We start from the raw sequence: 57,003 nt of genomic DNA, 5'->3' as shown, positions 1-57,003 counted from the left end.
CCAGCAGTATCGCGTCGCCTACGGTGACGGCGGCTTCAGCGAACTGCAAAGCGCCATCCGCATTCACGGTAACGCGGTGGAATATATCCCCATTGGCCTGCTGTTACTGCTGTTTATGGAGATGAACGGCGCGGAAACCTGGATGGTGCACGTCTGCGGGCTGCTGCTGATTGCCGGACGCCTGATGCACTATTACGGCTTCCACCATCGACTGTTTCGCTGGCGGCGCTCGGCGATGAGCGCCACCTGGTGTTCGCTTGTGCTGATGGTGCTGGCAAACCTCTGGTATCTGCCCTGGGAGTTGGTTTTCTCCCTGCGTTAGCGCACAATACGCCGTTTTTTATTTTCTGGAATCACGTTATGCCCCATCGCGACACGCTTTTTTCTGCTCCGATCGCAAGCCTGGGCGACTGGACCTTTGATGAACGGGTAGCCGAAGTCTTCCCCGACATGATCCAGCGTTCCGTACCAGGCTACTCCAATATCATTTCGATGATAGGCATGCTGGCGGAGCGTTTTGTTCAGCCCGACACACAGGTGTATGACCTCGGCTGCTCTCTCGGCGCCGCAACCCTGTCGATTCGCCGTAATATCGCCGCTGAAGGCTGCAAAATCATCGGTATTGATAACTCCCCGGCAATGGTCGAGCGCTGCCGTCGTCATATTGATGCTTATAAAGCCCCGACCCCGGTGGAGATTATTGAAGGCGACATCCGTGACGTTCAGATTGAGAACGCCTCGATGGTGGTCCTCAACTTCACCCTGCAATTCCTCGAGCCCGCAGAGCGCCAGGCGTTGCTGACGAAAATCTGTCAGGGCCTTAACCCAGGCGGAGCGCTGGTGCTGTCGGAGAAATTCAGCTTCGAAGACCAAAAAGTCGGCGAGTTGCTGTTCAATATGCATCATGACTTCAAGCGGGCGAATGGCTACAGCGAGCTGGAGATCAGCCAGAAGCGCAGCATGCTGGAAAACGTGATGCTTACCGATTCAGTGGAAACCCATAAAGCGCGCCTGCATACCGCCGGGTTTGCCCACAGCGAGCTATGGTTCCAGTGCTTTAACTTCGGTTCGCTGGTCGCGCTGAAAGCCGGAGCAGACGAATGATCGAGTTTGGCAATTTCTATCAGTTGATCGCCAAAGATCCGCTGCTCTCCCGCTGGCTGGAAACGCTGCCTGCCCAGATTGGCGCCTGGCAGCGTGAAGGCGTCCACGGTCTGATGAAGCAGTGGTCGCGCGCCGTAGAGTTTATGCCGGAAATTCAGCCGTGGAAGCTGGATTTGCTGCACAGCGTCACCGCGGAAAGCGAAACGCCGTTAAGCGAAGGCCAGAAGACGCGCATGGAAGTGCTGCTGCGCAACCTGATGCCGTGGCGCAAAGGGCCATTTTCACTGTACGGCGTTGATATCGACACCGAATGGCGCTCCGACTGGAAATGGGATCGCGTGCTGCCTCATCTGTCTGATTTAACCGGCCGCACCATTCTCGACGTGGGCTGCGGCAGCGGTTATCACATGTGGCGCATGATTGGCGCAGGCGCGAAGCTCGCGGTCGGTATCGACCCGACTCAGCTTTTCCTCTGTCAGTTCGAAGCGGTGCGTAAGCTGCTGGGCAACGATCAGCGCGCGCACCTGTTGCCGCTCGGCATTGAACAGCTCCCTGCGCTTAATGCGTTTGATACCGTCTTCTCGATGGGCGTGCTGTATCACCGCCGATCGCCGCTTGAGCACCTGTGGCAGCTAAAAGACCAGCTGGTCAGCGAAGGCGAGCTGGTGCTGGAAACGCTAGTTGTCGAAGGCGATGAAAACACCGTGCTGGTACCGGGTGACCGCTACGCACAGATGCGCAACGTCTACTTCATTCCGTCGGCTCCGGCGCTGAAGCAGTGGCTGGAAAAATGCGGGTTTGTTGACGTGCGAATTGTGGACATGAACGTCACCAGCACCGAAGAGCAGCGCCGCACCGAGTGGATGGTCACCGAGTCGCTCGCCGACTTCCTCGACCCGAACGACAACAGCAAAACCATTGAAGGCTACCCTGCTCCGCTGCGGGCGGTGATTGTGGCGAAAAAGCCATAAATTACCGGATGGCACTTTCGCTTATCCAGCCTACCGATTCGTACTTGTAGGCCCGTGCAAGCTAAGCGCCGCCGGGCATCAGATAAAAAAAGGCCCCTGTTAATGGCAGGGGCCTGGTACAAATAAGCATCACATTGGGCGACATGATGCACGGTAAAATCACTGTGGCTTGTAGCGGTCAACGATCGCCTTCATCTCTGCTACCGATTCGCCGTTGACGGCGTATCGTGAATACTCATCTGCCGTCGGGTCTGTCGACATCGATAATCCCGGATTGCGGTACTGCATCGCCGAAGGCACCCACTGCCCGGCAGAGCTGTGAACCTCTCGTATTCCTGCATCAAGGAACAACGCCAGATTACCGGCGCGCACGCCAGCACCTGCCATAATGATTGGAGCATCACTGCGGGTAATAAGTTCCCGAAGAAGTGAAAGTCCTTTTTCCGCCGACGGCTGCTGCCCTGAGGTCAGCACACGCGCCACCCCAAGTTCAGCCAGATTATCAAAGGCCTGCTGCGGATCCGCGCACATATCAAACGCGCGATGAAAAGTGACTGCCAGATCGCCTGCGGCTTCCATGACCTGACGCATCCGCGGCATATCCACATTGCCTTGCGCATCCAGAAGGCCAATCACCAGCCCCGGAAAGCCAAGTCCACGTACGGTGCGCACATCTTCGAGCATGGCGGCAAATTCGCCGTCGGTGTAGCAAAAATCGCCGCCGCGCGGGCGAATAATCGGGTGCACGGGAATCGTCACCTGCTGGCGCACCGATTTCAGCACGCCCAGCGACGGCGTCAGGCCCCCTTCCAGCGGCGCGGCGCACAGCTCAATGCGGTCTGCGCCTCTGTTCTGCGCCTCACGCGCACACTCCATGCTGTAACAGCACACTTCCAGCAAAGCCATTCCCTTCTCCTTTTCTGACGGGTGCGACATCATGACACACTCTTTTGGCGCAGATGCCGCGTAAGCTCACATTGTTGTATCGCCTGCTTCGCTGGCAACAATCTCTTCAATGGACCACGGGTGGAATTTGATCGTTACTTTGCCGTCTGTCACCGCAAGCGTTGGGTTCGGCAGGCGTTCACGCTCACCTTTTGGTGAACTGGTTTTGACGAAAATACCCGGCTGGCTTAACCCCTCATCGGAGAGCAGCGCCAGCGCCCGCGCGTTCAGCGTTTCCGGCTCACCGGGCAGAACGATTTCGATGTGTTCCCAGCCTTCATGCGGATAGCGCTTTTCACCCGGCCACGGCAGCTCAACAACCGTGAACTGCCAGTGCGCCACGCAAACCGGCTCATGCAATTTGAACAGGCAAATCGGACGACCGTTGATAATGTTCTCAGACAGCAGTTCGCCACACTGTTCAAAACCGTTACGCCAGCGTTCCGCCGTGGCGTTCTGGTGGCAGCGCAGCGAGATGTGGTCTGCGTTCAGCGGGCCGGTTTCCAGCCCAAGGCGGGCCGTCAGTTCATGCAGCGCCTGCTCAAAACGCGGCAAGTCCGCGTGAATATCCTGTAGAGCCTCGATTGTTTGCCAGTTCACATACTCACCTTTGCTTTGTTTTGCAGGCCGCTAATTTACCCTGTTGTACTGGCACAACCAACTGCTGATTAACCCACCGCGCCAGGGCTGACGGCATGGTGCAAATGCAGTATACTGTCGGGCTTAATTTCTCCCCATTTCGGCGCTGCCTGTGCTTTCGCGCAGCGCCATAACGTAAGGTATTCCGGTGAATATTCAGGCGCTTCTCTCAGAAAAAGTCAGTCAGGCGATGATTGCGGCAGGTGCACCTGCCGATTGCGAACCGCAGGTTCGTCAGTCAGCCAAAGTTCAGTTCGGCGACTATCAGGCCAACGGCATGATGGCCGTTGCCAAAAAACTGGGCATGGCGCCACGACAGCTTGCAGAGCAGGTTCTGACCCACCTCGATCTCAGCGGCATCGCCAGCAAGGTTGAAATTGCCGGTCCGGGCTTTATCAATATTTTCCTCGATCCGGCGTTTCTGGCCCAGGGCGTAAACGATGCGCTGAAATCCGATCGTCTTGGCGTGGCGAAGCCTGAAGCCCAGACCATCGTTATCGACTACTCTGCGCCGAACGTAGCCAAAGAAATGCACGTCGGTCACCTGCGTTCCACCATTATCGGCGATGCTGCCGTCCGTACTCAGGAATTCCTCGGCCATAAAGTGATCCGCGCCAACCACGTCGGCGACTGGGGTACCCAGTTCGGGATGCTGATTGCCTGGCTGGAAAAACAGCAGCAGGACAACGCCGGTGAAATGGCGCTGGCCGATCTCGAAGGCTTCTACCGTGATGCGAAAAAGCACTACGACGAAGATGAAGCCTTTGCCGAGCGCGCCCGTAACTACGTGGTGAAATTGCAGGGCGGCGATGCGTACTTCCTCGAGATGTGGCGCAAGCTGGTCGACATCACCATGACGCAAAACCAGATCACCTACGATCGCCTGAACGTCACCCTCACCCGCGACGACGTCATGGGTGAAAGCCTGTACAACCCCATGCTGCCGGGCATTGTGGCAGACCTGAAGGCCAAAGGCCTGGCGGTTGAGAGCGAAGGCGCGACCGTGGTGTTCCTTGATGAGTACAAAAACAAGGACGGCGACCCGATGGGCGTCATCATCCAGAAAAAGGATGGCGGCTACCTCTACACCACCACCGATATCGCCTGCGCGAAATATCGCTATGAAAACCTGCATGCCGATCGCGTGCTCTATTACATCGACTCGCGCCAGCACCAGCACCTGATGCAGGCCTGGACCATCGTACGTAAAGCCGGTTACGTGCCGGAAAGCGTGCCGCTGGAGCACCACATGTTCGGCATGATGCTGGGCAAAGACGGCAAGCCGTTCAAAACCCGCGCCGGTGGCACCGTGAAGCTCGCCGATCTGCTGGACGAAGCGCTCGAACGAGCCCGCAAACTGGTTGCCGAGAAAAACCCGGACATGCCGGCCGACGAGCTGGAAAAACTGGCCAATACCGTCGGTATCGGTGCGGTGAAATACGCGGATCTCTCCAAAAACCGCACCACCGATTACGTATTCGACTGGGACAACATGCTGGCATTCGAAGGCAATACCGCGCCGTACATGCAGTACGCCTACACCCGCGTGCTGTCCGTATTCCGTAAAGCGGAGCTGGATGAGAGCGCCATCGTCAACGCCAGCGTAGTCATTACCGAAGATCGCGAAGCCCAGCTGGCTGCGCGCCTGCTGCAGTTCGAAGAAACCCTGAACGTGGTTGCCCGTGAAGGTACGCCGCACGTGATGTGCGCATACCTCTACGATCTGGCCGGTCTTTTCTCCGGCTTCTACGAGCATTGCCCGATTCTGAGCGCTGAAAGCGAAGAAGTGCGTAACAGTCGCCTCAAGCTGGCGCTGCTGACCGCGAAAACGCTGAAGCTTGGTCTGGATACCCTCGGTATCGACACCGTAGAGCGGATGTAACAACCCATTGCCTGATGTCGTTTCGCTTATCAGGCCTGCAAAAAACCGGCATTCGTTGCCGGTTTTTTTATGCTCAGAAATACTTCCGCAAATATTCCGTCAGGCAAAGGATCGCCATCGCCTGGCCATAGGGCATCGAGGTCAGCGGGATCTGGCGGTAAAAGTCCAGATTGCTACCCATCCCGGTGCCAAACGACGTCTGCAGCAGCTCCCCTTCCGGTGAGATATTCGCCACAATGCCGCGAATCGCTTTCTCAGCCACTTCCGCGTATTCCCCGGTCACGTAGCGCTTGCGCACCGATTTCAGAATGCCGTAAGCAAAGCCCGCCGTGGCGGAAGCCTCAAGATAGGAGTGCGGGTCGTCGAGCAGCGTATGCCACAGACCGCTGTCATCCTGGCACTTCGCCAGCGCGGCAATCTGTGCATTCAGCACCTGCACCAGGTAACGGTGCACGGCGTTGTTTTCCGGGAGATCCACAAGCTCAAGAAAATCCGGAATGACGATGGTCAGCCAGCTGTTGCCCCTGGCCCAGCGCGCATTAGCAAAGTTATGTTTCCCGTCGTAGCTCCAGCCGTGGAACCAGAGCCCCGTCTGCTTGTCCATCAGGTTTTGCACGTGCAGCAGAAACTGATAGACCGCCTCCTCCACGTATTCCGGCTTATTCAGCAGCTTGCCGATTTTCGCCAGCGGCAGAACGGTCATCATCAGCGTGTCATCCCACATCTGCTGATGGTTTTCTTCCGCCAGGGTGATGTGCTGCATCCCGCCGTGCCCGGTGCGCGGCATGTCGTACATCGCCCACTCCGCCCAGCTTTCGAGCCACGGCAGATACTGTGGATTTTTTGTCTCCTCGTAGCGCCAGGCCAGCGTCAGGAACGGCGCCATGGTATTGACGTTTTTGGTGGTTGCCCCTTCGGCAAAACGGTCAGCAAACCAGCCGTCGATGATGTCACGCATCTGCTCATCACCGGTTTGCTGAAAATACTGGTGAATGCCGTAGAGCCCGACGCCGTGGGTCCACTCCCACCCCGCCCAGCCTTTGGTGTCAATCACCCGCCCATCGTCAAGGCGCAGCAGGAACGCCCCACTCTCATCCTTGATGTTGACCAGATTGTGCGTGACCTTCTGGATCAGCGCTTTCAGTTCGTCCCGGGCGATAAAGCGCTCCGGCTGACGCAGTAATGGGCTGTGTTTGACAGGCCAGACTTTCATTTCGTTAACCTCTGTTATATGTCGAATTGAGTGGCACACCCTGCTTCAGCCCCGGGGCCGCAGGCTTGTTGCGATTCAGATAGCCAATATTGTTGTTGCCCCACAGCGAGTCGAACGGCATACCGGCCAGCATCTCCACGGTAGCCCTTGCTTCAGGCGTTGCCGCTTCGGCAAAGGCATGCCCGGACGCGCGCATTTTGGCGGTCTCTTCGCGCAGGACGCTGTGGGTTTGCAGATTCAGCTTAAAGCGCAGCGAGACCAGGAAACCGCAAATCAGTACCGCGATGGTGCCAAAGCTCAGGATCATCAGAATGGTATGGCTGACTTCCGCAGGCTGCGTTTTCTGCCCGGAGACAAAACCGGAGAGCTGCATAATGATACCCACCAGCATGATGGCGCCGGCCTGCGAAGCCTTGCGGGTCAGCGTCATGATCCCGGCAAAAATGCCCTCGCGGCGCTGGCCGGTGATCACCTCATCCACATCCGCGATGTAGGTATAAGTGTTCCACGGCACATAGTTGATGCCGCCGCGCCCGAGGCCCGCAATCGCCGAAAGCAGCAGCATCAGCGACCAGATGTCGCTTAAGCCCGAGTAATAGAGCACGGCATAGGAGAGCGAACTCAGGCCGAACAGCACCACCACCATCCGGTAGGATGGCGCAGGCCCGAAACGGATGCACAGCGGCATCATGGCGATCACGGCAATGAACTGAAAAATGGCCATCGTGCCCATCAGGCTCGAGGCAACGGAAGCCTCCTGCATCAGCACAAACACCACGTAATAAGTGAACACCGCGTTGAACACGTCCTGGGCGATATAGCCACCGAGATACATGCCCAGATGCTGGCGGAAAATTTTGATGCGCAGCGTCGAAGTGAGCTCAATGATCAAACGATTAAGGCTCTGGCCAAGGCTGAGCTGTTTTTTCTCTTCTTCCGCCTGCAGCGCGGCTTCGCTCCACTCTTCACGCGGGCGCTCCCAGGTAAAGAACCAGACGAAGGTCAGCATCAGCGCGCAGAGCACCGAGAACACCAGGCTTGCGTAGAAGAAGGAAATGGCGTTGTCCTTACCGAACTGCGTCAGCAGAATACCCGGCAAGAAAGAGGCCAGAATTGCCGACATTTGCGCCATCGAAATGCGCGCGCCGGAGAATTTTGTTTTCTGTTTGAAATCGTCGGTCATCTCCGGTACCAGCGTTTCGTACGGCACCAGAATCATGGTGTAGACGATATCAAACAGCAGATAGGTCAGCAGGTAGTACCAGAAGCCCATGTCGCCAACCCACATAAAGGAGTAGCTGAATACGCAGGGAATACCGAGCAGAATAAAGAACTTGCGTCGCCCGAAGCGTTTTCCGGCCCAGGTGGAACCAAAGTTATCCGTCAGGAAGCCCATCAGCGGACTGACTACCGCATCCAGTACCCTGGCGGTGGCGAAGATAAAAGTGGCCTCGATAGGCGAGAGTCCGCAGAAGGTGGTGTAAAAATACAAAAGCCAGGCGGCGGTCAGCGCGGTAGTTCCTGCGCCGAGGAAATCGCCCGACCCGTAGGCGAGATAGTTTGCTAAGCCGATTTTACGTGTTTTCATTTGCCGTCATTCCCGTGTGTGATCAGGAAAACCCGCCTCATCAGTGCTGAGGATGTCCATACACGGCTACAGTAGAGCGTTGCTTTGGGTGAAACCTTTTCATTTTTGCCAGCCCATTGCTGCGGATGGCAAAAACGCAAAGAGTCAAAGAACCTGCCTCACTGATTTATAAAACGGCGTTTCGATTGATTCAAAAGATGAGGTCAAAAATGCGAACCTGCCAGCATAAACACCGCTGACAGGCCGTATGAAAGGATTAGCGGTAATTCACAATCACCTGATTGCTTTGCACGTTCAACGCCGGAATAAGCCTTCCGCCGCCCGGGACCTCCCAGACAAAGCGCAGCGGCTCAGAGGCCGGGATGTTCTGCAGGCCCCACGTATTGCCACTCTGGCCGTCCAGCTCCACGCAACGGGTTTGCGAGCAGAGCCGCACCCGCAGCCCGGCGGGCGTCGGGCCAATCAGCGTGTAGCGCCAGGCGATCATCGTCACCAGACCGCTCGCAGGCTGAGAAGGCATCAGCGGCGGCGACGACATGGATTCGCCGCGATGGCTGAGAATGATTCCACGGCTGCTGGCCTGCCAGGCACCTTCACCCGTCGCCTGTACGCACAGCGGGAAAAGCAGCAGCCAGAGCAAACGGCGCATTACTTACCTCCGATAGTGGCGGTCATGCGGATCTGACGGTTATCCGACAGCTCCAGGTTCGACAGCACCACCAGCTGCGGCAGATTACGCCGCAGGAAGCGGGAAAGTAGCGGCCGCAGCGCATGGTTGACCAGCAGCACCGGCGGCGCGCCGAGCATCTCCTGGCGCGACAACGCTTCCTGGGTCTGCGCCAGCAGGCGATCCGCCAGGCCCGGTTCCAGGCCACCGCCGTTTTGCAGCGCCTGAAGCAGCAGGCGCTCCAGCGGCGTATCCAGCCCGATAACCTGCACTTCACCGTTGCCCGGGAACCACTGCTGGGTGATGGCGCGGCCCAGCGCCACGCGCACCACGTTGGTCAGCTCATGCGGGTCGGTCTGCACCGGCGCATGTTCTGCCAGCGTTTCCAGAATGGTACGCATATCGCGAATCGGCACTTTTTCATCCAGTAAGTTCTGCAGGACTTTATGCAGCGTGGTCAACGTCACCACGCCCGGCACCAGATCTTCGGTCAGCTTCGGCATCTCCTGGGTGACGCGGTCGAGCAGCTGCTGCGCTTCCTGACGCCCGAAGAGTTCCGCAGAGTGCAGGCTAATCAGATGATTGAGGTGCGTGGCAACCACGGTACTGGCCTCAACCACGGTAAAGCCCTGAATTTGCGCCTGCTCTTTGAGCGCGCTTTCAATCCAGATAGCCGCGAGGCCAAAGGCCGGATCGACGGTTGGCTCGCCGGGCAGCGTACCTGCGGCGGTGCCGGGGTTAATCGCCAGCCAGCGCCCCGGATAGGCATCGCCGCTGCCGATATCGACGCCTTTGAGCAAAATACGGTAGCGCGCAGGAGGTAAATCCATATTGTCGCGGATATGAACGACCGGCGGCAGGAAGCCCATCTCCTGAGCAAACTTCTTGCGGATCGAACGAATGCGCCCTAACAGTTCGCCGTCCTGCTGAGAGTCGACCATTGGGATCAGGCGATAGCCCACTTCCATCCCCAGCGTGTCTTCCAGCTGCACGTCATTCCACGTGGCTTCAACCGCCTGCGGGTTTTCCTGCGTGCGAACCGGCGCGGCTTCCGCCGGAGCCTGTTGCTCACGCCCGCGAAGCCACCAGGCCAGGCCCAGCAGCGCGGCGGTAAACAGCAGGAAGACAAAGTTTGGCATTCCCGGCACCAGCCCGAGCAAACCGAGCACGGCAGCGCTTAGCAGCATGACGCGCGGATTGCTGAACAGCTGGCCGACCATCTGCTCACCGACGTCCTGATCGGTCGCGACACGGGTGACGATGACGCCCGCAGCGGTGGAGATCACCAGCGCCGGGATCTGTGCGACAAGGCCATCACCGATGGTCAGCAGCGTATAAGACTCTGCGGCATGGCCTAAATCCATTTCGTGTTGCAGAACGCCCACCAGCAGACCACCAATGACGTTAATCACCATGATCAAAATCCCGGCAATGGCGTCGCCGCGCACGAACTTACTCGCACCGTCCATTGAGCCGTAAAAATCCGCTTCCTGGGTCACTTCCGCACGGCGACGTTTGGCGTCATCTTCGCCAATCAGTCCGGCGTTGAGGTCCGCATCAATAGCCATCTGCTTGCCCGGCATCCCGTCCAGCACGAAACGTGCGCCCACTTCGGCGATACGACCCGCACCCTTGGTGATAACCATGAAGTTGATGATAACAAGAATGATGAACACCACGATCCCGATGGCAAAGTTGCCGCCCACCAGGAAGTGGCCGAAGGCCTCAACCACCTTCCCCGCCGCCGCCGCCCCGGTATGCCCTTCCATCAGGATGATGCGGGTTGAGGCCACGTTCAGCGCCAGGCGCAGCAGCGTGGTGAACAGCAAAATGGTCGGGAAGGCGGCAAACTCCAGCGTGCGCTGGGTAAACATCGCCACCAGCAGCACCATAATCGACAGCGCAATGTTAAAGGTAAACAGCAGATCGAGGACGAACGCCGGCAGCGGCAGCACCATCATCGAAAGGATAAGCAGGATCAGCACCGGCCCGGCAAGAACCTGCCATTGGGTAGATTTGAAATTGCCGGGCAGGCGCAGCATTGCGACCAGATTAGCCATCAGTGTCAGTCTCGTTCAAAAAATCCAGTGCGTCAGGCACCGGTAAATTATCAGGTTTCTTCGGCGGCAGACCGCCTGCCAGGCGCAAGCGTTTGAGCTGCCAGACCCAGGCCAGCACTTCCGCTACGGCGGCGTAGAGCGTACCCGGGATTTGCTGGCCAATTTCGGCATGACGGTAGAGCGCACGCGCCAGCGGCGGCGCCTGTAAAACAGGAATACGGTTTTCCTCGCCCAGGTCACGAATTTTTAACGCGATTAGTCCGGCCCCTTTAGCGACCACCTTCGGCGCGCTCATCTTGCTTTCTTCATACTTCAGCGCTACCGCGTAGTGGGTCGGGTTCATCACAATCACATCGGCTTTCGGCACGTCCGCCATCATGCGACGGCGCGCAGCGGCACGCTGCATCTGACGAATGCGCCCTTTCACGTGCGGATCGCCTTCGCTCTGCTTGAACTCATCGCGAATATCCTGACGTGACATACGCAGCTTTTTGATGTGGCTGTAAATCTGAAAGAAGACGTCAAAGCCCACCATCGGGATGACGCCCAGCGCCACCAGCAGCGCGCAAAGGCCCACCAGGTTGAGGGCATTGCCCATGGCGGTCATCGGCGATTCGCTGATAAGCCGCATCATGTCCGGCCAGTGAACCCAGACGAACAACCCTGCCACGCAGCCCACCAGCACCGATTTCAAAATGGCTTTCAGCAGCTCGGCCGCCGACTGGGCAGAAAACATGCGCCCAATCCCCGGCAAGGGGTTGAGCTTATCGAATTTAAACGCGAGCGATTTCGGGCTGAACACCAGCCCGCCGAGCATCACCGGGCCGAGAATAGCGACCACTACCACGCCGAAAATCAGCGGCATCAGCGCCAGCATTGCCTGCTTAATCAGCGAAATGATTTGCCCGAGGATCAGGTTTGGATCGCTGACAATGCTGTGGTCGAAGTGCAGGCCCGACGACAGCAGTCCCGCCAGCCTGCGCGCCAGCGCTTCGCCACCGAACCACAGCACGCAGACGCCAACCAGCAAAATTAAGAATGACGTCAGCTCGCGCGATCGCGGAATTTGCCCCTCCTCACGCGCTTTCTCAAGCCGTTGGGGCGTGGGGGCTTCTGTTTTGTCTTCGTTGTCGCTTTCGTCTGCCACAGACAGCATCCTGCAAATACAGTTCTGAGGACATAATGCCAGCGAAGGGAAAGGCCAATGGCCGGAAAAGGAGGTAAATGTGTGGGCTAATGACTGCATTAGCCCACGAAGAGGATTACTGCGCGACCCAGCCGCCGTCCATGTTCCAGGCAGCACCACGCACCTGTTCGGCGGCGTCGCTGCACAGGAAGCAGGTCAGGCTGCCAAGCTGTTCAGGCGTGACGAACGCTCCGGAAGGCTGCTTCTCACCGAGCAGGCTGTCGCGAGCGGCATCCGGGCTTTCCCCTTTGGCAATTCGGGCATCAATCTGCTGCTGCACCAGCGGCGTCAGTACCCAGCCCGGGCAAAGCGCATTGCTGGTGATGCCCGTTTGCGCCAGCTCCAGCGCGGTGGTTTTGGTGAAGCCCACCACGCCGTGCTTCGCCGCCACGTACGCCGCCTTATTCTTTGAGGCCACCAGTCCATGCACCGAGGCAATGTTAATGATGCGGCCCCAGTTTTTCGCCTTCATGGCGGGCAGCGCAAGCCGCGTCGTGTGAAACACCGCCGATAAATTGATGGCGAGAATGGCGTTCCATTTGTCGACCGGAAACTCATCCACCGGCGCGACGTGCTGGATACCGGCGTTATTCACCAGAATGTCCACCCCGCCGAACTCTTCCCGGGCCCAGGCCATCATCGCCTCTATTTGCCCGGCCGAACTTAAGTCCGCAGGATGATAGCCATACCTCACGCCCAGCCCGTCGAGCTGTGCTTTCGCGCCATCCACGTCGCCAAAGCCGTTGAGAATAACCGCCGCACCCTGTTTTGCCAGCGCGACAGCAATCCCTAATCCAATCCCGCTGGTGGAGCCAGTCACCAACGCAGTTTTGCCTTTCAGCATGTGAAATCTCCTTAAACGATCCCGGTGGTGTAGTAGACGGCAATCACGAACAGCACCGCCAGACTTTTAATCAGGGTGATAGCAAAGATACCGCCGTAGGCCTGGCGATGGCTCAGACCAGTGATGGCGAGCAGAGTAATGACCGCACCGTTATGCGGCAGCGTGTCCATCCCACCGCTCGCCATCGACGCCACGCGATGCAGCACCTCCAGCGGAATATTGGCGGCGTGGGCGGCGGCGATAAACGTATCGGACATCGCCGCCAGCGCAATACTCATCCCGCCGGAAGCGGACCCCGTGATCCCCGCAAGGGTCGTCACGCTGATGGCCTCGTTCAGTAACGGATTAGGGATAGCCGCGAGCCCCTTCGACAGCACCAGGAAACCCGGCAGCGCCGCAATCACCGCGCCGAAACCATATTCCGATGCGGTATTCATTGCCGCCAGAATGGCCCCGGACACCGCCGTTCGGCTACCCTCGGCCATGCGGCCGCGAATATGACGAAAACCGCCAATCAGCACGACCAGAATGCCGATTACCAGAGCCGCTTCCACGGCCCAAATCGCGGTGATTTTTTTCACGTCAGTGTCAATGGGGGCGGCAAGCCCCGGCAGCACCAGTTGATGGGACGCGCCGTACCACTCGGGGATCCAGCGCGTGAACAGCAGGTTAAACAGCCCCACCAGAATCAGTGGCGCAATCGCCAACAGCGGATTGGGCAGATCAATGTTGTCAGGGGTTTCCGGTTCGTTTTGCAGATCCGTGCCATAGCCTTCTCCGCGCGACAGCGCTTTACGACGCTGCACATTGAGATAAAAAAGCCCGACGGCGATAATAAACAGCGAGCCAATCAGCCCAAGCCAGGGCGCGGCCCAGGCGTTAGTACCAAAGAAGCTGGTGGGAATGATGTTCTGGATTTGCGGCGTGCCCGGCAGCGCGTCCATGGTGAAAGAGAATGCGCCCAGCGCGACCGTTGCCGGAATAAGGCGCTTTGGGATGCCGCTCTGACGAAACAGCTCGGCGGCAAAGGGATAAACCGCAAAGGCCACCACGAACAGCGATACTCCGCCGTAAGTCAGCAGAGCACAAACCAGCACGATCGCCGGAATAGCGTGACGGCGCCCCAGAATACGAATGGCAGCGGCAACGATCGAACGCGAGAACCCCGACAGCTCAATCAGCTTGCCAAAAATGGCGCCCAGCAGAAACACCGGGAAGTAGAGCTTCACAAAGCCGACCATTTTTTCCATAAACAGGCCGGTGAACGCCGGGGCGACGGCGCTCGGTTCGGTCAGCAGCACCGCGCCAAGCGCCGCTATCGGGGCAAACAGAATCACGCTGTAGCCGCGATAGGCGGCCAGCATCAGCAGGGCCAGTGCGGCCAGGGCAATCAAAACGCTCATCATCACTCCAGAATTATTGTCATTGTGGGTACAAAGAAAGTGACTACGGCTTCAGGGCATGGCGCATCTGCCAGGCCCGTCGCTCACGAATGCGTTCCCTGCGTGCCTCATCCCAGTGATAAAAACCCTGCCCGCTGCGCTCGCCGGTCTGGCCCGCCGCCACTTTGTCGCGAACCAGCGCCATCATCTCTTCGCCGCTGGCGAGTTCCGGCAGCAGGTGGGCACAAATATCGGCAACGGTATTCAGCCCGGTCATGTCGGCGGCCTCCAGCGGGCCCACCATGCCGTAGCGACGCCCAAGCGAAGCGCGCATCACGCGGTCGACCTCCTCCGCCGTGGCGATCCCGTTCCCGACGATGTGCAGCGCTTCACGCAGCAGGGCAAACTGCAGCCGGTTGCCAATAAACCCCGGCGCGGCACGATTCAGGCGCACGGCTTCAAGGCCCATTTCGCTGAACAGCGTCTGGAGCACCTCAAGGTAAGCCGGGGCGGTCGCGCTGCCGGGTACCAGCTCCACCAGCGGAATAAAGTGCGGCGGATGCCAGAAGTGGGCGATCAGCAGGCGTTCAGGATGACGCATATTTTCTGCCAGCCTGTCAGGCAGCAGGCCGCTGGTGTTGCTGGCGATAATAGTCTGCGACGAAACGCAGTCCTCCAGCGTCGCGTAAAGCTTGTGCTTGAGCCCGAGCTGCTCAGGGATCGCTTCGACAATCAGTTCACAATCGCGCAGGCTGTCCATGGAGGACGTCGTTTCGATCCGGGCCAGTACGGATGCCTCGTCCTTCGGATCAAACTGGCCCGCATCGCTCAGCTCATCCAGGATCGCCGCCGCCGTTGTGTTCACTGCCGCCAGCCGCGCGAGGTCGTTATCGAGCAGCAAAACGGCTTTCCCCGTGCGGGCAAAAGCAGTGGCAATCCCCACGCCCATCAGGCCTGCGCCGATCACACAGTAACGATGCTGCATCAGCTCACTCCTCTCTCAACCGCCATCGCCACGCCCATTCCGCCGCCGACGCACAGCGTCGCCAGCCCCTTATGAGCCTCCCGGCGCTGCATTTCATACAGCAGCGAAACCAGAATGCGGCAGCCGGAAGCGCCAATCGGATGTCCCAGCGCAATCGCCCCGCCGTTGACGTTGACCCGCGCGGGGTCAAGCGCCAGACTTTTCAGGACCACCAGCGCCTGCACGGCAAACGCTTCGTTGCCTTCCACCAGATCGAGTTCATCAATATTCCAGCCCGCTTTAGCCAGACAAGCCTGCGTGGCAGGCACCGGGCCAAACCCCATAATTTGCGGATCGACGCCTGCACTGGCATATCCCGCGATGCGCGCCAGCACTGGCAACTTCATCTCGCGAGCCAAATCTTCACCCATCAGCATCACCGCTGCGGCCCCGTCGTTGAGGGTCGAGGCATTCCCGGCAGTGACCGTTCCGTCCTGCGGTAAAAAGGCCGGACGCAGCGACGCCAGGCTCTCCTGGGTGGTCTCTTTACGCGGCTGCTCGTCGGCGTCAATCACTCGCGTTTTGCCCTTTCCGACAGGCGCGGTGACCGGTGTGATTTCTGCGCGGAAGCGACCCGCCTCCTGAGCGGCAGCCGCTTTTTGCTGCGAGGCAACGGCAAAGGCGTCCTGCTGTTCCCGGCTCACCGAGTAGCGCGAGGCCAGATTTTCAGCGGTGATGCCCATGTGGTAATCGTGGAAGGCATCCCACAGGCCATCCTGAATCATGCTGTCCTGAATCTGCCGATGCCCGGCACGCAGCCCGGAACGGGCGTCAGGCAGGAGGTATGGCGCATTGCTCATACTCTCCTGGCCCCCGGCAATCACCACGCGGGCATCACCGAGCGCGATAGCTCTGGCACCTTCAATCACCGCCTGTAGCCCTGAGCCACAGACCAGATTCAGCGTCATGGCTGGCGTGGTAACCGGCAGTCCGGCCTTAAGGGCGCTCTGGCGTGCCGGATTTTGCCCGCAGCCCGCGGTTAACACCTGCCCCATCAGGACGCTGTCTATCTGCGCGGCATCGAGGCCGGTTTTTTTGAGCAGTTCGCTAATGACAATGGCCCCAAGCTCAGTGGCCGCCAGCGGAGCAAGGCCCCCCTGAAAAGCGCCAATCGGCGTGCGCGTAGCAGCCACGATGACGACGTTATGCATGATTTTTCTCCCCATCAAACAGCATTTCCGGCACATACTCAGGCACCACCAGCCGACCGGCAGTTTTACTGACGATCTCCTCAACGCTGACGCCCGGCGCCCGTTCCTTCAGCACAAACGCGCCGTTCCGAATTTCGAGCCAGGCCAGGTCGGTTAACACCTGACGAATACAGCCTGCGCCGGTCAGCGGCAGCGTGCAGCGCGAAAGCAGTTTGGATTCTCCGTTGCGTGCCGCGTGCGTCATTACCACGATGATGTTCTCTGCCCCCGCCACCAGGTCCATCGCCCCGCCCATCCCTTTCACCATTTTTCCCGGGATCATCCATGAGGCGATATTGCCCTCAACGTCCACCTCGAACGCGCCGAGCACGGTAAGGTCCACGTGACCACCGCGGATCATGGCGAAGGAGTCGGCGGAGTTAAAAATGGCGGCTCCGGGGCGTGCGGTGACGGTCTGCTTCCCGGCGTTGATCATGTCGGCATCCAGCTCGGCTTCGGTGGGAAAACTCCCCATACCGAGCAGGCCGTTTTCGGATTGCAGCATCACGTCCATGCCGTCTGGTACGTAATTGGCCACCAGCGTCGGAATACCGATGCCAAGATTGACGTAATAGCCGTCGCGCAGTTCGCGTGCCACACGCTGCGCCATCTGTTCACGAGTCAACATCCTGGCCCCTTATGCGCGCAGCGTGCGCTGTTCAATGCGTTTTTCGAAATGCCCCTGAATCAAGCGATCGACGTAGATGCCGGGAGTGTGGATGGCCGCCGGAGCAAGCTCACCCGGGGGCACAATCTCTTCCACTTCCACCACGGTGATACGCCCGGCGCAGGCCATCAGTGGGTTGAAGTTTTGCGCCGTGTGGCGATAGATAACGTTGCCGTACCAGTCCGCTTTCCAGCCCTTCACAATGGCGAAGTCGCCGCGTAAAGCCTGCTCCAGGATGTAAGGCCGACCGTCAAAATCGCGTACCTCTTTGCCCTCGGCGACAGGTGTGCCGTAGCCGGTGGCGGTGTAAAACGCCGGAATACCTGCCCCACCCGCCCGCAGCTTTTCCGCCAGCGTTCCCTGAGGCGTGAGCTCGGCCTCCAGCTCCCCGGAAATCACCTGTTGCTCAAACAGCGCATTTTCCCCAACGTAGGAGGCAATCACTTTGCTGATTTGTCTTGTTTCCAGCAGCAGTCCCAGCCCGAAGCCGTCCACGCCGCAGTTATTGGAGACCACCGTCAAATTCTTCACCGACCGGCGGCGAATTTCCGCAATCAGATTTTCCGGTATACCGCAGAGGCCAAAGCCGCCGGCCAGCACGGTCATGCCATCAGTTATGCCTTCCAGCGCGTCGGCGTAGCTGCCAACGCGTTTATCCAGTCCTGCCATTGCCTGCCCTCCTTTTGTGGTTGGGGCATCATCACGGGCAGGAACTCATCTGTTAATTTTGAATTTGTGAGCGATTAATGAGTTTTCCAAATCAATAAATTGTTAAATCAATGTTTTCATATCGTTAAGAAAAACAAAAATGAAAATGAGCATCAAACAGTTACGCGCGTTTTTAGCGGTAGCTCACACTCTGAACTTTGCTCAGGCGAGTGAAAAACTGAATATGTCGCAGCCTGCGTTGAGCCTGGCTATCCACGGTCTGGAAGAGGCTCTGGGCGGAATGCTGTTCACCCGCACTACCCGACGGGTGGCGCTGACCGCCGAAGGCGATGCCTTTTTTCCGATGGCGCGACGGCTGCTGGCCGACTGGGACAATACCGAAGAGGCGATGCGCCAGCGCTTTACGCTGCAAACCGGCAAAGTGTCGGTAGCGGCGATGCCCTCATTTGCCGCCAATGCCCTGCCGCCGGTGCTGAAAGCCTTTCGCGACCGCTATCGTGGCGTCAACGTGACCGTGCATGATGTGATTAATGAGCAAGTGATTGAGATGGTGAGCGAGGGGCGAGTGGAAATGGGGGTGGCGTTCGAGCCTGCGGCATCGTCCAGCCTGCAATTTACCCCATTGGGGGTCGATCGCTTTGTGGCCGTAGTGCCCCGTCTCAGCACGCTGGCGCAGAAGCCGAACGTGACATGGCGGGAGCTGCTGATGTCTGATTTCATCACCCTTCAGCGCCCGTCCGCCGTACGTATACTGCTGGAAGAAACGCTGATTCAGCACGGCCATTCGCTGAAGGTGGCGTTTGAGAGCCATCAGCTGGTGACGGTTGGCAGGATGGTGGCAAGCGGGCTTGGGGTCAGCGCCGTTCCGGCGTTGTGCGAAGCACAAATGGGGGAGCTTGGTGCGGTGTGCGTCCCGCTGGGGAACCCGGTGATTGAGCGGCAAATTGGCGTGATTCGTACTGCCCACGGCCCGCTTTCTGCCGCAGCAGCCGCTCTGCTGAATACCATTCTTCAGCAGTTCAAGCTGCGATAAAAAACAACAGGAGGCCGTAGCCTCCTGCCACACTCCTGCCCGGTGGCGGCTGCGCCTTACCGGGCCTACAATCCGGGCCCGAAGTGATGTACGGAGCCGACTTCCAGGCTACAGGCTACAGGCTACAGGCTACAGGCTACAGGCTACAGGCTACAGGCTTCTCAGATTATTGAATACGCTCGGCCTTCAGCTCTTTGCCATTTTTCCAGAGCGTGAACGTCAATGTATAGCTTTTGTCTTCGGTTGATTTGGTCCCCGCATAGAAGGCATATGCTTTCCCTGGCTCAAAGGTATACCCGTCAAGTGGGACGCATTTATTACCTGAGAGCAGCGGGCCAGAGCCATCAGGAAACTGCTTATCCAGCCTGTTAGCCTGGTTGCCTACTTCATTGACTTCTATCGAATAGACCTGCTCCTGACCTTCGGTTGGAAGTAAGATGCAAACTTTATCACTCACGGTCGTCACTTCAGCACGCATCATTATCGGACGAGGATCTCTCAGATGGCACCCGGCCAGCTGCGCCGCCGCCAGTGTGACTGCAAGGGGTAATATTATCTTCATTACAATGTCCTATCGTATTTCAGGAGGCAGTATTTTCCTGCTGATAAGTCTCTTTCCTGAAGTACATCTCACCGTTCGGTGCCATCCCTACACGTTTTCCCTGAAGGCCAAACGGCAGATAGCTGTCGCAGTGTACCCATATCCTGTGATACTGGATGCTACTGCCGAAGATGTTACTGGCCAGCCTGATTTCGCCCAACGTAAGGCGGCGAAGTATGCCTTCTTTCTCTTCCATATGTTTCCTGGTTCCCTGGACTGAATGGAGGAATACGTTAGCAAATCACCCATCTGCCCGCGCCCGGATTATAGGGTTTACAGGCATTTTCAGACTGAAGGCTACGCAGGAATCCTGGACGACAGCAGCGATAAAAAACAACAGGAGGCCGTAGCCTCCTGTCACATTTATGCCCGGTTGCGGATGCGGTAATTTAAGGTGCGAACCGTAGGCCGGATAAGCGAAGCGTTATCCGGCACTTTGTCCGCTAAATCAGAACCCTAAGCTATCCAGCAGATCGTCCACCTGATCCTGGCTTGCAACCACGCCCGCTTTGCTGGTGTCCATCTGCGGGCCGTTCAGCAGGCTTTCGTTTTCCCGCTTCTGGCGCGTGCTCTGGTCAGGCATGTTTTCCAGCAGCACCATCAGCAGCTGACGCTCAATCTCCTGGATAACGTCCATCATCCGCTTGATCACCTGGCCGGTCAGATCCTGGAAGTCCTGCGCCATCATGATTTCCAGCAGTTGGGCGTTGGTGAAGCTGGTGTGCTTCGGCACGTCTGCAAGATAGCTGCGGGTGTCGGTCACCAGTTCACGGGCATCGCTCAGTTCAATTGGGTTCTCAAACCACTCGTCCCAGCGGCCAGAGAGCGCCTTGGCCTCTTTTTCCATCTGGTTCTGATGCGGCTGCGAAAGCTCCACGCAGTTCAGCGCGCGTTCTGCGGCCTGAGCTGTCATCTGCACGACGTAATCCAGACGATCGCGGGCATCCGGAATAGCCTCTGCCGCTTCGGCAATCGCCTGATCCAGGCCCAGCTCGCGCAGGCTGTCACGCAGCATACGGGTGAGGCTGCCAATCCGGGCGATGATGTCGCCTGCGGAATGCTCATCAGTCGGTTTTACGGGGTGTTGAGTCATCGTCATGGCCTCACATACCGAGCTTTTCGAAGATTTTGTTCAGCTTCTCCTCGAGGATAGCCGCCGTAAACGGTTTCACAACGTAGCCGCTGGCACCCGCCTGCGCCGCTGCGATGATGTTCTCTTTCTTCGCTTCCGCCGTGACCATCAGTACCGGCAAAGCCGCCATTGCGCCGTTGCCGCGAATGGTTTTCAGCAGGTCCAGACCGTCCATGTTCGGCATGTTCCAGTCTGAAATCACAAAGCCAAACCCGCCCGCCTGTAGCTTGTTCAGCGCATCCACGCCGTCTTCCGCTTCTTCAACGTTGTTGAATCCCAGCTCTTTCAGCAGGTTGCGCACAATGCGACGCATGGTGGAAAAGTCATCCACAACCAGAAACTTAAGCTCTTTATCCGCCATTTACTTTTACTCCCCTTAAATACGTATCGCCTGTCCGGCACTGATTTTCGCCAGCATCTGCTGGCTTACCTGGCTGAGATCGACCACTTCGCTGACGCCACCCATATTGATGGCCTCACGCGGCATGCCGAACACCACACAACTTGCTTCGTTCTGGGCAATGGTCCAGGCGCCCGCCTGGTGCATCGCCAGCATTCCGGCGGCGCCGTCGTTGCCCATGCCGGTGAGGATCACCCCCACGGCATTGCGCCCGGCGTTTTTCGCCACCGAATGAAACAGCACATCCACCGACGGACGGTGCCGGTTCACCGGCGGCCCGTCATGAATTTTGATTTGATAATTCGCCCCGCTTCGCGCCAGCTCCATGTGCTTGTCGCCCGGTGCGATGTAGGCATGGCCCGGCAGCACGCGCTCGCCGTCTTCCGCCTCTTTCACCGCAATCTGGCACAGCTTGTTCAGCCGTTCGGCGAACGAACGCGTGAAGCCCGGCGGCATATGCTGAGTGATAAGAATAGCCGGGCTGGTCAAAGGCAATGGCTGGAGTACATGGCGAATTGCCTCTGTTCCTCCGGTTGACGCGCCAATCACCAGCAGCTTTTCCGAGCTGAGCATTGGCCCGGCCTTCAGCGCCTTAGGCGCATCCAGCATCTTGTGAGCGCTCAGCTGGGCGCGCGAGGCGGCCCGCACTTTGTCGGCAATCATTTCGCTGTAGGCCAGCATGCCTTCGCGGATGCCAATCTGTGGCTTAGTGACAAAATCCACCGCCCCAAGCTCCAGCGCCCGCAGCGTCACTTCGGAACCTTTACCGGTCAGCGAAGAGACCATCACCACAGGCATCGGCCGCAGGCGCATCAGCTTTTCCAGAAAGTCGAGCCCGTCCATGCGCGGCATTTCGACGTCCAGGGTCAGAACGTCCGGGTTGAATTTCTTGATAAGATCGCGCGCCACCAGCGGATCGGGTGCGGTCGCCACCATCTCCATGTCGCTGTGGCTGTTGATAATTTCCGTCATTATCTGACGCATCAACGCCGAATCATCTACAGACAACACCCTGATTTTACTCATGCTTTATCCTTACTCAGCGCGTACACCGTCTGCCCTCGCAGACTGAACTCGCGCACGAGATTGCTGAAGTTCTCCGAGTGCCCGGCAAACAGTAATCCGTCAGGCTTAAGCAGGGGAACAAAGCGGCGCAGAATGTCCTGCTGCGTCGTCTTATCGAAGTAAATCATCACGTTACGACAAAAAATGGCGTCAAACGGCCCCGGTACGTTATAGGTCCGGTCAAGCAGGTTCACCGGGGAAAAGTCCACGTAGTTCGCCAGCTCCTGACGCACGCGCACCAGCCCGCTGTGCGGCCCGGTGCCGCGCATGAAGTAGTGCTGAAGCTGCTGCTGCGAGAGCGTTTTCAGTTCGTCCTGACGATAAACGCCGCTCTGCGCTTTGTTCAGCACCTCGGTGTCGATATCGCTGGCAAACACCTTCCAGCGACCCGGCGCGGTACCGAGCGTGTCGGCAAGCGTGATGGCTATCGAATAGGGTTCTTCCCCGGTCGAGGCCGCCGCGCTCCAGACCCGATACTCACCCTGGCGGCGCTTCGCGTGTTCGGCAAGCGTCGGGAAATGGTGCGCCTCCCGGAAAAATGCCGTCAGGTTAGTGGTCAGCGAGTTGATAAACGCCTGCCATTCGGCGCTATCCTGGTTAGCTTCCAGCATGGCCAGATAGCGGCCAAAATCATCCAGTCCCAGCTGGCGCAGACGACGCACCAGCCGGTTGTACACCATGTCGCGCTTGTGGTCGGCCAGCACGATCCCCGCGCGCTGGTAGATCAACTGGCAAATCCGACGAAACTGTGCGTCGGAGAGCGCGAGGCGCTGTGTCATCTGCGCGAGGAGTGACGATTGCCCTTGAGGCAGAGTTGCTGTCATAGCGCCTTCTTATTACTTACGTCCAGTCAGGAAACAACGGGTACGGCCAGCGGCCGCCCACCTTCGTGCTGCGATGCGTACTTCTCTTCCAGTTCAAACACCGACACCAGCGCGGTCAGGTTATTGGCCTGCCCGGCCAGCTGGTCCGTTGCCGCGGCGGCTTCTTCTACCAGTGAGGCGTTTTGTTGAGTGACCTGATCCATCTGGCTTACCGCCAGCGCCACCTGCTCAATACCGCGGCGCTGTTCGTCCGACGCCGATGCGATTTCGCCCATGATGTCGTTTACCTGCGTCACGGAGCGAACAATCTCATTCATCGTGTTAGCGGCGGTATCCACCAGCGTTGACCCTTCCTGCACCCGGGCAACTGACTCTTCAATCAGGCCTTTAATTTCTTTCGCTGCCTGGGCGCTGCGGCTGGCGAGGTTACGCACTTCACCGGCCACAACCGCGAATCCACGTCCCTGCTCTCCGGCACGCGCCGCTTCCACGGCTGCGTTAAGCGCCAGAATGTTGGTCTGGAAGGCGATGCCGTCGATAACGCTGATGATGTCGCCGATTTTCTGCGAACTGGTGGCAATTTCATGCATCGTTTCCGCTACGTGCGAGGCCTGCTCACCACCGCGCTTCGCGGTGCTTGCCGCGGTGCTGGCAAGGCCGGATGCCTGACGGGCGTTATCGGCGTTTTGCCCGACCGTGGCGGTCAGCTGCTCCATGCTGGCGGCCGTTTCGGCAAGCGAGGCCGCCTGCTGTTCGGTGCGCGAAGACAAATCGTTATTGCCTGCGGCAATCTCTGAAATCCCGGTATGCATGGCATGGCTACCCTGGCGCACCTGGCTTACGGTGCCGCGCAGGGCGACCTGCATTGCCTTCAGCCCGGCGAAAATCGCCGAAATTTCATTTTTGCCATACACCAAAATCGGTCTGGCGAGATTGCCTTTGGCAATACTCTCGAAGTGGTCGCTGATGATGGCGAGCGGCTGGACAATCATTCGACGGGTCCACAGCAGCGCTCCACCAACCAGTACCACCGCCAGAATCACCACCACGCCAAAGATCAGCGCTGAGCGGTGATAATTGCTTTCCCCTGCCTCACGAGCCGCCTCAACGTGTGAACCGATATATTGGATCCAGTTACGCCAGCTGCCATCAAACCCCTCCTGAGCCTGCTGTACCGGTGCGGTCATGAAGTCTGAAAGCTGATTGCTTTCAAGCCACGCCACCTGATGCTCCAGCGCACCGTGCCAGTCGGCATAACTTTTCTTCGTTTGATCCTTCAGCACCTGTGCGTCTTCGCTCATTGCCGGGAAGGCCATGAACTCGGCAAACTCTTTATCCGCCTGCTTCAGGCTCTGATGCGCCCCGGCAATCAGCGCCTTAATGTCTTCAGGCGGATAGCTGAGCGCGGTCAGCGTGCCGGCCTTATTCAGCGACGTGCTGGCCTGCAACAGCACCACCCGGGCGTCGCCGAGGCTGTTTAATAGCTGATTTCCCTTTTCCACTTGCCCAAGAGCCTGCTGTCCATCGCGAAATGCCAGAAACGACAACCCGTTGCTGCCCACCAGCAACAGGCCACACACCACCAGAATCACAAACAAGGTGGTCGAGATACGAATACGATTGAACATCACCACTCCCGCCAGGCGGCAACAGGCCGCGTAAAGTTAAAAGGTTTCCCAGTTATCGTCCGTTCCGACGGTTGCGCGCGCACGCTGTGGCGCCACGCTAGCCGGAACCACGCTGGTTTTTTTGCTTACTGCATGGGTACTGACTGTTGCAATCTGAAACGCCGAGACGGCGCGGGTCAGGCTGCTGGACTGCTCTTCAAGCGCGGCGGCAGCAGCAGCGGACTGCTGCACCAGCGCGGCGTTTTGCTGGGTGACTTTGTCCATCTCGGACACGGCGAGCGCCACCTGATCGATACCGCGGCTCTGCTCATCGGATGCGGAGGAAATCTCACCCATGATGTCGGTGACGCGGGTCACGGCGTTGACAATGTCATTCATGGTTTCCCCGGCGCTTTCCACCAGCACCGAACCGGTATCGACCTTCGACACGGAATCTTCAATCAGGCCTTTGATCTCTTTGGCCGCCTGAGCGCTGCGGCTCGCAAGATTACGAACTTCGCCTGCCACAACGGCAAAACCACGACCCTGTTCACCCGCGCGAGCCGCCTCCACCGCCGCATTCAGCGCCAGGATATTGGTCTGGAAGGCAATGCCGTCGATAACGCCGGTAATGTCGGAAATTTTCTGCGAACTGGCGGCGATGTCGTGCATGGTTTTCACTACGCCATCAACCACTTTTCCACCGCGCTGGGCGGTCTCGGAGGCGCTCAGCGCAAGCTGCGAAGCCTGGCGGGCGTTTTCGGCGTTCTGCTTCACGGTGGCGGTCAGCTCTTCCATGCTGGCGGCAGTTTGCTCCAGCGCGGAAGCCTGTTCTTCAGTACGGGAAGAGAGATCGTTATTGCCGAGGGCAATTTCGCTTGAGCCGCTGTAAATCGCATCCGAGCCCTGACGCACGCGGGTAACGGTGTCGATCAGCGACTGCTGCATGTGGTTCACGGTATCAGCCAGTTCCGCAATTTCGTTGCGTCCGCTGACGTTCACCGTCTGAGTTAAATCTCCCTGCGCGATACGGTGCAAATGGTTCATCACTCCCGCCAGCGGGTTCAGCAGAATATGGCGAATGCCGTACCATGCCGCCGCCAGGAGAGTTACCAGCACCAGCGCGATAATGGCGAGCTGCCACTGCGCAAACTTATAGTCCTGCTTGCTGGTGGTGAACGCATGCTGATAGAGGGTTTCACTTTGTGCTGCATAGCCCGCCATCGCGTCGCTAAGTGCGTTCTGCATACCCTGGGTCGGCTGGGCAAAATAGGCATCCATATTGCCGTTTTGCAGGAAGTTCACCAGCTCGGTCAGCCCGGCGAAATATTTCTGATAGCTGGCATCAACCGCAGCGCTGACGTCAGTCAGTTCCGGCTGTGCAGCAATTTGTGTAAACGCCGTGTAGTGTTTGGCGGCATCGGCCAGCGACGTTTTCGCGTTATTAAGCAGATCCGTTTTGGCGCTGCTTTGCTGATTTGCCGCATCCATCATCATGCGAGCAGAGGAGCGGCTGAGGTTGATGCGCGTCTGCAACATCAGCTCCCAGGTTTTGCTCAGTTCAGATTGACGGGTACGCAGCTCGTTAGAGAGAGCGAAACTTTGCTGGTTTTGCTGGAGTGACGAAAAAAGAAAGCCACCGGACAGCAGCTGAAGCAGGGCAAAGACAACCAGCACCAGCATCAACAGGGTGACAACGCGCAGACGGTTCAACATACAACACCTTTTCAATAACGTGATAACGGTGTTATCGGCATTTCACTGCGGAACTTTACTTTGCGTTAGGTCACCTCATCAGAAGGCTATGTCCACCACCAGCGTGTCGGTGTAGGTCCCCGCAGGCGGCGTGCTCTGCCCGCTCAGGATCTTCGCGGTGTAGTTATAGGTGCTCAGAGTGCCATCAGTGCTGACCAGGCTTGCAGCGCTGCTGGCCCAGCGGTCGGTACCTGTCGGCCCCCAGCGATTGCTGGTGGTGCTTTTATAGATGTCGTAGCTTATTGAATTGCTGCCTGCGACCATTTTGCGCACCGTGCCGGTGCCAGCGTTGAGGCCATTATTGATGCCGACGGTATAGACGCTGCCTTTGGTGCAGGTGATACCGACCGACTGCGATACGGAGGAGAAACCGCTTATCAGCGGCGCACTACCAAAATTGACGTCCGGCGCGCTGATAGTAATGCAGTCAGTGGTGACGGTCATGGTGAGCTGCGTTGTCACCGGCACGGTGCCGGTTTGCGGCGTACCGAGGCATATTCCGAGGACGCCCGTTGGGCATACGTTATAGCTCACATTCAGCGTCACAGTCACCTGATAGGGCCCGGCGCTGACGCTCTGCCCGGATACCGTGCGAAAATAGACAGGCAGCGTGTAGCTTTTGGAGGAAAGCAGCCCGAGCAGCGTATTGCCGCTCCAGGTGTAAGTTTGCCCGACGGGTGTTTCGGTGCTGTTAGAACATGAGTTCGTACCGCATACGCGGACAGGCACCACGTCAGGGATGGTGGCGTTATCCGTACGTTTCAGTGCGGCTCGCGTGCCGGAAGTCACCGTAGCGCTCTGAACATTCATTGAGACCGTATCGTTGGTGAGCAAATTCAGCACCGTATCGCAGGTCACCACCAGATTCGCGGACGTTTGTTGTTCGGTGTTTTTGACCGTAAAGGAGGAAAGGCTGCCGAACGAGGCATTATTCATCACCACCGTACAGGCCGCATACAGCGGCGCGCTCATCAGCCAGAACAGGATCGGTAGCCCGAAAGTGCGCAACATTATTGTCTCTCCCGACAGATCAGCGGCCCGTAGGTCTGAAGTTTATGCTCCGGATTAGGCCGGGTAGTGAAGCTTGCCGCGCAGCGTTTGCCGCCCGGCAGGGTTACGGTCAGCGCGTTAGTGTCATTCAGGTTTTCCAGCCAGGCAATGCCGTCGTAGCCCACCGGCGCATCAGGTTTTCCGGGGCGCGACACAATGCTTGCCACCGGTATCGCGTCCCCTTCTTCATCATGCAGAATAACGCTGCCGACGCGCTCCTGTTCCACTGGGAACTCAAGCAGATAGCCGCTGTTACGCCGTAACGCAATGCGCCTTTCCGTCTCTTTAAGCTGCGTATCCGCCGGCAGATTCAGTGCGTTGATACTGTAGTTCGCCGGATACCAGGCGGAGACGCCGCTGATCAGCAGATACCCCTTGTCATCCGTTTCGCCGACCTGCTGATGTTCGTAATTAACGGGCACGGACGGCTGTCCGTCGGTGCTCACCACCACGAACGCATCATTAATCCTATTGGCGGCAAAAGCCTGACCGTCCATCAGCACCAGCGAGCCCATCGCCTCACCCCACCAGGTCATCTCATTTTCTTCACCATAGCCGCCGCCCTGCAGCTCGACGTTGTTGTTGCGCCAGCCGAGCGTGGCCTGCTGGTAGTTGCTCGACCGCGACTGCCGCGCCCAGGCCAGGTTCCAGCTGAAGCCGCCGTCGGAGGGCATGGTGTGGTTGTAGTTGATGCGCTGAGTGCTGCCGTAATCCGGCGTGTTTTCTGTGCTTACCGCCACGCTGTCACGATCGCCGAGCGGAATTTGCAGCGACATCGCTACCGTCCAGTCGCCGCGCTGGCGGTCGTGACTCGCCGCCAGATAAACGCTGCTGGCCCCCCACAGGCTGCGGCTCCAGGAGAGGTTCAGCAGTTCCGTCTTCTGGCTGTCAAAACTTTGTACGCCGATCCACGCCGCCCCGATATTGCCGTAGTTCCCCATGTTCAGCGACAGCGAATACTGGTCGCTGCGCTGGCTGAGGCTGGCGATAGGGTTATTTTGTGAGTCATACATGCGCGGCACATCATAGAGCGCCAGGTTACCGAAGGTTTTATCGCGATGGGTGTGCTGCGTGATAAAGCTGAACGCGCCGGTGCTGTACTGATAGCCCCAGTTCAGCTGCTGGCCGCCTTCGCCGTACATTTGGCTGTGGGTGTAGCTGCCGTTGACGATGCCGAACTGGCCAATTTTCACCAGCGCGCCCGCTCCGCCCAGCGCCAGCGAGTCAGCGCCTTCGGCATGGCTTTCCAGCGTCAGAAAATCATTTACGCCGTAGCGATACGTTCCGCTGCCGACCGCCGGGCCGTAGTCAAAATTCTCAATGCCGTAGTTGCGCCGCAGCGCCCCGAAGGTGGCCGCCCCGTCGCTGAGCCCGGGCTTAAGCATCTGACTTGCGACATAAAAGGGCAACGTGGTGCTGACCTGGCGGCCCAGCGCGTCGGTGGTCACCAGTACCGCATTGCCCGCCCCGTTGATGTAAGGCAGATTGGTGAGCGTGAACGGACCGGGCTGAAGCTGCGTCGAGCCTGCCCGATAGCCGTCAATAAACAGATCCACCGAGGTCGGCACAGCCGCATCTCCGGAAAAAGCAGGCAGCGGCCAGGTCACCAGATCGGGCCGCAGAGTAAAGTCGCGCCCGATGCGTATTCCGCCCACGCGCACGCTGTTGCTCCAGCTCAGTGAATCACTGAGCGTGTCGCCCAGCGCCCACTCCAGCGCCGTGTCGTCATCGGTATAACTCAGCGTGGTGTCATAGCGCATATAGCCATCTTCCAGCGCATTATCGCCGCTGAGACTTTGCCGGACATAGCCGGTTGAAGAGAGGCTACTTTTGCCGCTAAATAAACGTAACTCATGCCAGATGGCCGCCTGGCCCATACCCTGTTCGGTCTGGCTGGTGTAGAAGTCGTAGTTGAGCAGCGCTCCGCTGCCGTCCAGCGGTTTCACCCGCATCACGCCGTCGCCAAACGCCGCTTCTTTGGCTGCAAACCAGTCAGATGGCACAGTCAGCAGCAGCCGCTGGCCGTTGCCGTCGTATTCCGTTTTAACCTGACTCTGCGTCGAGAGATCGACTTCTCCCGCCGGAAACTGCGCAGCTGGCAACCCGGCTCGCTGCAGGTCGCCGCCAGCGATAAGCCAGTGGTTATCCTTTTGCGTCACCGGCACGACCATCTGCGTATCGTAATGGTTAATCACCAGCCCCAGCTGATACACCGACTGCTGATTAATGGTCCGGGCATCCGGCGGCGGGGGCAGCAGATCGTCGCCCGATTCCGCCTGACAAAGACCTGAGCTTAACAGTAACGTGTACATGGCAAATTTAGTCAGTTGCCCGCAGCGGACTGCCATTTCGCGTCCTGTGCATTAATGGTCGCGCTGATGGCCGTCGGATGCGTGACGCCGTCAGGCAGCGGCCAGCTTCGCGTCTGCCCGGGCAACACGTACCCCAGCAGGCCTGGCGCCACCTCCCGCTCGCGTCCTCCCTGGCGAACGGACACCTGGCTCAGGCGTACGTGCACCCGATCCCGATTTCGCACAACGATGGCTGGTTTGCCATCAAGCGTAGTCGTGCTCCAGCTCAGATTACGGCTGTCGACCAGCACGTGGTTCGCCCCTTCCGCTTCCACCGGCATACCGCTGCCATACACAAATAGCGGGATCGAATAACGCATTTGCAGTTTGAGGCCCATCTGCGGCTTGCTGTTATCGGTGGGTTGAGGGATTTCATCAATGATAACGCGGTAGGCCAGCTCTTTGCCCTGCGGCACATCGGCTTGTTTGATCAAACGAATCAGCTGTTTACCACCGCGATCGACGCGCAGGATCGGCGGACTTGCCACCACATCCTGCTGCTGCTGGTAGCGTTCAAAACCGCCTTCCTGCTGCCAGCGCACAATACGCACCTGCATGGTCGTGGCGGCCGAGCCCTGGTTCTCAATCCACAGCTCGGTGGCCTTTTTGTCTGCCGTGAGAAAGGGATCTATTGGCCAGATAAGCACCGTCGCGGCGGCCTGTACGCCGGATGAAAACAGGCAGAAAGCGCTCAGACAGGCTGGGGCTAAAAAGCGGGGCAGATAACTTGAGTTCATGTGTTTCTCCCTGATTTACCATGACAACGTCACGGTCAGTTGATCGCTGTAAGTCCCTGCCGGGCTGAACCCGGTCAGTTGCGCCGCGCCATAAAGCGTCAGCGCGATATTATCGCCATTGCTGTAGGTCACCGACACGGGCTGGTTGACCAGGATTTCCGTATTGGCCGCAAGCCCACTGCTGCTGTAGAGCCTGTACGGCACTTTATCCGTCCCGCCGGAGCGCTGCATATTGCGCACGGTGGTGTAGTTTTTCCCGCCGTCAATGGTCATGCTGAGCGCAACGCCGGGCGTGCAGGCCAGCGACAGAGACGCAGCTGGCACAAACTGCGTACTTATCTGCCCCGACTTCACGCCGCTGTAGCTGCCGAAGTTCAGCGTGCCCATCGCCCCGCCGGTGCCCATCGCCATGGAACAGCCCGGCGTGATGGTGGCACTGACCTTGAATGACTGGGAAGTGACCGTCAGCGCACTCACCGGAAAGCCCTGAGCCAGCAGCACAACCAGTTGAACAAGGCGCAGCCATCCCCTGGCTGCCCGCAGGAAGCCCGTCACACCCAATGTCATTCGTGGGCTTAATAGTTGACGCTAACGTTAATCGTGTCGGTGTAAGTTCCCGGCACAACGGTCACGCTGTTACCACCACCCTGAATGCGTCCGTACAGGGTGTAGCTGTCAACCCCGTCCGTAGTGGAAGCAATTGGTAAAGCGGCGTTGTTAGCCACCACGTTGCTGTAACCGCTGTCGCTATAGAGGCTGTAGGCCACGCCCTGCGTGGCATCGGTGGTGCTGAGCAGGTAGCGGCCTGGTGTGCCTGGCGTACCGACCACGGTAGTCGGCGCGGTGCTGTTAGTGTTACCGGTAATGGTCACCGTATAGCTGCTGGTGGTGCACTGAACGGTAAACGTATTCCCGCCGCTGGCGCCGGTCAGCTGCGTGGTAAGCGTTGAGAAGGTGGCAGGATGCGTACCAAAATCGAGCGTACCGAAGTTGATGCCGCTCTGGCTTGGGGAGCCGTTTATCAGGCAGCCGTTGGTCAGCGTCAGGGTGGCGGCAATGGTCCCGAGGCTCGTAACGGCCTGGGCTGCCGGGCCGGTCAGCGCCAGAAAACTCGCTGCGGTCAGAAGAAGACGTGTTCTCTTCATGGGGCGTCTCCGGGGTCAGAAGTCCTGGCGCTTTTCTGTTTTGCGTCAGTCGGTTATCGGGCTGCCGTTGCGGCCACCTTAACTGAAATCTAGTTCAGGGTTTTCATTCAACCAACTTTGCTACACAAATTAAGTCTTTCGCGTTATTTACACGTTTAGTTTTTATTAATCAGCTAATTACCAGCGAGTCGGCAGGAAGAAATGACAAGTTGCAGAGAATATATTGCGACTATTGCGATCTAAATCACACAGCATTTTCAGGGAGATATTAGCCGAGCTTACCGGGAGTTTAGAGGGGGTGAAATGGAGCGAAAATCCCCCGCCATTGCGACGGGGGGAAAATCATTACGCGGCACTTATCGCCGCGTTATCAAGCAGGGCCATCTCTTCGCTGTTGAGCAACTTTTCGATGTTAACCAGAATCAGCATACGCTCACCGAGCGCGCCGAGGCCGGTGAGGTATTCAGTGGAGAGCGTCACGGCAAACTCCGGCGCAGGGCGAATCTGATCGGCGGCGAGCGACAGCACGTCGGACACACCATCAACCACAATGCCCACCACGCGCTGGCTCAGGTTCAGCACGATCACTACCGTATTGTCGTTATACTCTACGTCCTGCTGACTAAATTTCACGCGCAGATCGACGATCGGCACAATCACGCCACGCAGGTTAGTCACGCCTTTGATGAACGATGGCGTGTTCGCGATACGCGTCACCTGATCGTAACCGCGAATCTCCTGCACCTTCAGGATATCAATCCCGTACTCTTCATCCCCCAACGTGAAGACCAGGAATTCCTGGCCCGATGGCTCGCCCGCCAGTTTTGCTACGTTCGTCATACCGGTCATTTTTTTCCCTTCTTAAGCATCAGGCAGCGCTGTACGCCACACGTTGTTCACGATTCAAACCCTGCAAAGCCTGAACATCGACGATCAGCGCCACGCTGCCGTCGCCGAGGATGGTGGCGGCTGAGATGCCCGGTACTTTGCGGTAGTTGCTTTCCAGATTTTTCACCACCACCTGATGCTGGCCGATCAGTTGATCCACCAGCAGCGCGTAGCGGCGGCCTGCACTTTGCAGGATAACCACGATGCCCTGGGTCGCTTCGGTTTTGGCGCCCTGAACATCAAAGACTTTCCACAGCTCCACCAGCGGCAGATATTCACCGCGCACTTCCAGCACGCGCTCGCCGCCTGCCAGCGGATGTAAGTCTTCTTCGCGCGGCTGGAGGGATTCCATTACTGCGTTGAGCGGCAGAATAAACACTTCGCCGCTCACCTTAACGGACATACCGTCGAGGATCGCCAGCGTCAGCGGCAGCAGAATACGGATTGTGGTCCCCGCGCCCTGCTTCGATTTAATCTCAACGTGGCCGCCCATCTCCTGGATGTTCCGTTTCACTACGTCCATGCCTACGCCACGCCCGGAGACGTCGGTCACCTGCTCGGCGGTGGAGAAGCCCGGCGCGAAAATCAGCATGCCGACCTCTTCGTCGGTCATGTTTTCGTTCACCGCCATCCCCTGCGAAAGCGCCTTGGCCAGGATGCGCTCACGGTTAAGGCCTGCGCCGTCGTCGGTGACTTCAATGCAGATATTGCCGCCCTGATGTTCTGCGGAAAGAATCAGGTTGCCGACGGCAGATTTTCCTGCCGTCATGCGGTTTTCCGGGGATTCAATGCCATGGTCGAGGCTGTTGCGCACGAGGTGCGTCAGCGGGTCAATAATGCGCTCGATTAAGCTTTTATCCAGCTCGGTAGAGCTGCCCATCAGGGTCAGTTCCACCTGTTTATTGAGCTTGCTCGCCAGGTCACGCACCAGGCGCGGGAAGCGACTGAAGACGTATTCCATTGGCATCATACGAATCGACATCACCGATTCCTGCAGATCGCGGGCGTTGCGCTCAAGCTGTCCCATGCTGGTGATCAGGTCACCGTGCTGAACCGGGTCGAGTTCATTGGAACGCTGCGCCAGCATCGACTGGGTGATCACCAGTTCGCCAACGAGGTTAATCAGCTGATCGACCTTCTCCACCGCCACGCGAATACTGGTCGACTCGCTGACGCGCGCCGGTTTTTCGCGATCCGCACGTGGGGCAGCAGCAGCCTCTTTTGGCACGGCTTTCAGTACCGGGGCGTTAACCACGGCAGGTGCTTCAGCCGTTTCCACTACGGTCACCGCCGGAGTTTCAGCCACCGCCGCTGGGGCGGTTTCAAACGCAATCTGGTCGGCTTCAATAACGAAGCACAGCACCGCCACGATGTCATCCTGCGACACCGCGCCGTCGAGATTCGCACTGAGAGAATCCGCCGTTTTCACCACCTGGCTAATTTGTGCGAGGTTGCTCAGCTCTTCCTGCAACATCTCCGGCTCACCGCTCTTCAGGCGGGAAAGCACGATGCGGGTCTGACCGCCGGGCTGCGCAGGCGCTATCGCCACTTCACTTTCTGGTGCTTCGTTTTCCACAACGCTCAGTTTTGCGCCTGATGCGGAAGGCACGGCTTCGCCTTTGGCTTCTAAAGCCAGCTGGCGCAGGGCCTGACAAATATATTCGAAGCTGGCAGCGTCCGGCTCCTGCGAGCTTTTATAAGCATCGAGCTGTTCCTGCATGATGTCTTTCGTTTCCAAAAACAGGTTGATAATGTCGGTATTGAGCTGCATCTCACCGCGTCGGGCGTCATCCAGCAGGTTTTCCATCAGGTGAGTGGTTTCCTGCAAGACGCTAAAGCCGAATGTGCCTGCGCCGCCTTTGATGGAGTGCGCCGCGCGAAAAATAGCGTTTAGCTGCTCGGCGTCAGGGGCTTCCGGGACGAGATCCAGCAGGTGCTGCTCCATGTCAGCCAACAACTCGTCGGCTTCATCGAAAAATGTCTGATAAAAATCGCTGATATCCATGCTCACGCTATCACCTCTGTAGAGATTGTGGCGATGTGGGACTGGCCGCCGGAGGCAGCGCCCCCGGTTGCTGTAATACGCTTAACGGTTCGTTCTGGCTTTCGGCGTTCTCATGGAGGATTGCCTGCTCAGCCTGTGAATTGAGCACCAGTAAACTGATGCGGCGGTTGATAGCGTCATCTCCGCCGTGCGGCTGTAACTTCATGGTGTTGGCCATGCCGATCACCCGCAGCACTTTGCCGTCGTCCAGGCCCCCTGCGACCAGCTCCCGACGCGAGGCGTTAGCGCGATCGGCGGAGAGCTCCCAGTTGCTGTAACCTCTGTCACCCGTAGCATACGGGTAATCATCGGTGTGGCCTGAAAGACTGATTTTGTTCGGCACTTCATTCAGTACCGGCGCAATGGCGCGCAGAATGTCGCGCATGTAGGACTCCACCTCCGCGCTGCCGGTTTTAAACATCGGGCGGTTCTGGCTGTCGATAATCTGAATGCGCAGTCCTTCCTGCACCAGATCGATTTTCAGGTACTGGCGCAGGGCTTTCAGCTTCGGATCGGACTCGATCAGCTGATCCAGCTCGCCGCGAACTTTCTTCAGCCGGTTCTGCTCCATGCGCTTTTTCAGCTCATCGATATTCGGCTCTTTTTTCACTTCGCCCTGGCGCTGGGTGTAGTCGTCCCCACCGCCGGGGATCGGGCTTTGGCTTTCGGATATGCGTGAGCCGCCGGTCACCGCAGTCGCCAGCGGCGTACGGAAATATTCGGCGATCTGAATAAGCTCTTTCGGGCTGGAGATGGAGATAAGCCACATCACCAGAAAGAACGCCATCATCGCGGTCATAAAATCGGCGTAAGCAATTTTCCACGAGCCGTGTCCGGCCCCGCTGTGGTTTTTGTGCTTGCGTCGCCTGACGACGACTATCGGGTGAGCCTGGTTTTTCATGCGTCCTCGGTCGTCGTTTGTTGTGCCGACGGATTACGCACTGCACGCACATGCTCTTCCAGCTCAATGAAAGACGGACGTTCGCTGGAGTAAAGCGTTTTACGGCCAAACTCTACCGCGATCGGCGGTGCGTAACCGTTGAGGTTCGACAGCAGCGTGATTTTGACGCACTGCATCATCTTAGTGGTTTCGGCACTTTTCTGACGCAGCACCGTCGCCAGCGGAGAAATAAAACCGTAGGCCAGCAATATACCGAGGAACGTCCCGACCATCGCATGGGCGATCATCGCCCCCAGTTCCGCCGCCGGGCGATCCGCTGAACCCAGCGCGTGCACCACGCCCATCACCGCGGCCACGATACCGAAAGCAGGCAGCGAATCACCGACGATGGCCAGGCTGTTGGCCGGAACTTCGGCTTCGCTTTCATGGGTTTCGATCTCTTCGTCCATCAGCGCTTCGATTTCGAAGGTGTTCATATTGCCGCTGATGATGAGGCGCAGGTAGTCGACGATAAACTCCAGCATCACTTTATCGGCGAGAATGCGCGGATAGCTGGCAAAGATTTCGCTCTCGGTGGGATTTTCGATGTCACGCTCCAGCGAGAACATCCCCTGCTGGCGCGACTTGGCCATCAGCCGGTACAGCAGCGCCAGCAGATCCATGTACATACTTTTGGTGTACTTCGAACGACGAAACAGCAACGGCAGCGCCTTCAGCGTGCCCTTGATGGCTTTCCCGTTGTTGCCAACGATAAACGCCCCTATCCCTGCGCCGGCGATAATGATCAATTCTGCAGGCTGATAGAGTGCCCCAAGGTGTCCGCCGGTAAATGCATACCCGCCGAAGACTGTACCAAGAACAACCAGGTAACCTAATAAGATAAGCACGACATCATCCTTCCGCTGTTGATAAGCCCGGGATGAACGACAGTGCATTTCACCGAAGCGGTGGCAAAACACTCCAGCAGCGGACCTGCGTCCGCTGCTGGAGTGTTTTGCCACACCTTACTTCGGTTAAACAGCTTGCTCTATCTGTTCATCCAGCAGTTGTGGAGATATATCGGCACCTTCGCCGGAAAGTTTACGTCTTTTTACTGCTCGCGATGGCGGCTGGCAAAGGCTGCACACAAAGCTCCCTACGGGCTGGTGAGCATGGGTGATGAAATTGCCGCCACAGCTGTTGCAGCCGCTGAGTTCCAGCATGCCGCTCTCCACAAAACGCACCAGGGTCCAGGCGCGGGTCAGGGCTAAAATTGGCCCATCTTCCTGCTGCGGGCACTGTTCGAGGTAGAGACGGTAGGCTTTAATTACGGCGTCAACGCCGTTGCACAAACCGGTTTTCAACAAATACTGCCAGGCGTTACAGAACATGGAAGAGTGAATATTCTGCTCCCAGGTCATAAACCAGTCGGTTGAGAACGGCAGCATGCCTTTTGGCGGCGGGCTCCCGCGCAGCTCTTTATACAGCTTGATGAGGCGGCCGCGGCTTAACTGCGTTTCGCTTTCGAGCATCTGTAAACGCGCGCCAAGCGTGATCAGCTCCATTGCCAGTTGTATGTCGCGGGCTTCCTGAACAATGCTTTTTTCGCTCATGATCAGGCCCTTTTCTTCCGTGCAGAGCCGTCTGCCTGGCTGGCTTCTTTTAATAAGCGTGTCGAGAGCAGGATACCGGTATGAATTTGTTGCAGATCGTCAACCCGCGACTCCTGAGTGAGTCGGGTGATGGTTTGATGGCTATCAAAGCGGAATTGACAAACCAGCTGGTTAGTCTCCGCAATCTTAACCATCTGAGGAAGCGTCAGTGCGCCGAGCGTGGTAGCCATCTCTTCGTTAATGCCGAGACGGAACATGGCAGAAGCTTTATCCTGACTAATCAAACGCTGTGCAAGTAATAAATAAGACAAATTAATGTCATAAATATGCTTTAGCAACTCGGATGTATGCATTTTTCCCATCCCGAATAACCAACCATTATTTTATGCGGCAAGGCCGCACCCCGTGATGTCGCCGGGTAAAAAACCCGGTAAAGAAAGAAACGGCCAAAATGCATAGTTGACTTAGGCGCTGCAATTTTAAACAATTCTTACAATTGACTAAGATTTTTCCTAATTCGACGCAACTCTACTCGCCAGTAATGACACATACAACGTGGCTTTACATTAAATTTGAAAATTATGTGACGCACGTCACATAAATGAGCCATTTCATAACACCAAACCCATCAATTCCCATTGTCATTTGTGTAAAAAACGGTCAAATGTCAATTCTTTTTATTCCAGCTGAGTGAATAACGGTTAAGAACATGTTCTGTTGCTCTCTTTTTCAGCAACGAAAAATCCTTTCTCATGGGCAACGAAAAGATCACAAAATGAGCCATTCGCAATTTTGACCATACCTATAAAAAACAGTAGGTTATCAGTTTATATATTCCTGATAATTACAAAGAGAAATCATTAGCATTTTGTTAATCAATTTAAGGAATTGGTTACGAGTTTATTATTTGCCTGGCGAATTTTAGATAAGTGCGTAAAAAATCAATGAACCCCGCCGGAAGCAGTTATTCTTAATATAAGAATAATTAATGAATATCAGAGCGGCCTCACATTTCCGGGCAATGCCCCCTCTTGCGGAGCCGGTCTAAACAGGGTAAGAGAAATGAATGGGCGTTTTTCGCCACGTTAAGGAGGCACAATGACCTACACGCATTTGTTAGTCGCCGTTGCACCGACACCGGAAAGTCATAAACTCGTGAGCAAAGCGGTGTCCATCGCCCGCCCCGTTAACGCCCGTATCAGCCTGATCACCTCCTCCACCGACCCGGAAATGTATAACCAGTTCGCGGCGCCAATGCTGGAGAACCTGCGGGAACTAATGCAGGAGGAAACCCGACAGTTCCTCGACGAGTTGCAGGCCCGGGCCGATTACCCGATAGCTAACGCCACCATCGCCTGCGGCGAATTAAGCGAACACATCAGGGATTTCTGCCTGAAGCAGCAGGTGGATTTGGTTATCTGCGGGAACCACAATAAAACGTTCTTTGCGCGGGCGACGTGCAGCGCCAAAACCGTCGCGGGCAACAGCGGTGTAGATGTTCTGCTGGTCTCGCTGGAAAATGAGTAACGGCTTCATCAACGATCGTACCGGATGGCAGCTACGCCTGACATCAGCATGAGGCGCATATCTGACCACCAGGCCCGGCAAGCACAGCGTCGCCGAGCGGCTATCATTTATTATGCAAGTTTAGGAAAGGCCGCGACTTTATTCTGCAAGTCACGCTCCGCCGTTCGCGGCTTTATCTGCTTTAGATCGTGAATAAAGCGCTCCTGCCAGTGGTTAATATCATTTTGCTTAATCACCTCCATCATCTCGGCATGGCGGGAAATCCTTTCCGTGAGCGGCATCGTTAATGCTCTGTCGAGTGCGGTCGCCACGTCATCCCTGTCGTAAGGATTAACGATAAGCGCGGAGGTCAATTCATTCGCCGCCCCGGCAAACTGCGACAAAACCAGCACGCCAGGGTTGGCAGGATCTTGTGCTGCCACATACTCTTTGGCCACCAGATTCATCCCGTCACGCAGCGGCGTCACCAGTCCCACGTCGGAGTAGCGAAACACCTTCATCAAAAGCTTGCGATCGAAATGCTGATTCAGGTAGTAAAGCGGCGTCCAGCCCAGCTGCCCGTACTTACCGTTGATCCGCCCGGCTGCCGTTTCCAGCTGATGACGAATATCCTGATAAGCCTGAACGTCGCCGCGCGAGGTTGGTGCAATCTGGGTGTAGCGAATATGCCCATGATGCTGTGGATACTTTTCCAGCAGCGCCTCATAGGCCTGAAAGCGCTCCGGCAGCCCTTTCGAATAGTCCAGACGCTCCACCGAAAAGATGTTCTTCATGCTCTTGAGCTCCGCTTTAAGCTGTGCCAGCTTCGGCGGTAGCGGCCCCTGCGCCTGACGGATAATCTCTTTCGGATCGATCCCTATCGGGTAGACTTCCGTGCTGAAAGTCTGTCCCCATGCGCTGTGGGTTTTACTGCCCCGGCTGGCCAGCCGCGTCAGCCCGGAGACGCCATCAAGAAATGCCAGACGATCGTTTTCGGTCTGGAAACCCAGCAGATCGTACTCACACATTTGCTCCAGCAGTTCCGCGTGCGTCGGCAGCGCATTGAACACCTCCGGCGTAGGAAACGGAATGTGCAGGAAAAAGCCAATGCGGTTGTTCACCCCACGTTTGCGCAGTTCGCTGGCAAACGGCAGCAGGTGATAATCGTGGATCCACAGCACATCGTCTTTTTTAATCAGCGGCAGAAGCTTATCGGCAAGCGTGGCGTTGACGCGCAGATACCCTTCCCATGCTTCGCGCTGGAAGTTCACTAAATCCAGACGGTAGTGGAAGGCAGGCCATAGTACGGCGTTGGAAAACTGGTTGTAGTAGAGGTCATGGTCCTGCTCATTGAGGTTGAAGGACGCCCAGGTGATGTCGCCTCGCGTCACTTTCCTGAGCGGTTCATCTTCGTTGCCGGTTTCCCCACTCCAGCCAAACCATAATCCTCCTGTGGCCTTAAGTGCCCCCAGAATACCCACCGCCAGCCCACCGGCGCTGGCTTTCTTATCATCCGGCGGAGCAATACGATTAGATACGACGATCAGGCGACTCATAGCCTTCTCTCCTGTCAGTTAGCGCATGAAGTTGTGCGAGCTGCAACAGCCAGTGATGGGTGTCCGCCACGCTTGCCAGACGCCAGTGCGCCTGCGTCTTTCCCTGTCCAACCTTGACCGAGATACCGCCTGCAGCGTTTACGACCGCAAATCCGGCCTCATCGGTCAGGTCATCGCCGACAAACACCGGCAGACGGCCAAGGAACGGCGCTTCCTGCATAAAGGCCGACACGGCGGCACCTTTATTAATGCCCTCTGGTTTAATTTCCACCACACATTTACCTGGCTGGAGCGCCAGCCCAGGAAAGCGCTTTACGGCTTCCTGGGCCAGGCTCTCAATGGCCCGCTGGTGCTGCGGTGCCTGACGGTAGTGCAGCGCGAATGCCATGCCTTTGTTTTCTACCTCGCAGCCCTCAAGCGGCGCCGCCTGCTCATTCAGCCAGTGGCGAAGCTCGGCGGCCAGCGTTGGCGGCAGCTCTACCCGGTGAAGCTGACCTTTGATATCGCGGCGTTCAGCCCCGTGAACGCCCGCCAGCGGGAAACGATACGGTGCGGCAAGCGCGTCAAGCTCAGACATTGAGCGCCCTGAGATCAAAGCCAGCGCCCCCTGCTGCTGCTGCGCCAGCTGGTGCAGCGTTAAGCGGATGGGCTCGGGAAGGGTAACCTGATCGGGATGCGGTTTGATCTCCGCCAGCGTGCCATCCAGGTCAAAGAAAAAAGCGTAATTTCCGCGAACAACCGGCGGAACGGTTAACGGGTCAGTCACCCTGTCTACCTCCTCAGCACTGCTGTTTTCAATCAGATGTTAATCAAACGTTAGCAGTGTAAGTATAGACAGTGTGACCGCCCTCGCCATTTTCAAACGAAAACGCCGGGGGAATTAGCCCCGGCGAAAGGTTAGGATTAAACTTAAAAGTTGGGGTGAAATCAGGCCGTACGCTTCGCTTTTTGCTTGTAGCGGTCGAAAATCACCGCCGCCAGCAAAATCAGACCACGCACCACATATTGGGAAAAAGGCGAGATGTTCAGCAGGTTCATCGCATTTTCCACCGTTCCCAGGATCAGGATCCCCGCCACCACATACGAGATCTTGCCGATCCCGCCCTTAAGCGACACACCGCCCAGCACGCAGGCGGAAATGACGATCAGCTCATAACCCATCGAGGTCATCGGCTGACCGCTGGTCATGCGCGAAGCCAGGATGATCCCCGCCGCCGCCGACACCAGTCCCGAAAGCACAAAGATGATGATTTTGGTGCGCACCACCGGCACACCCGCCAGACGCGCAGCTTCTTCATTTCCGCCTATGGCCAGCGTATTCCGGCCAAAAGTGGTTTTATTGAGCAGCAAACCGAACGCAGTCAGACAAACGACGGTGAGCCAGATAGGCGCGGGAAGTCCGAACCAGTTGGCGTATCCCAAAGTGAAGAAGCGCTCGTCCTCAATCCCGACCGCTTTACCATCGGAAATGATATACGCCAGACCACGCACGATTTGCATGGTGGCAAGCGTGGTGATCAGCGCATTAATTTTCAGGCGGGCGATGACAAACCCGTTCACCAGGCCACTCAGTGCTCCCAGCAGCAGCCCGGCGAACACGCCCAGCCACAGGCTTTCTGAGAGATTAATCACTACCGCCGTCGTTACCCCGGCGCAGGCAATCACCGAAGCAACGGAAAGGTCAAAATCCCCCGACGCCAGGCAAAACAGCATGCCGCACGCCACCATGCCGGACATCGAAATAGCGAGCCCCAGCCCCTTCATGTTGACGAAGCTTGCAAAGTTCGGCACAAAAATCGCACAGGCGAGGAACAGCACGGCAAATACCACCAGCATGCCGTACTGATCCCAAATGCGCCCGACGCTAAACGCATTCCGGCGCGGGCCGGATGTCGTTACTGAAGACATCATTCACTCCTCATCAGGCTACGGCCTGCGTGGTTTTAGGCATCGCCAGGCTCAGCGCCAGCTGTTCATTGGCGCTCTCATGGAGCAGCTCACCGGCAATCTCACCTTCACGCATGACGATGATCCGGTCCGCCACGCCGAGCACCTCCGGTAGATCGCTTGAGGCAAATAGCACCGCTACGCCGGACGCCGCGAGCGCATAGATAACGTTGTAGATTTCATGTTTGGCCCCGACGTCAATGCCGCGCGTCGGCTCATCGAGCAGGATGACCTTCATCTCTTCTGACAGCCAGCGGCCAAGAATGGCTTTCTGCTGGTTGCCGCCGGAAAGATTCATGATGAGCTGCTCCGCTCCCGGCGTTTTGATATTGAGAGATCGGATATGGTGTGCCGCGTTGTCCGCCTCCCAGGCGTTGTTGATCAGGCATCCGGCGCGAATGTGCCTGCGCCGGGCGCTGATGTTGATGTTGTCGCGCACCGAATGCACCGGAATAATGCCATCCGCCTTACGGTCTTCCGGGCAGAGCATCATGCCGACCCGGATAGCCTCAGCGGGTTTGCGGATATCAACCGGCTTGCCGTCAATGCTCACCTGCCCTCCGGTTATTCGCGTTCCGCCGAACAGCCCTTTCATCAGCTCGCTTCGCCCGGCACCGACCAGGCCGAACAAACCAACAATTTCGCCGCTTTTCACTGACAGGCTGATGGGCTGGCGTACACCCGGTGCTTTAACATCGTCCAGCCGCAGCCTTTCGACGCCGTATTCACGCGGCTGCCAGCCGTAGATATCACCGATTTCACGCCCCACCATCGCCTGCACCAGCAGGTCGTTATTGACCTGCGCCATGTCGTCAAACGTGCGAACGTAGCGCCCGTCTTTAAACACCGTAATGGCATCGCTGAGGGCAAAAATCTCCTCCATGCGGTGCGAAACATAAATAATGACGCGCCCTTCGTTACGCAATTCGCGGATAACGCGAAACAGGTTGTCGATTTCCCGCGCTGAGAGCGAACTGGTGGGTTCATCAAAGGCGATCACCTTGGCGTTGCGCGCCAGCGCCTTGGCAATTTCCACCATCTGCCACTGGCCAATGGAGAGATACTTCAGCGGGGTTTGCGGATCGATATCCAGCCCCAGATGTTCAAGCTGCAGTCCCGCTTCATAGTTAAGCAGCGAGCGATTAACGATCCCCCCCTTGTGCGGCATCTGCCCGAGGTAAATGTTTTCGGCTACCGTCATCTCCGGCACCAGATGCAGCTCCTGATAGATGATGGCCACCCCGGCATTCAGCGCGGCGGTCGTGTCGGTGAAGCTGACCTCTTGTCCTTTCAGCGCCAGCGTCCCGGTGCTGGGCGCGTAGTTACCGCTCAAAATCTTCAATAGCGTAGATTTTCCGGCACCGTTTTCCCCCATCAGCGCATGAACCTGCCCGGCATAGCAGTCAAAGCTGATGTCGGTCAGAGCCTTCACGCCCGGGAAGGTTTTGCTGATGCCGCGAAACGAGAGATAAGGCTGCGACTGTTGCATATGCACTCCAGAGAACACGAATCCACTTCTGTATGGCTTCTTTTGTCGGGTGACGCTTCAGCGTGGCTCTGTCTGATGCCCTCACCCCGGCCCTCTCCCACAGGGAGAGGGAGAACACACTAAAAAAACGGCGTTTTTTGCTGTTTACCTTGCCCGGTAAGCGCCAGCGCCACCGGGCAATTCAGATCACAGTCCTTTCTTCGCCAGCTCTTCTTTAAAGTTGTCGCGGGTGATCAGCACCACGTCGGTCACTGCGGTAAACTTTGGCGGCTCTACCTTTTTCTGCACCCAGTTGTAGAGCATTTCGCTGGTTTTATAGCCGTGCACGTCCGGGCTCGGCAGCAGGGAGCCGTAGAAGCCGGTCGCCTGCGCCTTAGAGAGTTCGTTCACCGCATCCACGCCGTTAATGCCGATGCCAATCACGTCTGCCGCCTTAAAGCCCTGGCCTTCCGTTGCGCGCACGCCGCCGAGCACGGTGTTGTCATTCATGCCGAGGACCAGCCAGTGCTTCACGCCAGGATGCTGCACCAGCAGCGAGTTGCCGGCGTCGAACGCGCCAGGGATATCGTTGGATTTCGTCGGGACCTTATAGATTTGCGCTTCAGGGAATCCGGCTTTTTTCAGCGCGTCCATTGAGCCGGTGGTGCGGCGACGTGCAGTGTCGAGCTCATCGGCGGTAATAGCCATCGCGCCGGTATCCTTCACGTCCCAGCCGCGTTTTTGCATCTCTTTATAGAGTTCATCCCCCTGACGCGCACCAATTTCGCTGGCCGCCATCATTACCAGCGGCACCGTCTCCATCGGCTTGCCTTTGGCGTTGACGAACTGATCGTCGACGGTAATGACCTTCATGTCATAGCTGCGCGCTTTGGCCACGATCGCGGGCCCCAGTTTCGGGTCCGGCGTACAAATCACAAACCCTTTCGCCCCGTTGGCCGCCAGGCTGTCGATGGCGTTCAGCGTTTTTTCACCGTCGGGTACGGCAATTTTAATCACCTCGAACCCTAAATCTTTCCCGGCCTTATCGGCGAAACGCCATTCGGTCTGGAACCAGGGCTCCTCCGGCTGCTTCACCAGAAAACCGAGCTTCATGTTTTCAGCGATAGCTGATTGTGACATAACCGCTGCAAGGCCAATGGCCGCCAGCGCTTTAGTGAATTTGTGCATGGTTAACTCCGGCTCTAATGTTCTTTTCCACAGGGAAATTGAGAACAGCATTTTTTATTCAGCAGAAAAACAAGGCATTAGCGGCTTCACCCGTCTGCGCATTTGTGCTGAACCATTAATAGCGGGAAATTAATTATCCATAGGAGAGCGCCATCACACCGCAGAATTACAGTTAACGCGTACATAAACTCAGCGAAAAATGACATAAATAAAGGGCGAATTGTCAGACAATTCGCCCAGGGGATAGCAGAATAATCTATATCAGCAGTCGTGAGATCCTTATCTTACCAGCGGTAATAAATATGTTCCGCATGTTCCCGAACGAAAGCTTCCTCTTCCGCCCCCCCGGCAGCCGCAGACAGATTGCGCAGAGAACCTCACCCGCCTTATCCTGCGTAGCAACAGGACGACAGCTTGCTTCACGGGTTTCTTTTTAATATCAAATTTGGCCGCGGCTGGCCGTTAGCTATTTTAAACGGATATTGATCTGCCGCATTCTCTGCAAACAGCCTGAGAACGTCATTAACGAAATACGATTAAAACATATCATATTACGCTCATCTAAAATGACGAATGATAATCCGATCGTAATTATAAAACTAACAAAGCCATATAATACTGTTAGATATAATGCCATTACCCGCTGTTTTTACGGATATTTTACTCGTTAATTACGAACTCATTAGCGCGTCATGTAACGAAGCGTAAATAATAACCTCCAGGCATTTTCTTATAATTATGGAGGGCGTATTCTGAAACCGGTCAGCGCACCAAAAGCGTTGTGGCCCGTAAAAAGTATTAACGCTGAATATCGTCGGGTTGTGTGGACAGAAAAAGTGTGAACCTTACGATTGCCGGCAGGTTTCGTAACTTCAGAAAATAAGGATATTGCTATGACGGTTCCGGGAATGGTTCAAAAACTCAATGTGCAAATGAACCTCGAGTTTTGTGCCTCAAATTTATACCTGCACCTGAGCGAATGGTGTGCCGATCACAAGCTGACCGCAACGGCTACGTTTCTGCGTTCACAGGCCCAGTCCAGCGTGACTCAAATGATGCGCGTGTTTGAATTTATGCGCAAAGCGGGTGCTTACCCGATGGTCAGAGAAACGGCCCCGGTGGATGACCGCTGTTCAACACTTGAAGATCTGTTCATTAAAACGCTGGAGGAACATCATCAGCGCCGCAGCACTCTGAGCGCGCTAGTGCTGGAAGCCAAGGCCATGCAGGATAACAGCACCCTGCGTTTTCTGACTCATCTTGAGAAAGAGCAATATCAGGATGGCGTGCTGCTGCAGGCAATCCTCGAAGAAGTGCGCAGTGCAAATAACGCAGGCTTGTGTATGCATCAGACCGACCAGCACCTGCTGAACGTCGTCAATCACCAGCAACACTAACCCTTCAATGGGCGGCTTTAGCCGCCCGCTTCATGCTCGCATTTGTTAAATAAATGTAGCCAACAGTTTGTTTTTACAGCTGTTTATAAATCCGATCTCCCTCTCACTCAATATCATTACAAAATGTAATGATTTAGCCTTTCTTTATGGATGAGACAGGTGAGACATGATTACTCTTGAATTTGCGGTCATTATTTTATGCCTGCTGGTTGGCACCCGCTTTGGCGGGATGGGCCTGGGGCTTATCAGCGGAATCGGCTTATTTATCCTGAGTTTTGTTTTTGGCCTCCAGCCCGGCAAGCCGCCGGTGGATGTGATGCTGACTATCCTTGCGGTGATTGGCTGTGCGGCCACGCTGCAAACCGCTGGCGGGCTTAACGTCATGATGCAATGCGCCGAAAAGCTGCTGCGTAAGCATCCGCAGCACATCACGCTGCTGGCCCCGTTCACCACCTGGATGCTGACGTTTCTCTGCGGCACCGGGCATGTGGTCTACACCATGTTTCCGATTATTGCGGACATCGCGCTGAAAAAAGGCATTCGTCCGGAGCGCCCTATGGCCGTCGCTTCGGTAGCATCACAAATGGCGATCACCGCTTCACCCGTCTCCGTAGCTGTCGTGTCGTTAGTCTCCATTCTCGGCGCCCAGCACGGCATTGGCCATGCATGGAGCATTCTCGACATTCTGGCGGTGTCCGTGCCCGCATCGCTGTTTGGCGTAGCGATCGCCGCACTCTGGAGCCTGCGCCGCGGGAAGGACCTGGCCGACGACCCTGCTTTTCAGGCCAAAATTCAGGATCCGAAGCAGCGTGAGTTTATCTTTGGCAGTACTGAAACGCTGCTCGACCAGCGCTTTAACCGCGAGGCTTACTGGTCAACCTGGATCTTTTTCGCCGGTATTCTGGTGGTGGTATTGCTTGGCGCCCTGCCGGACCTGCGTCCGGCCTTTGAAGTGAAAGGCAAGCTCGCCCCACTCTCCATGAATCTTGTGATTCAAATGATGATGCTGATCGCCGGGGCGGTGATGCTGGTGGTATGTAAAGTCAATGCGGCAGCCATTTCCAACGGCGCGGTGTTCAAAGCCGGGATGGTAGCGATTTTCTCCGTGTTTGGCGTGGCGTGGATGAGCGACACCTTCTTCCAGTCGCATCTGCCGGAGCTGAAATCGGCGCTGGAAGGCGTAGTTCAGAATCACCCGTGGACCTACGCGATCGTGCTCTTTTTGGTATCGAAACTGGTGAACAGCCAGGCCGCCGCGCTGACCGCCGTCGCGCCAATGGGGCTGATGCTCGGCGTTGAGCCGAAAATGCTGATTGCTTTCTTCCCGGCAGCGTATGGCTATTTTGTTCTGCCGACGTACCCAAGCGATCTGGCCTGCATCGGGTTTGACCGCTCCGGCACGACCCGCATCGGAAAATTTATCATCAACCACAGCTTTATCCTGCCGGGCCTGATTGCGGTGAGCTGCGCCTGCGTGGCGAGCTATCTGCTGGTGGAAGCGTTGTATTAGGGCGTTGCCCGGTGGCCTGACGGTATCGGGTAGCGGCTTCGCCTTACCCGACCTACGGCTTTCTGTAGGCCCGTGCAAACGAGTGCCACCGGGCATTTCTTACGAAGACTAGTGAGTACTGCTTTCCTGCGGGGTGAACTTCAGCTCAATCAGGGCAATGGCCTTTTGAATTGCACGCTGGGTGACCGGATCGGCCCCGGCGGCACTGAAATCAATTGCACGCAGCTGATTGGCCATTTTGTCGCGAACTTCAACCGGGGCGATAACGTCAATAACATCGAGGATTTGTTTGATCACCAGCTGGCAGGCGACAACGTCGGACACCAGCTCATCATTTGCAGTCAGGTTGTGAGACATAATTTACTCCTGTTTTTCAGAGCGCCATAGTAACCCGGTTTGCCGATGCCGAATAATAAAATCCCGCAAATCCGCCGTTGCGGTACGTTCCGCAATGCGCGTAAAGTGAGTAAAAATCCTGAAATGGCGTTTTATGATGAGTGAAAATATCTCCGTTAAGGAGAGCCGTGGCCTCTCTCCCGCTGCGCTGCTGGTGGCCGGAGCCTTCTTTATGGAGTTTCTCGACGGCACGGTGATCGCCACTGCGCTGCCGGATATGGCAAAAAGTTTTGGCGTGGAGGCCGTGGCGCTGAACGTGGGGATCAGCGCCTATCTGATTACGCTAGCGGTGCTGATCCCGGCAAGCGGCTGGATTGCTGACCGCTTCGGCGCCCGCAAAGTCTTTACCCTTGCGCTGTTCATTTTTACCCTCGCCTCCGTATTCTGCGGACTGGCGACCAGCGTCAACGGCTTCGTTGCGATGCGCATACTCCAGGGCGTTGGCGGCGCGCTGATGGTGCCCGTCGGGCGTCTCGCCGTGCTCAGAACCACGCCAAAACATCAGCTGATTACCGCCATCGCCACGCTTACCTGGCCCGCGCTGGTGGCGCCCATTATTGGTCCGCCGCTCGGCGGATTCATTACCAGCGTCGCCAGCTGGCGCTGGATCTTCTTTATTAATGTGCCACTCGGGCTTATCGCCATGCTGCTGGCGCTGCGCATCATTCCGGACATACGCGAAGAACAGCGTCGCCCGTTTGATCTGCCCGGCTTTGTGGCTACCGCTATCGCGATGGTAAGCCTGGTCTATGCGATGGAAGCTTTCGGCGCAGAGCATGCCCGCGGCGGCCTGCCGTTTGTGCTGCTCGCCCTCGGCGGGCTTACCTTCTGGTTTGCTCTGCGCCATTTCCGCCGCGTGGAATGGCCGATGATTCGCCTTGATGCATTACAGGTCCCGACGTTCCGGGTAACGATGTACGGCGGCTCGCTGTTTCGTGCCTCCATCAGCGCCGTGCCTTTTTTGCTACCGCTGCTGTTTCAGGTCGGCTTCGGGATGGATCCGTTTCACGCCGGGCTACTGGTGCTGGCGGTGTTCGTCGGCAACCTGACGATTAAGCCTGCCACTACGCCGCTCATCCGCTGGCTCGGTTTTCGCAAACTGCTGCTGATTAACGGCACGCTCAACGTGCTGGCGCTGCTGGCCTGCGCCTTCCTCACGCCGAATACGCCGCTATGGGTAACGCTGCTGATTCTGTATCTCGGTGGGGTATTCCGTTCGGTGCAGTTTACCGGCGTCAGTACGCTGGCGTTTGCCGATGTGCCCTCTGCGCAGATGAGCTACGCCAATACGCTGTTCAGCACCGCAACCCAGCTTGCCGTCGGGCTTGGGATCACGCTTGGCGCGATCGGCATTCGGCTCGGGGAAAAGGTTGGCGACTGGCTACAGCTGACCGCCGTACCCGGTATCAGCTTCCGGCTGGCGTTTGTGTTTATCGCCCTGATTTGCCTGATGGGAATGATTGACACACTCCAGCTGACGCGGGATGCGGGCAGTTCGGTGTCGAAACGTAAATCGTAAATGCTCCGGCGGCGCAATGCCGCCGGAGCCCTGTATTTAAGCCAGAACCTCACGTACAAAGGCCTCGATAGCCTTATCCTGGCAGTTTTCAAAGAAGCACTGCTGGAAGCGCACCCCCGAGACGGCCGTTTTCACCAGTTCCGGATCGATGGCCCGCAGGGTGTCGAGATAGTTCTCTTTCACCACCGCCGCTTTCACCTGATTCAGGATGCCCGCGTTGCGCACCTGCGGCTCTTTTCGCTCTGGCGGATAGCCTTCGCCATTGCGGCCGGTGAACGCTTTTTCAAAGATGAAGCGGACGTTCAGCTCGGCCCCCCAGCCAAAACCTTTGGCAAACGGCAGCGAAAGCGCATTTCCGTTGTTGATTTGGGCAAACAGGAACGCATCGGCCGGGTCAATGCAGTAGCCACACACCACGCCCGGATGGATATTCAGCGACATCAGTGCGCCCTGGCCAGTACCGCAGCCGGTCACGACAAAATCCACGGCTTTGGCGTTCAGCAGAATACTCGCCATAATCCCAAGATGAATATAGGTCAGGTGATGATCCTGCTCGTCGCTCATGCCGACGTTATAGACAGGAAAGCCTTTTTCATCAGCCACGGCCTTCAGCTCACGATGGATAACGGCGTTTTTCGCGGCCTGACTGTTTTCCATCATCAGTGCAATCTTCATTCTTTACTCTCCTGAAATGTGCGGAGCGCTCCGCAGGGAACAGACACAACAGGCTCACCTTAGCGCGACTCAAACACACATTCAAATTTAATGAAATTATGTTTCATTATTTACAACTGGCTTCACAGATTTCTCGCCAATAGTCGTAATGAATGATGATTCACATAATCAATAAAATCCTGTCAGGGATCCCGGCAGTTAGTTAGACTGAACACCAACGACACTATAAAAATCAGGAACCTTCTTGTGCGCTCCTTGCTAACAATGTCGCTCACTTTGCTCTGGCTCACGCTCACTATGCATGCTTATTCACTGCGGGCCGAACCCTTAACAAGCGTTAAAGATTCAACGCCCGTTCCGGTCTGGCTTTTTGATGCCGAAAACTTCGAATTCTGGCGTGACAGCAGTGGACACTATCAGGGCTATTACCCGGAGCTTATTCAGGAAATTAATAAACGCTACGGCTATCAGCTGGAACTGAAACCCATCAGCGGCGAAGAGATTGGCAAGCGCTTCAACGCTAACAGTTTTGGTGTTTACGCAGGCGTGTTAAGAACCGAGGCGCGCTCACGCAGCAAAGTGCTTTCTGCCCGGCTGTTCGATAACGAGGTTCTGGCGGCAAGCCTTAGTCGCACCGCCTCCGTGCCGGACGATCTCAACGATACCAGGGTGATTTTTCGTCGCGACGATGCCACACAGAATCAGGTGCTGACGCGCTACCCTTCCCTGCGCTTCAGCAAGATCATTCTGGTCAACAGCAGCACCGAAGCGTTTACGCTGCTGCGCGATCGCAAGGCCGATTTCTACATCAACGACGACTCTGAAATGGACGACACGCTGCATTACTACACGCTGTCGCGTCCTTTCGCTGATTTACGCCTTCCCTGCGTGATGGGATTCAGCCCTGAGCTTCGCGGTATGCGCGACAACATCAATAAGGCGATCGCCGAGTGGCAGCAGAGCGGGAAGCTGTGGGAGCTGGAAAACCGCAGTAAACGTAATTATCTGGTCAGCCGCATTCAGATAACGCCAGATGAAGCTAAATGGATCCACGACAATCGCCTCACCGTCTGGCTGCCCAGGAACGAAAACTTCGCTCCGCTGCTGTGGCAGGACGAGCGCGGCTACCACGGCACGGTGATGGACATGATTAGCGACATGCGCGATCTGCTGCACCTTAATATCGACGTAAAGTTTACCGATAACTATGTTTCTCACCTGCGCCAGGAAGCCTGGCCGGTGCGGATGGTCAACGTTGTCGAAAGCCACGATCAATCGCAGATGGAAGGTATCATTGGCCCGGCACTCTCCTGGCATAACGCCTACTACAATCGCGTCGAGCAGCCCTTTTTATGGGATGAAGAACAGGTTCGCTTCAAGCGAGTGGGCGTGATCCGCGGTTCGTTTGCAGCGCTCTATCTCCACCAGCGCTTTGGCAACGATATTACGGTACTGCCTGCGGCCTCGATTGAAGATCTGGTCAATGCTATCGACCAGCACAAGATTGATTTTATCCTCGGCGATCTCAGCTCGCTGGAAAGTTCGCTGCGCGGCAACGACCTGTTTCGCGGCGTGCTGAAAGTTGCCGGACTAACGCGCTCGGATTATCGGATCGTCTCCTGGGTGGACAGCGAACACCCGTTGCACTCACTGTTGACGCAGATCCACCGAATCTCCAGCTACCGTACGCAGATGGAGCGCTCGCAGGAGGCGCCTCTTCTTCCGGACTTCAGCAAAAACACCCTTAAAATTATTAGCGTGGCGCTGTTCATCACCGTGCTGTTTAGCCTCTGCCTGCTGTGGCTGATGTGGCGGCACATGAAGCAAAGTCAGGCCGTCAACCGAAGCATCGTGGAAGCGATGGAAAAAGTGAACCGCGCCCACGATGACGAAACGGGCAGCCATATTCAGCGCGTGGCAGCCTATTGTGGGCTACTTGCCCGGGAGATCGGCCTGCCGCGTAAAACCGTGCATGAAATTGAGCGCTTTGCTTCGCTGCACGACGTGGGAAAAATTGCCGTACCGGAACGCATTTTGCGCAAACAGGGGCCGCTCACGGAAGAAGAGTTTAACGAAATGAAGCTACACACGCTTAAGGGCTGGCGCATTATTCAGGGGCTCGGCCTTGGGCCAGTGGCTGAAAATATCATCCACTATCACCATGAAAAATGGGATGGCAACGGCTATCCGGAAGGCTTAAGCGGCGAGCAAATTCCCATTGAAGCGCGCATTCTGGCACTGGCAGACGTCTATGACGCCCTGCGGCAAAAACGCATCTACAAACCAGGCTACACCCATGAACACGCCTGTTCGCTCATTTTTGCCGGGGCGGGTCGCCATTTTGATCCGGAGCTTATTAACCGCTTCCGCCAGCTGCACCCCAAATTCCAGGCTATTTACGACAGCCAGGCCGACTGAGCGCATTCGTTGCAGAAACTGACGCTGGATGTGCCAGCTATTCAGGGCATTGGCATGATAAGTGGGCGCTAAGATGAGAGGATCGGACATTTATGCAGAGTGAGCCATGAAAAAACTGATCCCCTTCGTCGCAGCGATCGCCCTTTCCGCCTGTACGGTTCATCGTCAGGCCAACGTCACCGACGTCGACAGCACCAGCGGTATCGTGCGTCTGACCTACGGCCAGGCGATGTTGCAGAATGCCACTACGGATAATTATGTTGCCAGCGGCTCAGCCACTAAGCAGTGCCAGCAAATGGGTTATGCTACCGCGGTGGCCTACGGGCAACCCGTCACCACCTGTACCGTGACCAGCGGATCGCTGTGCATGAATGAAAGCGTAACCGTTCAGTATCAGTGCCGCGGCATTGCAGTGACGCCTGCCCCGGTGGGAAATTACTGGTAATTTTGGCTGCCGGTTTATTTTTACCGGCAGTAAAAAATAATTATTCTCATTTTATTATCCAATAGCCGCAATGCGTTTTATTCCCATTAGCATTTAACAATATTTATTTTTTATTTTACCTTTTGCAAATAACTTAATTACAAATTAGACTTCCCGCTACATTCTCCTGAGCCAAATAATGCGGAGCACGCCATGCTGAAAACAGAAATGATCGACAAACTGAATGAGCAAATGAACCTCGAACTCTATTCCTCTCTGCTGTATCAGCAGATGAGCGCGTGGTGCAGCTACCACAGCTTTGAGGGTGCAGCAGCGTTTTTGCGCCGTCACGCTCAGGAAGAGATGACGCACATGCAGCGCCTGTTTGATTATCTGACGGATACCGGCAGCCTGCCGCGTATTAATACGATTGATTCTCCTTTCGCAGAATATAACAGCCTCGATGAACTGTTCCGCGTGACCTATGAACACGAACAGTTAATCACCCGTCAAATTAACGAACTGGCTCACGCCGCCATGATCAGCCAGGATTATCCAACCTTTAATTTCCTGCAATGGTATGTAGCGGAACAGCACGAAGAAGAGAAGCTGTTTAAATCCGTTATCGATAAACTGTCGCTGGTCGGAAAAAGTGGCGAAGGCCTCTATTTTGTCGATAAAGAGCTGGCAACCCTCGACGCGCAAAACTGATGTTCAGGCGGCAGCGATCCCAGCTGCCGTCGTTATTTGCCCCACCTCGCAAAAGCGTAAACCCTTCATTACACCCACTGTAATTCAGATTTGACGAGACCCCGCTTTTCCCCTACCCTGCGCGGCATATTGAGTTGTTTCTATCCGTAATAGCAGAGGAAAGCGTGAAGAACCGCACCGTAGGGAGTATTTTAATCGTCGCCGGGACGACCATTGGCGCAGGAATGCTGGCGATGCCGCTGGCTTCAGCAGGCGTTGGCTTCGGCGTTACGCTGGTACTGCTTTTTAGCCTGTGGGCGCTGATGTGCTACACCGCTTTGCTGCTGCTGGAAGTTTATCAGCACGTGCCTGCCGATACCGGGCTGGGCTCGCTGGCGCTACGTTACCTGGGTCGCTACGGCCAGTGGGTGACGGGTTTCAGTATGCTGTTCCTGATGTATGCCCTGACGGCAGCCTACATCAGCGGAGCCGGAGAGCTTCTGGCTTCGAGCCTCGGCCAGTGGCTGAACGTCCAGCTTCCTCCTGCGGCAGGCGTGCTGCTGTTTACCGCCGTGGGCGGTGGCGTGATCTGTGTGGGCACCACGCTCGTCGATCTGTTCAACCGTTTTCTGTTTAGTGCAAAAATCATCTTTCTGATCCTGATGCTTGCTCTGCTGTTGCCACATATCCACCAGATAAACTTGCTGACCCTGCCGCTTGAGCAGGGGCTGGCGCTTTCTGCAATTCCGGTGATTTTCACATCGTTTGGCTTCCACGGCAGCGTGCCAAGCATCGTCAGCTACATGAACGGCGACGTGCGTAAGCTGCGGAAGATTTTCGTCATCGGCAGCTTTATCCCGCTGGTGGCCTACATTTTCTGGCAGCTGGCAACGCTTGGCAGCATTGATTCTTCGGCATTCAGCTCCCTGTTGGCCAATCACGCCGGGCTGAACGGTCTGTTACAGGCCATTCGCGAAGTTGTCGCCTCCCCGCACGTTGAGCTGGCCGTACATCTGTTTGCCGATCTGGCGCTGGCGACGTCGTTCCTTGGCGTTGCGCTGGGGCTGTTTGACTACCTGGCCGATTTGTTTCAGCGCAGCAATACCGCAGGCGGTCGTCTGCAAACCGGGGCCATCACTTTCCTGCCGCCGCTGGCCTTTGCGCTATTCTATCCGCGCGGTTTCGTGATGGCGCTGGGCTATGCCGGCGTGGCGCTGGCCGTACTGGCATTAATCATCCCCTCTTTGCTGGCGATGAAAAGCCGGCAGGAACACCCTCAGGCGGCTTATCGCGTCGCCGGGGGTAAACCAGCGCTATGGCTGGTCTTTAGCTGCGGTGTCACGGTGATTCTGGTGCAAATCGCGATTGCCGCGGGAATGCTTCCGGCAGTTGGCTAACGCCAGAAATGAAATTGCGTTTTTGAAATTGCCCAGCGGCGCTTCGCTGGCGCGGGCCTACGTGATTCTCGTAGGCCGCCGGGTAAGGCATCAGCCGCCACCCGGCAGAAATACGCTGCGGAGCTATTAGACAGAAGGCCCTTTCGGGCCTTTTTGTCGCTTATTTCAGACAGCAGTTTTTATATTTCTTCCCGCTGCCGCACGGACAAGGATCGTTGCGCCCTGTCTTGCTCTCATTTTTAACCGGCTGCTGAACCGGAGCGCTCTGCGGATTCTCCAGCCAGTAGTGGCAGAGGCTGAGCGCCGCAGGCTTCAGCAAATCGACGCTGGCAATGTACTCTTCGGCCGTTAACGCATCCAGTCGTGTGAAATTGTCTTCGCGCCCGTGCAACGCAATGGCGTCCAGCTGAGGTTGCAGGTTTTCCGGCAACGCCGACCAGTCGCTCAGATCGACCCCGCGCATATAGCCGAAGCACCACTCTTCCACGATGGTGATTTCCTGCCCTTCTTCTTCACGGGTGCCGAACAGCGGTTCGTACTGATCCGGATAATCGCCAAGGCGTTCGCCGATATCATCCATATGCTGCAGGGTCAGATTCACGAAACGATCGCGTTCGCGGTCGTTGGCCCAGCGTGGTACGAAGTCCGCTCCGCCCCACACCGCCAGCATCCAGTCGGCAGGTTCGATATCGACTGGCGAAGAGAGAATTGCCGTCAGCATGCCGTCCAGCTCGGAGACATCCATTACGGATTTCTCATTGCCATAGCGGGCCAGAACATCATCCAGCCACTCCAGTTCGCTTTCGTTTAACGGTCCGGTTTTCATCACTGATTACTCGTTTGGGAAGTGTGTTGAAGATAGAACATCAGAATTGCAAAGACAAAAAAACCACCCGAAGGTGGTTTCACGACACTGCTTATCATTGATTTTATTCTTTTTTTCCCATGGTAGCCGGAGTGGGACTTGAACCCACACAGCGCGAACGCCGAGGGATTTTAAATCCCTTGTGTCTACCGATTCCACCATCCGGCCTCGGGAAATAAAGTGGAGGCGCGTTCCGGAGTCGAACCGGACTAGACGGATTTGCAATCCGCTACATAACCGCTTTGCTAACGCGCCGATATTGCTAACACCCGCAACTGCCGATGTTTTTAAACTGGAGCGGGAAACGAGACTCGAACTCGCGACCCCGACCTTGGCAAGGTCGTGCTCTACCAACTGAGCTATTCCCGCAGAATCAGATGACCTTAATCACTTGATTTTGTTACCGTCTGGCAAGCTGTGCTGCCGTTCGATGCGATGCATTCTACTTACCTGACGCACTGAGTCAACGTTAATTTTCACCGCACAGGATCGTTTGCTGAAATTTACGTCGAAACGATCACTGTTCAAGCAAATCGCCGCGCGCGGCATTGAGATACTGGAACATAGACCAAAGCGTCAGCACCGCAGCGACCATAAACAGGCCAATGCCCGCCCACTCAACCCACTCGTTTGGCCGCCACAGCATCCACACCAGCGCCGCCATTTGCGCGGTGGTTTTGACTTTACCAATCCAGGAAACCGCTACGTTGCTGCGCTTGCCGAGCTCCGCCATCCACTCACGCAGCGCCGAAATGATGATCTCACGCGCGATCATCGTCGCCGCGGGCAGCGTCACCCACCATGAATGATAATGTTCAGCCACCAGCACCATGGCTATCGCGACCATCACCTTATCGGCAACCGGATCGAGGAATGCGCCAAAGCGGGTGC

General features: G+C 56.8%; 54 protein-coding genes and 3 tRNA genes (2 of these 57 cut by a window edge). 13 read left to right on the top strand and 44 right to left on the bottom strand.

What is annotated here, in order from left to right; genetic code table 11:
• The 3 genes in view from RTU33_RS11580 to cmoB are tightly spaced (at most 38 nt apart) and all read left to right on the top strand, a layout consistent with a single transcriptional unit that may run on beyond the window.
• Window positions 1–322: the 3' portion of an MAPEG family protein gene (locus RTU33_RS11580; RefSeq protein ID WP_312627461.1), read on the top strand. Its footprint begins 74 nt before the window's first position; only the last 322 of its 396 coding nucleotides appear in the window; its start codon lies beyond the left edge, outside the window; the stop codon is at window positions 320–322.
• Between the two features lie 38 nt (window positions 323–360).
• Window positions 361–1,104 (top strand): carboxy-S-adenosyl-L-methionine synthase CmoA, encoded by a 744-nt coding sequence (cmoA, locus tag RTU33_RS11575; RefSeq protein ID WP_312627459.1) that lies wholly within the window; start codon window positions 361–363, stop codon window positions 1,102–1,104.
• Complete coding sequence (cmoB, locus tag RTU33_RS11570) at window positions 1,101–2,075, top strand: tRNA 5-methoxyuridine(34)/uridine 5-oxyacetic acid(34) synthase CmoB (RefSeq protein WP_312627457.1); 975 nt, start codon at window positions 1,101–1,103, stop codon at window positions 2,073–2,075. Before cmoA ends, cmoB begins: the two co-directional genes overlap by 4 nt.
• Before the next feature lie 159 nt (window positions 2,076–2,234).
• On the opposite strand, the gene cutC is transcribed toward cmoB, so the two are convergent.
• Together cutC and RTU33_RS11560 are read right to left on the bottom strand one after the other, a co-directional pair.
• Window positions 2,235–2,981 (bottom strand): copper homeostasis protein CutC, encoded by a 747-nt coding sequence (gene cutC / locus RTU33_RS11565; protein ID WP_312627456.1) that lies wholly within the window; start codon window positions 2,979–2,981, stop codon window positions 2,235–2,237.
• A 66-nt stretch (window positions 2,982–3,047) separates the two neighbouring features.
• The gene (locus RTU33_RS11560) at window positions 3,048–3,620 is read right to left on the bottom strand and encodes a VOC family protein (protein WP_312627455.1); all 573 of its coding nucleotides are present in this window, start codon (window positions 3,618–3,620) and stop codon (window positions 3,048–3,050) included.
• Between the two features lie 187 nt (window positions 3,621–3,807).
• On the opposite strand from RTU33_RS11560, the gene argS reads away from it, so the two are divergent.
• Window positions 3,808–5,541, top strand: a complete 1,734-nt coding sequence (gene argS, locus RTU33_RS11555) for an arginine--tRNA ligase (protein WP_312627453.1) — start codon at window positions 3,808–3,810, stop codon at window positions 5,539–5,541.
• Window positions 5,542–5,614: 73 nt separating this feature from the next.
• Here argS and RTU33_RS11550 read toward each other — a convergent pair whose 3' ends face one another.
• The 11 genes from RTU33_RS11550 to RTU33_RS11500 form a co-directional block, all read right to left on the bottom strand.
• The gene (locus RTU33_RS11550; protein ID WP_312627452.1) at window positions 5,615–6,754 is read right to left on the bottom strand and encodes a glycoside hydrolase family 105 protein; all 1,140 of its coding nucleotides are present in this window, start codon (window positions 6,752–6,754) and stop codon (window positions 5,615–5,617) included.
• Between the two features lie 4 nt (window positions 6,755–6,758).
• A complete protein-coding gene (locus RTU33_RS11545) occupies window positions 6,759–8,342 on the bottom strand; it encodes an MFS transporter (protein ID WP_312627451.1) in 1,584 nt (527 codons plus the stop codon).
• A gap of 256 nt (window positions 8,343–8,598) precedes the next feature.
• Window positions 8,599–8,991, bottom strand: a complete 393-nt coding sequence (locus RTU33_RS11540; protein ID WP_312627450.1) for a flagellar protein FlhE — start codon at window positions 8,989–8,991, stop codon at window positions 8,599–8,601.
• Window positions 8,991–11,069, bottom strand: a complete 2,079-nt coding sequence (gene flhA / locus RTU33_RS11535; RefSeq protein WP_312627449.1) for a flagellar biosynthesis protein FlhA — start codon at window positions 11,067–11,069, stop codon at window positions 8,991–8,993. The genes RTU33_RS11540 and flhA overlap by 1 nt, the downstream gene beginning before the upstream one ends.
• The gene (gene flhB / locus RTU33_RS11530) at window positions 11,062–12,216 is read right to left on the bottom strand and encodes a flagellar biosynthesis protein FlhB (protein ID WP_312627448.1); all 1,155 of its coding nucleotides are present in this window, start codon (window positions 12,214–12,216) and stop codon (window positions 11,062–11,064) included. The genes flhA and flhB overlap by 8 nt, the downstream gene beginning before the upstream one ends.
• A gap of 115 nt (window positions 12,217–12,331) precedes the next feature.
• Window positions 12,332–13,099, bottom strand: a complete 768-nt coding sequence (locus RTU33_RS11525; protein WP_312627446.1) for a 3-hydroxybutyrate dehydrogenase — start codon at window positions 13,097–13,099, stop codon at window positions 12,332–12,334.
• A gap of 11 nt (window positions 13,100–13,110) precedes the next feature.
• Window positions 13,111–14,505, bottom strand: a complete 1,395-nt coding sequence (locus RTU33_RS11520) for a GntP family permease (protein ID WP_312627444.1) — start codon at window positions 14,503–14,505, stop codon at window positions 13,111–13,113.
• Between the two features lie 40 nt (window positions 14,506–14,545).
• Window positions 14,546–15,469, bottom strand: coding sequence for a 3-hydroxyacyl-CoA dehydrogenase family protein (locus RTU33_RS11515; RefSeq protein ID WP_409438245.1), 924 nt, complete (start codon window positions 15,467–15,469; stop codon window positions 14,546–14,548).
• Window positions 15,466–16,656 carry an acetyl-CoA C-acetyltransferase gene (locus tag RTU33_RS11510; RefSeq protein WP_312627440.1) on the bottom strand — a complete coding sequence of 397 codons (1,191 nt, stop codon included), beginning with the start codon at window positions 16,654–16,656 and terminating at the stop codon, window positions 15,466–15,468. The genes RTU33_RS11515 and RTU33_RS11510 overlap by 4 nt, the downstream gene beginning before the upstream one ends.
• Window positions 16,649–17,323 (bottom strand): CoA transferase subunit B, encoded by a 675-nt coding sequence (locus tag RTU33_RS11505; RefSeq protein ID WP_312627438.1) that lies wholly within the window; start codon window positions 17,321–17,323, stop codon window positions 16,649–16,651. Before RTU33_RS11505 ends, RTU33_RS11510 begins: the two co-directional genes overlap by 8 nt.
• Before the next feature lie 9 nt (window positions 17,324–17,332).
• Window positions 17,333–18,031 carry a CoA transferase subunit A gene (locus RTU33_RS11500; RefSeq protein WP_312627436.1) on the bottom strand — a complete coding sequence of 233 codons (699 nt, stop codon included), beginning with the start codon at window positions 18,029–18,031 and terminating at the stop codon, window positions 17,333–17,335.
• 139 nt (window positions 18,032–18,170) lie between these two features.
• On the opposite strand from RTU33_RS11500, the gene RTU33_RS11495 reads away from it, so the two are divergent.
• Window positions 18,171–19,064: a LysR family transcriptional regulator gene (locus RTU33_RS11495; protein ID WP_312627435.1), complete on the top strand. Its 894-nt coding sequence runs from the start codon at window positions 18,171–18,173 to the stop codon at window positions 19,062–19,064.
• Between the two features lie 166 nt (window positions 19,065–19,230).
• Here RTU33_RS11495 and RTU33_RS11490 read toward each other — a convergent pair whose 3' ends face one another.
• The 19 genes from RTU33_RS11490 to flhD form a co-directional block, all read right to left on the bottom strand.
• On the bottom strand, window positions 19,231–19,626 hold the full coding sequence (locus tag RTU33_RS11490) for a putative T6SS immunity periplasmic lipoprotein (protein ID WP_312627433.1): 396 nt from the start codon (window positions 19,624–19,626) through the stop codon (window positions 19,231–19,233).
• A gap of 19 nt (window positions 19,627–19,645) precedes the next feature.
• On the bottom strand, window positions 19,646–19,861 hold the full coding sequence (locus RTU33_RS11485; RefSeq protein WP_312627431.1) for a hypothetical protein: 216 nt from the start codon (window positions 19,859–19,861) through the stop codon (window positions 19,646–19,648).
• A 252-nt stretch (window positions 19,862–20,113) separates the two neighbouring features.
• Window positions 20,114–20,758: a protein phosphatase CheZ gene (gene cheZ / locus RTU33_RS11480; protein WP_312627429.1), complete on the bottom strand. Its 645-nt coding sequence runs from the start codon at window positions 20,756–20,758 to the stop codon at window positions 20,114–20,116.
• Window positions 20,759–20,768: 10 nt separating this feature from the next.
• Entirely contained in the window at window positions 20,769–21,158 is a 390-nt protein-coding gene (gene cheY, locus RTU33_RS11475) for a chemotaxis response regulator CheY (protein ID WP_312627427.1), read from the bottom strand.
• A 15-nt stretch (window positions 21,159–21,173) separates the two neighbouring features.
• Window positions 21,174–22,223: a chemotaxis response regulator protein-glutamate methylesterase gene (locus RTU33_RS11470; protein WP_312627426.1), complete on the bottom strand. Its 1,050-nt coding sequence runs from the start codon at window positions 22,221–22,223 to the stop codon at window positions 21,174–21,176.
• Window positions 22,220–23,086 carry a protein-glutamate O-methyltransferase CheR gene (gene cheR / locus RTU33_RS11465; RefSeq protein WP_312627424.1) on the bottom strand — a complete coding sequence of 289 codons (867 nt, stop codon included), beginning with the start codon at window positions 23,084–23,086 and terminating at the stop codon, window positions 22,220–22,222. Before cheR ends, RTU33_RS11470 begins: the two co-directional genes overlap by 4 nt.
• 26 nt (window positions 23,087–23,112) lie before the next feature.
• Window positions 23,113–24,714: a methyl-accepting chemotaxis protein gene (locus RTU33_RS11460; protein ID WP_312627423.1), complete on the bottom strand. Its 1,602-nt coding sequence runs from the start codon at window positions 24,712–24,714 to the stop codon at window positions 23,113–23,115.
• Between the two features lie 36 nt (window positions 24,715–24,750).
• Complete coding sequence (tar, locus tag RTU33_RS11455; protein WP_312627421.1) at window positions 24,751–26,409, bottom strand: methyl-accepting chemotaxis protein II; 1,659 nt, start codon at window positions 26,407–26,409, stop codon at window positions 24,751–24,753.
• Between the two features lie 78 nt (window positions 26,410–26,487).
• The gene (locus RTU33_RS11450; protein WP_312627418.1) at window positions 26,488–27,459 is read right to left on the bottom strand and encodes a spore coat U domain-containing protein; all 972 of its coding nucleotides are present in this window, start codon (window positions 27,457–27,459) and stop codon (window positions 26,488–26,490) included.
• Window positions 27,459–29,846 (bottom strand): fimbria/pilus outer membrane usher protein, encoded by a 2,388-nt coding sequence (locus tag RTU33_RS11445; RefSeq protein WP_312627417.1) that lies wholly within the window; start codon window positions 29,844–29,846, stop codon window positions 27,459–27,461. The genes RTU33_RS11450 and RTU33_RS11445 overlap by 1 nt, the downstream gene beginning before the upstream one ends.
• Window positions 29,822–30,586, bottom strand: coding sequence for a molecular chaperone (locus RTU33_RS11440; RefSeq protein ID WP_312627416.1), 765 nt, complete (start codon window positions 30,584–30,586; stop codon window positions 29,822–29,824). Before RTU33_RS11440 ends, RTU33_RS11445 begins: the two co-directional genes overlap by 25 nt.
• A 15-nt stretch (window positions 30,587–30,601) precedes the next feature.
• On the bottom strand, window positions 30,602–31,153 hold the full coding sequence (locus RTU33_RS11435; protein ID WP_312627415.1) for a spore coat U domain-containing protein: 552 nt from the start codon (window positions 31,151–31,153) through the stop codon (window positions 30,602–30,604).
• An 8-nt stretch (window positions 31,154–31,161) separates the two neighbouring features.
• Window positions 31,162–31,731, bottom strand: a complete 570-nt coding sequence (locus RTU33_RS11430; protein WP_312627413.1) for a spore coat protein U domain-containing protein — start codon at window positions 31,729–31,731, stop codon at window positions 31,162–31,164.
• Window positions 31,732–32,076: 345 nt separating this feature from the next.
• Window positions 32,077–32,580, bottom strand: a complete 504-nt coding sequence (cheW, locus tag RTU33_RS11425; protein WP_312627411.1) for a chemotaxis protein CheW — start codon at window positions 32,578–32,580, stop codon at window positions 32,077–32,079.
• Window positions 32,581–32,599: 19 nt separating this feature from the next.
• Complete coding sequence (gene cheA / locus RTU33_RS11420) at window positions 32,600–34,630, bottom strand: chemotaxis protein CheA (protein WP_312627410.1); 2,031 nt, start codon at window positions 34,628–34,630, stop codon at window positions 32,600–32,602.
• A 4-nt stretch (window positions 34,631–34,634) separates the two neighbouring features.
• Entirely contained in the window at window positions 34,635–35,564 is a 930-nt protein-coding gene (motB, locus tag RTU33_RS11415; protein ID WP_312627409.1) for a flagellar motor protein MotB, read from the bottom strand.
• The gene (gene motA / locus RTU33_RS11410) at window positions 35,561–36,451 is read right to left on the bottom strand and encodes a flagellar motor stator protein MotA (RefSeq protein ID WP_312627407.1); all 891 of its coding nucleotides are present in this window, start codon (window positions 36,449–36,451) and stop codon (window positions 35,561–35,563) included. Before motA ends, motB begins: the two co-directional genes overlap by 4 nt.
• A 126-nt stretch (window positions 36,452–36,577) precedes the next feature.
• A complete protein-coding gene (gene flhC, locus RTU33_RS11405; protein ID WP_312627490.1) occupies window positions 36,578–37,162 on the bottom strand; it encodes a flagellar transcriptional regulator FlhC in 585 nt (194 codons plus the stop codon).
• On the bottom strand, window positions 37,159–37,509 hold the full coding sequence (flhD, locus tag RTU33_RS11400) for a flagellar transcriptional regulator FlhD (RefSeq protein ID WP_312627406.1): 351 nt from the start codon (window positions 37,507–37,509) through the stop codon (window positions 37,159–37,161). The genes flhC and flhD overlap by 4 nt, the downstream gene beginning before the upstream one ends.
• Window positions 37,510–38,254: 745 nt before the next feature.
• Between flhD and uspC the strand changes: the two genes are divergently transcribed.
• Window positions 38,255–38,683 (top strand): universal stress protein UspC, encoded by a 429-nt coding sequence (gene uspC, locus RTU33_RS11395; protein WP_312627405.1) that lies wholly within the window; start codon window positions 38,255–38,257, stop codon window positions 38,681–38,683.
• A gap of 110 nt (window positions 38,684–38,793) precedes the next feature.
• On the opposite strand, the gene otsA is transcribed toward uspC, so the two are convergent.
• The 5 genes from otsA to RTU33_RS11370 all read right to left on the bottom strand — a co-directional run bounded on the left by otsA (window position 38,794) and on the right by RTU33_RS11370 (window position 44,821).
• Window positions 38,794–40,218 carry an alpha,alpha-trehalose-phosphate synthase gene (otsA, locus tag RTU33_RS11390; protein ID WP_312627404.1) on the bottom strand — a complete coding sequence of 475 codons (1,425 nt, stop codon included), beginning with the start codon at window positions 40,216–40,218 and terminating at the stop codon, window positions 38,794–38,796.
• Window positions 40,193–40,984: a trehalose-phosphatase gene (gene otsB, locus RTU33_RS11385; protein ID WP_312627403.1), complete on the bottom strand. Its 792-nt coding sequence runs from the start codon at window positions 40,982–40,984 to the stop codon at window positions 40,193–40,195. The genes otsA and otsB overlap by 26 nt, the downstream gene beginning before the upstream one ends.
• Window positions 40,985–41,145: 161 nt before the next feature.
• On the bottom strand, window positions 41,146–42,126 hold the full coding sequence (gene araH, locus RTU33_RS11380) for an L-arabinose ABC transporter permease AraH (protein ID WP_312627488.1): 981 nt from the start codon (window positions 42,124–42,126) through the stop codon (window positions 41,146–41,148).
• A gap of 13 nt (window positions 42,127–42,139) precedes the next feature.
• Entirely contained in the window at window positions 42,140–43,654 is a 1,515-nt protein-coding gene (gene araG, locus RTU33_RS11375; protein WP_312627402.1) for an L-arabinose ABC transporter ATP-binding protein AraG, read from the bottom strand.
• Between the two features lie 186 nt (window positions 43,655–43,840).
• Complete coding sequence (locus tag RTU33_RS11370; protein ID WP_312627401.1) at window positions 43,841–44,821, bottom strand: arabinose ABC transporter substrate-binding protein; 981 nt, start codon at window positions 44,819–44,821, stop codon at window positions 43,841–43,843.
• A gap of 893 nt (window positions 44,822–45,714) precedes the next feature.
• Between RTU33_RS11370 and RTU33_RS11365 the strand changes: the two genes are divergently transcribed.
• Window positions 45,715–46,218, top strand: coding sequence for a non-heme ferritin-like protein (locus RTU33_RS11365; RefSeq protein WP_312627400.1), 504 nt, complete (start codon window positions 45,715–45,717; stop codon window positions 46,216–46,218).
• 166 nt (window positions 46,219–46,384) lie between these two features.
• A complete protein-coding gene (locus tag RTU33_RS11360) occupies window positions 46,385–47,728 on the top strand; it encodes an anaerobic C4-dicarboxylate transporter (protein ID WP_312627399.1) in 1,344 nt (447 codons plus the stop codon).
• Window positions 47,729–47,836: 108 nt separating this feature from the next.
• Here RTU33_RS11360 and RTU33_RS11355 read toward each other — a convergent pair whose 3' ends face one another.
• Entirely contained in the window at window positions 47,837–48,085 is a 249-nt protein-coding gene (locus RTU33_RS11355) for a DUF2766 family protein (RefSeq protein WP_312627398.1), read from the bottom strand.
• Window positions 48,086–48,221: 136 nt separating this feature from the next.
• On the opposite strand from RTU33_RS11355, the gene RTU33_RS11350 reads away from it, so the two are divergent.
• Window positions 48,222–49,643 carry an MFS transporter gene (locus RTU33_RS11350; RefSeq protein WP_312627486.1) on the top strand — a complete coding sequence of 474 codons (1,422 nt, stop codon included), beginning with the start codon at window positions 48,222–48,224 and terminating at the stop codon, window positions 49,641–49,643.
• A 36-nt stretch (window positions 49,644–49,679) separates the two neighbouring features.
• On the opposite strand, the gene RTU33_RS11345 is transcribed toward RTU33_RS11350, so the two are convergent.
• Window positions 49,680–50,318, bottom strand: a complete 639-nt coding sequence (locus RTU33_RS11345; protein WP_312627397.1) for an RpiB/LacA/LacB family sugar-phosphate isomerase — start codon at window positions 50,316–50,318, stop codon at window positions 49,680–49,682.
• Between the two features lie 246 nt (window positions 50,319–50,564).
• Between RTU33_RS11345 and RTU33_RS11340 the strand changes: the two genes are divergently transcribed.
• From RTU33_RS11340 to tyrP, 4 genes are all read left to right on the top strand, one after another.
• Entirely contained in the window at window positions 50,565–52,736 is a 2,172-nt protein-coding gene (locus RTU33_RS11340) for an HD domain-containing phosphohydrolase (RefSeq protein ID WP_312627395.1), read from the top strand.
• A gap of 106 nt (window positions 52,737–52,842) precedes the next feature.
• Window positions 52,843–53,181, top strand: a complete 339-nt coding sequence (yecR, locus tag RTU33_RS11335; protein ID WP_312627394.1) for a YecR family lipoprotein — start codon at window positions 52,843–52,845, stop codon at window positions 53,179–53,181.
• A gap of 192 nt (window positions 53,182–53,373) precedes the next feature.
• Entirely contained in the window at window positions 53,374–53,871 is a 498-nt protein-coding gene (ftnA, locus tag RTU33_RS11330; protein ID WP_312627393.1) for a non-heme ferritin, read from the top strand.
• Window positions 53,872–54,035: 164 nt separating this feature from the next.
• Window positions 54,036–55,247, top strand: coding sequence for a tyrosine transporter TyrP (gene tyrP, locus RTU33_RS11325; protein ID WP_312627392.1), 1,212 nt, complete (start codon window positions 54,036–54,038; stop codon window positions 55,245–55,247).
• Window positions 55,248–55,407: 160 nt separating this feature from the next.
• On the opposite strand, the gene RTU33_RS11320 is transcribed toward tyrP, so the two are convergent.
• The 5 genes from RTU33_RS11320 to pgsA all read right to left on the bottom strand — a co-directional run.
• Entirely contained in the window at window positions 55,408–56,073 is a 666-nt protein-coding gene (locus RTU33_RS11320; RefSeq protein WP_312627484.1) for a YecA family protein, read from the bottom strand.
• A gap of 120 nt (window positions 56,074–56,193) precedes the next feature.
• Window positions 56,194–56,280, bottom strand: a tRNA-Leu gene (locus RTU33_RS11315).
• A 13-nt stretch (window positions 56,281–56,293) separates the two neighbouring features.
• Window positions 56,294–56,367: transfer RNA gene (locus tag RTU33_RS11310), tRNA-Cys, on the bottom strand.
• 38 nt (window positions 56,368–56,405) lie between these two features.
• A tRNA-Gly gene (locus RTU33_RS11305) sits at window positions 56,406–56,481 on the bottom strand.
• A gap of 148 nt (window positions 56,482–56,629) precedes the next feature.
• On the bottom strand, window positions 56,630–57,003 hold the 3' portion of the coding sequence (pgsA, locus tag RTU33_RS11300; RefSeq protein ID WP_312627391.1) for a CDP-diacylglycerol--glycerol-3-phosphate 3-phosphatidyltransferase. 175 nt of this gene lie beyond the right edge of the window; 374 of the gene's 549 nt are visible here — the last part of the coding sequence; its start codon lies beyond the right edge, outside the window; the stop codon is at window positions 56,630–56,632.

Origin of the sequence: Scandinavium sp. (genome assembly GCF_032012665.1) — a bacterium.
Taxonomy (GTDB): domain Bacteria; phylum Pseudomonadota; class Gammaproteobacteria; order Enterobacterales; family Enterobacteriaceae; genus Scandinavium.
This window is presented reverse-complemented; position numbering and strand designations above follow the sequence as displayed.

What these genes read in the sequence shown, in the direction of transcription:
- RTU33_RS11490 (WP_312627433.1), bottom strand. Translation starts at nt 19,626, where the DNA reads ATGAAGATAATATTACCCCTTGCAGTCACACTGGCGGCGGCGCAGCTG.
- RTU33_RS11440 (WP_312627416.1), bottom strand. Translation starts at nt 30,586, where the DNA reads ATGAACTCAAGTTATCTGCCCCGCTTTTTAGCCCCAGCCTGTCTGAGC.
- uspC (WP_312627405.1), top strand. Translation starts at nt 38,255, where the DNA reads ATGACCTACACGCATTTGTTAGTCGCCGTTGCACCGACACCGGAAAGT.
- RTU33_RS11360 (WP_312627399.1), top strand. Translation starts at nt 46,385, where the DNA reads ATGATTACTCTTGAATTTGCGGTCATTATTTTATGCCTGCTGGTTGGC.
- RTU33_RS11495 (WP_312627435.1), top strand. Translation starts at nt 18,171, where the DNA reads ATGAAAATGAGCATCAAACAGTTACGCGCGTTTTTAGCGGTAGCTCAC.
- RTU33_RS11430 (WP_312627413.1), bottom strand. Translation starts at nt 31,731, where the DNA reads ATGAAGAGAACACGTCTTCTTCTGACCGCAGCGAGTTTTCTGGCGCTG.
- motB (WP_312627409.1), bottom strand. Translation starts at nt 35,564, where the DNA reads ATGAAAAACCAGGCTCACCCGATAGTCGTCGTCAGGCGACGCAAGCAC.
- RTU33_RS11500 (WP_312627436.1), bottom strand. Translation starts at nt 18,031, where the DNA reads ATGGCAGGACTGGATAAACGCGTTGGCAGCTACGCCGACGCGCTGGAA.
- RTU33_RS11485 (WP_312627431.1), bottom strand. Translation starts at nt 19,861, where the DNA reads ATGGAAGAGAAAGAAGGCATACTTCGCCGCCTTACGTTGGGCGAAATC.
- RTU33_RS11450 (WP_312627418.1), bottom strand. Translation starts at nt 27,459, where the DNA reads ATGTTGCGCACTTTCGGGCTACCGATCCTGTTCTGGCTGATGAGCGCG.
- otsA (WP_312627404.1), bottom strand. Translation starts at nt 40,218, where the DNA reads ATGAGTCGCCTGATCGTCGTATCTAATCGTATTGCTCCGCCGGATGAT.
- RTU33_RS11470 (WP_312627426.1), bottom strand. Translation starts at nt 22,223, where the DNA reads ATGAGTAAAATCAGGGTGTTGTCTGTAGATGATTCGGCGTTGATGCGT.
- RTU33_RS11525 (WP_312627446.1), bottom strand. Translation starts at nt 13,099, where the DNA reads ATGCTGAAAGGCAAAACTGCGTTGGTGACTGGCTCCACCAGCGGGATT.
- RTU33_RS11550 (WP_312627452.1), bottom strand. Translation starts at nt 6,754, where the DNA reads ATGAAAGTCTGGCCTGTCAAACACAGCCCATTACTGCGTCAGCCGGAG.
- RTU33_RS11505 (WP_312627438.1), bottom strand. Translation starts at nt 17,323, where the DNA reads ATGTTGACTCGTGAACAGATGGCGCAGCGTGTGGCACGCGAACTGCGC.
- tar (WP_312627421.1), bottom strand. Translation starts at nt 26,409, where the DNA reads ATGTTGAACCGTCTGCGCGTTGTCACCCTGTTGATGCTGGTGCTGGTT.
- ftnA (WP_312627393.1), top strand. Translation starts at nt 53,374, where the DNA reads ATGCTGAAAACAGAAATGATCGACAAACTGAATGAGCAAATGAACCTC.
- RTU33_RS11345 (WP_312627397.1), bottom strand. Translation starts at nt 50,318, where the DNA reads ATGAAGATTGCACTGATGATGGAAAACAGTCAGGCCGCGAAAAACGCC.
- RTU33_RS11445 (WP_312627417.1), bottom strand. Translation starts at nt 29,846, where the DNA reads ATGGCAGTCCGCTGCGGGCAACTGACTAAATTTGCCATGTACACGTTA.
- cheZ (WP_312627429.1), bottom strand. Translation starts at nt 20,758, where the DNA reads ATGACTCAACACCCCGTAAAACCGACTGATGAGCATTCCGCAGGCGAC.
- yecR (WP_312627394.1), top strand. Translation starts at nt 52,843, where the DNA reads ATGAAAAAACTGATCCCCTTCGTCGCAGCGATCGCCCTTTCCGCCTGT.
- RTU33_RS11320 (WP_312627484.1), bottom strand. Translation starts at nt 56,073, where the DNA reads ATGAAAACCGGACCGTTAAACGAAAGCGAACTGGAGTGGCTGGATGAT.
- RTU33_RS11435 (WP_312627415.1), bottom strand. Translation starts at nt 31,153, where the DNA reads ATGACATTGGGTGTGACGGGCTTCCTGCGGGCAGCCAGGGGATGGCTG.
- RTU33_RS11365 (WP_312627400.1), top strand. Translation starts at nt 45,715, where the DNA reads ATGACGGTTCCGGGAATGGTTCAAAAACTCAATGTGCAAATGAACCTC.
- cmoB (WP_312627457.1), top strand. Translation starts at nt 1,101, where the DNA reads ATGATCGAGTTTGGCAATTTCTATCAGTTGATCGCCAAAGATCCGCTG.
- cutC (WP_312627456.1), bottom strand. Translation starts at nt 2,981, where the DNA reads ATGGCTTTGCTGGAAGTGTGCTGTTACAGCATGGAGTGTGCGCGTGAG.
- RTU33_RS11540 (WP_312627450.1), bottom strand. Translation starts at nt 8,991, where the DNA reads ATGCGCCGTTTGCTCTGGCTGCTGCTTTTCCCGCTGTGCGTACAGGCG.
- araH (WP_312627488.1), bottom strand. Translation starts at nt 42,126, where the DNA reads ATGTCTTCAGTAACGACATCCGGCCCGCGCCGGAATGCGTTTAGCGTC.
- RTU33_RS11520 (WP_312627444.1), bottom strand. Translation starts at nt 14,505, where the DNA reads ATGATGAGCGTTTTGATTGCCCTGGCCGCACTGGCCCTGCTGATGCTG.
- RTU33_RS11370 (WP_312627401.1), bottom strand. Translation starts at nt 44,821, where the DNA reads ATGCACAAATTCACTAAAGCGCTGGCGGCCATTGGCCTTGCAGCGGTT.
- flhA (WP_312627449.1), bottom strand. Translation starts at nt 11,069, where the DNA reads ATGGCTAATCTGGTCGCAATGCTGCGCCTGCCCGGCAATTTCAAATCT.
- RTU33_RS11545 (WP_312627451.1), bottom strand. Translation starts at nt 8,342, where the DNA reads ATGAAAACACGTAAAATCGGCTTAGCAAACTATCTCGCCTACGGGTCG.
- cheR (WP_312627424.1), bottom strand. Translation starts at nt 23,086, where the DNA reads ATGACAGCAACTCTGCCTCAAGGGCAATCGTCACTCCTCGCGCAGATG.
- cmoA (WP_312627459.1), top strand. Translation starts at nt 361, where the DNA reads ATGCCCCATCGCGACACGCTTTTTTCTGCTCCGATCGCAAGCCTGGGC.
- araG (WP_312627402.1), bottom strand. Translation starts at nt 43,654, where the DNA reads ATGCAACAGTCGCAGCCTTATCTCTCGTTTCGCGGCATCAGCAAAACC.
- cheW (WP_312627411.1), bottom strand. Translation starts at nt 32,580, where the DNA reads ATGACCGGTATGACGAACGTAGCAAAACTGGCGGGCGAGCCATCGGGC.
- cheY (WP_312627427.1), bottom strand. Translation starts at nt 21,158, where the DNA reads ATGGCGGATAAAGAGCTTAAGTTTCTGGTTGTGGATGACTTTTCCACC.
- flhD (WP_312627406.1), bottom strand. Translation starts at nt 37,509, where the DNA reads ATGCATACATCCGAGTTGCTAAAGCATATTTATGACATTAATTTGTCT.
- RTU33_RS11355 (WP_312627398.1), bottom strand. Translation starts at nt 48,085, where the DNA reads ATGTCTCACAACCTGACTGCAAATGATGAGCTGGTGTCCGACGTTGTC.
- RTU33_RS11350 (WP_312627486.1), top strand. Translation starts at nt 48,222, where the DNA reads ATGAGTGAAAATATCTCCGTTAAGGAGAGCCGTGGCCTCTCTCCCGCT.
- RTU33_RS11460 (WP_312627423.1), bottom strand. Translation starts at nt 24,714, where the DNA reads ATGTTCAATCGTATTCGTATCTCGACCACCTTGTTTGTGATTCTGGTG.
- RTU33_RS11510 (WP_312627440.1), bottom strand. Translation starts at nt 16,656, where the DNA reads ATGCATAACGTCGTCATCGTGGCTGCTACGCGCACGCCGATTGGCGCT.